Source organism: Orenia sp. (genome assembly GCF_055140805.1).
In genome coordinates this window covers 1-45,467 of the sequence record NZ_JBSQYM010000004.1, presented here as the reverse complement: position 1 = coordinate 45,467, position 45,467 = coordinate 1, and the positions used below count along the sequence as shown (strand labels likewise).

The 45,467-nt window shown below is 32.4% G+C and carries 50 protein-coding genes and 1 pseudogene; 49 read left to right on the top strand and 2 right to left on the bottom strand.

From position 1 onward, the window contains the following. Positions 1–184 precede the first annotated feature (184 nt). From ACTCDL_RS00975 to ACTCDL_RS00735, 49 genes are all read left to right on the top strand, one after another. The gene (locus tag ACTCDL_RS00975; protein WP_463173348.1) at positions 185–658 is read left to right on the top strand and encodes a GAF domain-containing protein; all 474 of its coding nucleotides are present in this window, start codon (positions 185–187) and stop codon (positions 656–658) included. Positions 659–913: 255 nt separating this feature from the next. Then, entirely contained in the window at positions 914–1,114 is a 201-nt protein-coding gene (locus ACTCDL_RS00970) for a cold-shock protein (protein ID WP_463173347.1), read from the top strand. 251 nt (positions 1,115–1,365) lie between these two features. After that, the gene (locus tag ACTCDL_RS00965; RefSeq protein WP_463173346.1) at positions 1,366–1,524 is read left to right on the top strand and encodes a hypothetical protein; all 159 of its coding nucleotides are present in this window, start codon (positions 1,366–1,368) and stop codon (positions 1,522–1,524) included. Positions 1,525–1,764: 240 nt separating this feature from the next. Beyond that, the gene (locus ACTCDL_RS00960) at positions 1,765–2,031 is read left to right on the top strand and encodes an HPr family phosphocarrier protein (protein ID WP_463173345.1); all 267 of its coding nucleotides are present in this window, start codon (positions 1,765–1,767) and stop codon (positions 2,029–2,031) included. 284 nt (positions 2,032–2,315) lie between these two features. Next, positions 2,316–3,380, top strand: coding sequence for an HD-GYP domain-containing protein (locus ACTCDL_RS00955; protein WP_463173344.1), 1,065 nt, complete (start codon positions 2,316–2,318; stop codon positions 3,378–3,380). Between the two features lie 12 nt (positions 3,381–3,392). Next, positions 3,393–3,965 (top strand): outer membrane beta-barrel protein, encoded by a 573-nt coding sequence (locus ACTCDL_RS00950; RefSeq protein ID WP_463173343.1) that lies wholly within the window; start codon positions 3,393–3,395, stop codon positions 3,963–3,965. Positions 3,966–3,984: 19 nt separating this feature from the next. Further along, positions 3,985–4,578, top strand: coding sequence for a D-glycero-alpha-D-manno-heptose-1,7-bisphosphate 7-phosphatase (locus ACTCDL_RS00945; protein ID WP_463173342.1), 594 nt, complete (start codon positions 3,985–3,987; stop codon positions 4,576–4,578). After that, the gene (locus ACTCDL_RS00940; protein ID WP_463173341.1) at positions 4,578–5,567 is read left to right on the top strand and encodes a bifunctional heptose 7-phosphate kinase/heptose 1-phosphate adenyltransferase; all 990 of its coding nucleotides are present in this window, start codon (positions 4,578–4,580) and stop codon (positions 5,565–5,567) included. Before ACTCDL_RS00945 ends, ACTCDL_RS00940 begins: the two co-directional genes overlap by 1 nt. Further along, positions 5,564–6,046, top strand: a complete 483-nt coding sequence (rfaE2, locus tag ACTCDL_RS00935; protein ID WP_463173340.1) for a D-glycero-beta-D-manno-heptose 1-phosphate adenylyltransferase — start codon at positions 5,564–5,566, stop codon at positions 6,044–6,046. The genes ACTCDL_RS00940 and rfaE2 overlap by 4 nt, the downstream gene beginning before the upstream one ends. A 393-nt stretch (positions 6,047–6,439) precedes the next feature. Next, on the top strand, positions 6,440–6,937 hold the full coding sequence (nuoE, locus tag ACTCDL_RS00930; protein ID WP_463173339.1) for an NADH-quinone oxidoreductase subunit NuoE: 498 nt from the start codon (positions 6,440–6,442) through the stop codon (positions 6,935–6,937). Positions 6,938–6,941: 4 nt separating this feature from the next. Then, positions 6,942–7,484 (top strand): ATP-binding protein, encoded by a 543-nt coding sequence (locus ACTCDL_RS00925; protein WP_463173338.1) that lies wholly within the window; start codon positions 6,942–6,944, stop codon positions 7,482–7,484. Between the two features lie 7 nt (positions 7,485–7,491). Then, positions 7,492–7,857 (top strand): (2Fe-2S) ferredoxin domain-containing protein, encoded by a 366-nt coding sequence (locus tag ACTCDL_RS00920; RefSeq protein ID WP_106231632.1) that lies wholly within the window; start codon positions 7,492–7,494, stop codon positions 7,855–7,857. A gap of 33 nt (positions 7,858–7,890) precedes the next feature. Further along, positions 7,891–9,693, top strand: a complete 1,803-nt coding sequence (gene nuoF / locus ACTCDL_RS00915; RefSeq protein WP_463173337.1) for an NADH-quinone oxidoreductase subunit NuoF — start codon at positions 7,891–7,893, stop codon at positions 9,691–9,693. Positions 9,694–9,734: 41 nt separating this feature from the next. Continuing rightward, the gene (locus ACTCDL_RS00910; RefSeq protein ID WP_097017065.1) at positions 9,735–11,435 is read left to right on the top strand and encodes an NADH-dependent [FeFe] hydrogenase, group A6; all 1,701 of its coding nucleotides are present in this window, start codon (positions 9,735–9,737) and stop codon (positions 11,433–11,435) included. 189 nt (positions 11,436–11,624) lie between these two features. Next, positions 11,625–11,753 (top strand): hypothetical protein, encoded by a 129-nt coding sequence (locus ACTCDL_RS00905; protein ID WP_301178924.1) that lies wholly within the window; start codon positions 11,625–11,627, stop codon positions 11,751–11,753. Between the two features lie 370 nt (positions 11,754–12,123). Then, positions 12,124–12,780, top strand: coding sequence for an RNA polymerase sporulation sigma factor SigH (gene sigH / locus ACTCDL_RS00900; protein ID WP_463173336.1), 657 nt, complete (start codon positions 12,124–12,126; stop codon positions 12,778–12,780). Between the two features lie 549 nt (positions 12,781–13,329). Continuing rightward, positions 13,330–15,189 carry a DEAD/DEAH box helicase gene (locus ACTCDL_RS00895; RefSeq protein ID WP_463173335.1) on the top strand — a complete coding sequence of 620 codons (1,860 nt, stop codon included), beginning with the start codon at positions 13,330–13,332 and terminating at the stop codon, positions 15,187–15,189. 214 nt (positions 15,190–15,403) lie between these two features. Further along, positions 15,404–16,159, top strand: coding sequence for a ComF family protein (locus tag ACTCDL_RS00890; protein ID WP_463173334.1), 756 nt, complete (start codon positions 15,404–15,406; stop codon positions 16,157–16,159). Between the two features lie 51 nt (positions 16,160–16,210). Then, positions 16,211–16,432 carry a hypothetical protein gene (locus tag ACTCDL_RS00885; protein WP_463173333.1) on the top strand — a complete coding sequence of 74 codons (222 nt, stop codon included), beginning with the start codon at positions 16,211–16,213 and terminating at the stop codon, positions 16,430–16,432. 103 nt (positions 16,433–16,535) lie between these two features. Then, a complete protein-coding gene (locus ACTCDL_RS00880) occupies positions 16,536–16,949 on the top strand; it encodes a flagellar protein (protein ID WP_463173332.1) in 414 nt (137 codons plus the stop codon). A gap of 250 nt (positions 16,950–17,199) precedes the next feature. Then, on the top strand, positions 17,200–17,484 hold the full coding sequence (flgM, locus tag ACTCDL_RS00875; RefSeq protein WP_463173331.1) for a flagellar biosynthesis anti-sigma factor FlgM: 285 nt from the start codon (positions 17,200–17,202) through the stop codon (positions 17,482–17,484). Positions 17,485–17,498: 14 nt separating this feature from the next. Next, entirely contained in the window at positions 17,499–17,966 is a 468-nt protein-coding gene (locus ACTCDL_RS00870; protein ID WP_463173330.1) for a flagellar protein FlgN, read from the top strand. Between the two features lie 84 nt (positions 17,967–18,050). After that, complete coding sequence (gene flgK, locus ACTCDL_RS00865; RefSeq protein ID WP_463173329.1) at positions 18,051–20,387, top strand: flagellar hook-associated protein FlgK; 2,337 nt, start codon at positions 18,051–18,053, stop codon at positions 20,385–20,387. Between the two features lie 135 nt (positions 20,388–20,522). Then, a complete protein-coding gene (gene flgL / locus ACTCDL_RS00860) occupies positions 20,523–21,392 on the top strand; it encodes a flagellar hook-associated protein FlgL (protein ID WP_463173328.1) in 870 nt (289 codons plus the stop codon). Positions 21,393–21,484: 92 nt separating this feature from the next. Next, positions 21,485–21,940, top strand: coding sequence for a flagellar assembly protein FliW (fliW, locus tag ACTCDL_RS00855; protein ID WP_463173327.1), 456 nt, complete (start codon positions 21,485–21,487; stop codon positions 21,938–21,940). A 162-nt stretch (positions 21,941–22,102) separates the two neighbouring features. Continuing rightward, positions 22,103–22,453, top strand: a complete 351-nt coding sequence (locus ACTCDL_RS00850) for a four helix bundle protein (RefSeq protein WP_463173326.1) — start codon at positions 22,103–22,105, stop codon at positions 22,451–22,453. Between the two features lie 199 nt (positions 22,454–22,652). Continuing rightward, the gene (csrA, locus tag ACTCDL_RS00845) at positions 22,653–22,904 is read left to right on the top strand and encodes a carbon storage regulator CsrA (protein ID WP_463173325.1); all 252 of its coding nucleotides are present in this window, start codon (positions 22,653–22,655) and stop codon (positions 22,902–22,904) included. A 627-nt stretch (positions 22,905–23,531) separates the two neighbouring features. Next, on the top strand, positions 23,532–25,184 hold the full coding sequence (locus tag ACTCDL_RS00840) for a flagellin N-terminal helical domain-containing protein (protein ID WP_463173324.1): 1,653 nt from the start codon (positions 23,532–23,534) through the stop codon (positions 25,182–25,184). A gap of 295 nt (positions 25,185–25,479) precedes the next feature. Further along, positions 25,480–25,842 (top strand): flagellar protein FlaG, encoded by a 363-nt coding sequence (locus tag ACTCDL_RS00835; RefSeq protein ID WP_463173323.1) that lies wholly within the window; start codon positions 25,480–25,482, stop codon positions 25,840–25,842. Between the two features lie 94 nt (positions 25,843–25,936). Continuing rightward, positions 25,937–27,799, top strand: a complete 1,863-nt coding sequence (gene fliD, locus ACTCDL_RS00830; RefSeq protein WP_463173322.1) for a flagellar filament capping protein FliD — start codon at positions 25,937–25,939, stop codon at positions 27,797–27,799. Between the two features lie 138 nt (positions 27,800–27,937). Next, positions 27,938–28,411: a flagellar export chaperone FlgN gene (flgN, locus tag ACTCDL_RS00825; RefSeq protein ID WP_463173321.1), complete on the top strand. Its 474-nt coding sequence runs from the start codon at positions 27,938–27,940 to the stop codon at positions 28,409–28,411. Positions 28,412–28,530: 119 nt separating this feature from the next. Continuing rightward, positions 28,531–28,713, top strand: a complete 183-nt coding sequence (locus tag ACTCDL_RS00820; RefSeq protein ID WP_463173320.1) for a putative motility protein — start codon at positions 28,531–28,533, stop codon at positions 28,711–28,713. A gap of 91 nt (positions 28,714–28,804) precedes the next feature. Beyond that, positions 28,805–29,221, top strand: coding sequence for a flagellar export chaperone FliS (gene fliS / locus ACTCDL_RS00815; protein WP_463173319.1), 417 nt, complete (start codon positions 28,805–28,807; stop codon positions 29,219–29,221). 96 nt (positions 29,222–29,317) lie between these two features. After that, positions 29,318–29,884, top strand: coding sequence for a DUF6470 family protein (locus ACTCDL_RS00810; RefSeq protein WP_463173318.1), 567 nt, complete (start codon positions 29,318–29,320; stop codon positions 29,882–29,884). A gap of 45 nt (positions 29,885–29,929) precedes the next feature. Beyond that, positions 29,930–30,511: a hypothetical protein gene (locus ACTCDL_RS00805; RefSeq protein ID WP_463173317.1), complete on the top strand. Its 582-nt coding sequence runs from the start codon at positions 29,930–29,932 to the stop codon at positions 30,509–30,511. 1,008 nt (positions 30,512–31,519) lie between these two features. After that, complete coding sequence (locus ACTCDL_RS00800; RefSeq protein ID WP_463173316.1) at positions 31,520–32,107, top strand: hypothetical protein; 588 nt, start codon at positions 31,520–31,522, stop codon at positions 32,105–32,107. Positions 32,108–32,585: 478 nt separating this feature from the next. After that, complete coding sequence (gene cysC / locus ACTCDL_RS00795; protein ID WP_463173315.1) at positions 32,586–33,176, top strand: adenylyl-sulfate kinase; 591 nt, start codon at positions 32,586–32,588, stop codon at positions 33,174–33,176. Next, positions 33,169–33,381 (top strand): DUF2061 domain-containing protein, encoded by a 213-nt coding sequence (locus ACTCDL_RS00790; protein WP_463173314.1) that lies wholly within the window; start codon positions 33,169–33,171, stop codon positions 33,379–33,381. Before cysC ends, ACTCDL_RS00790 begins: the two co-directional genes overlap by 8 nt. Before the next feature lie 3 nt (positions 33,382–33,384). After that, entirely contained in the window at positions 33,385–34,197 is an 813-nt protein-coding gene (locus tag ACTCDL_RS00785) for a PHP domain-containing protein (RefSeq protein ID WP_463173313.1), read from the top strand. Between the two features lie 104 nt (positions 34,198–34,301). After that, positions 34,302–35,459, top strand: coding sequence for a sulfate adenylyltransferase (gene sat, locus ACTCDL_RS00780; protein ID WP_463173312.1), 1,158 nt, complete (start codon positions 34,302–34,304; stop codon positions 35,457–35,459). Positions 35,460–35,799: 340 nt separating this feature from the next. Further along, positions 35,800–36,195, top strand: a complete 396-nt coding sequence (locus tag ACTCDL_RS00775; protein WP_463173311.1) for a secondary thiamine-phosphate synthase enzyme YjbQ — start codon at positions 35,800–35,802, stop codon at positions 36,193–36,195. A gap of 93 nt (positions 36,196–36,288) precedes the next feature. After that, positions 36,289–37,050 carry a histidinol-phosphatase HisJ family protein gene (locus ACTCDL_RS00770; RefSeq protein ID WP_463173310.1) on the top strand — a complete coding sequence of 254 codons (762 nt, stop codon included), beginning with the start codon at positions 36,289–36,291 and terminating at the stop codon, positions 37,048–37,050. 165 nt (positions 37,051–37,215) lie between these two features. Next, on the top strand, positions 37,216–38,220 hold the full coding sequence (locus tag ACTCDL_RS00765; protein ID WP_463173309.1) for a LacI family DNA-binding transcriptional regulator: 1,005 nt from the start codon (positions 37,216–37,218) through the stop codon (positions 38,218–38,220). Between the two features lie 212 nt (positions 38,221–38,432). After that, positions 38,433–40,172, top strand: a complete 1,740-nt coding sequence (locus ACTCDL_RS00760) for a glycoside hydrolase family 13 protein (RefSeq protein ID WP_463173308.1) — start codon at positions 38,433–38,435, stop codon at positions 40,170–40,172. 24 nt (positions 40,173–40,196) lie between these two features. After that, positions 40,197–40,976, top strand: a complete 780-nt coding sequence (locus ACTCDL_RS00755) for a hypothetical protein (protein ID WP_463173307.1) — start codon at positions 40,197–40,199, stop codon at positions 40,974–40,976. A gap of 242 nt (positions 40,977–41,218) precedes the next feature. After that, on the top strand, positions 41,219–42,106 hold the full coding sequence (locus ACTCDL_RS00750; protein WP_463173306.1) for a carbohydrate kinase family protein: 888 nt from the start codon (positions 41,219–41,221) through the stop codon (positions 42,104–42,106). Positions 42,107–42,135: 29 nt separating this feature from the next. Continuing rightward, complete coding sequence (locus ACTCDL_RS00745) at positions 42,136–42,768, top strand: BUD32 family EKC/KEOPS complex subunit (protein ID WP_463173305.1); 633 nt, start codon at positions 42,136–42,138, stop codon at positions 42,766–42,768. 94 nt (positions 42,769–42,862) lie between these two features. Next, positions 42,863–44,104 carry an alpha-amylase family glycosyl hydrolase gene (locus ACTCDL_RS00740; RefSeq protein ID WP_463173304.1) on the top strand — a complete coding sequence of 414 codons (1,242 nt, stop codon included), beginning with the start codon at positions 42,863–42,865 and terminating at the stop codon, positions 44,102–44,104. Beyond that, positions 44,104–44,688: a hypothetical protein gene (locus ACTCDL_RS00735; RefSeq protein WP_463173303.1), complete on the top strand. Its 585-nt coding sequence runs from the start codon at positions 44,104–44,106 to the stop codon at positions 44,686–44,688. The genes ACTCDL_RS00740 and ACTCDL_RS00735 overlap by 1 nt, the downstream gene beginning before the upstream one ends. Positions 44,689–44,820: 132 nt before the next feature. Here ACTCDL_RS00735 and tnpA read toward each other — a convergent pair. Next, positions 44,821–45,268 (bottom strand): annotated as a pseudogene (gene tnpA / locus ACTCDL_RS00730) (IS200/IS605 family transposase). Continuing rightward, a complete protein-coding gene (locus tag ACTCDL_RS00725; protein ID WP_463173302.1) occupies positions 45,246–45,389 on the bottom strand; it encodes a hypothetical protein in 144 nt (47 codons plus the stop codon). The pseudogene tnpA and the gene ACTCDL_RS00725 overlap by 23 nt, the downstream one beginning before the upstream one ends. Between the last annotated feature and the right edge of the window lie 78 nt (positions 45,390–45,467).

Sequence of the window (45,467 nt, the reverse complement as noted above, 5' to 3'; positions counted from 1 at the left end):
GTAGTGGATAGTTAAAAGACTAAAAACCTATGTTTAAATGATTTTGAACTTAACTGTCAACTATCAATTATCAACTATACACTGAAGTAAAAAGTGTCGCAATCTATTCATTAATCATCACTAACTAGATAAAAACCCCATTATTATAAAGAATGAATAATTATAAGCAAAAGGAGCAATAAATATGAATAAAGAAGAAATTTATAAAAATATAATCTTACAAGTAAGAGGTTTGACTTCAGCTGAAAAGGATTTAATTGCTAATTTAGCTAATATATCAGCAGTGTTATATAATAATTTGGAAGAAGTTAATTGGGCAGGGTTTTATTTATGGCAAGAAGATCAATTAGTATTAGGACCCTTTCAGGGAAAATCAGCTTGTGTTAGAATAGCTAAAGGTAAAGGGGTATGTGGTAGTGCTGTTGAAAAAAAGGAAACTTTAGTAGTCAAAGATGTTCATGATTTTCCTGGACATATTGCCTGTGATGCAGCTTCTCGTTCGGAGATTGTAGTGCCAATTATTATTGATAATCAGATCAAAGGTGTATTAGATATAGATAGTCCAATTACAGAACGCTTTGATGAAGTAGATCAGGGTTATTTAGAAGAAGTGGTTGATATCTTAATCAGAGAAACTGAGTGGAATTATAAAATTTAATTCAATAAAATAATTAGAAAAAATTTTTATTTTGGAATTAAATCTTTATAATTTGATATACTATAACTGGGAATACGGTTAGCTTCACAATCAACATCATAATACGCGTATTATACAAAATTAGTTAAATTACTTAGTAAAATTAGAACATATGAAGCTGACAGGTAATAATATCCAAAAGTTTTTTGATAAAATTTTACTACTATGTTATAATGAAGTTAACTAATAGTTAAGAAATAGGAGGAATTAAGTTTTATGGAAAGAGGAACAGTTAAGTGGTTTGATGGAGCAAAAGGTTATGGATTTATCGAAAGAGAAGATGGAGATGATGTATTTGTACATTTTTCATCTATCCAAGATGAAGGATTTAAGACTTTAGAAGAAGGACAAGAAGTAGAGTTTGAAATTACTGAGGGAGATAGAGGGCCTCAAGCTGCTAATGTAGTTAAATTATAATTGGATATAATGGCATCTAGACTTTTGCCTAAAAAGCACCTCTGCTCAATTTTGAGCAGAGGTGCTTTTTAATTAATAAAATTAAAAATAATGATTAATAGTTTCTTAGTTTTTCACTCATTCCCCATCACTGTTTATTATATTCCTTATATTGAAATAAAAGGTTTTAACATTTTAATATTTCTTGAATATAATATAACAGGTCATATAACCTTATAAGTTTATAAGTTATATACAAGGAGGGGATTAGTATGAAGGTGAAATGCAGGTATTGTGGAGAAGTAAATATTTCTTCACAAGAATACTGTCATAAGTGTAGTGGAAAATTATTTGAAAGCTATAAAGATAGAGATATTATTGAACTTAATCCTATATATTCACAAATTATCAGCTTATTACCATGGGTATAAAGTTCAAAGATAGAAGGGTTGTTTTAACACCCCTTCTATCTTTATGTTAAATAACAATGTCGAAGTAAAGGTTATAAATTCTATTTCAAATTTTGAAGTTTATATAGTTGATAAATTCTAAAAAAGCAGAGTATCTATTAAGTAGGATAATCGGTTACTACAGTGGAAAATTAAAATTTAAAAGGAATTTACTTGTTGAATATAGAAGTAATAAAAAAATTATAGTTAAGAGGTGATAGAATGTTAACTCAAAAAGTTACTATTCAAAATAAGACTGGATTACATGCAAGACCTGCTTCATTATTAATAGATGCAGCTAATAAATTTAATTGTGATCTTCAAATTATTCATGAAAATCGAGAAGCAAATCTAAAGAGTATAATAAGTGTTATGTCTTTGGCTGTTGGTTATGGGGAAGATATTATTATTAAAGCTGATGGCAAGGATGAGAAGGTGGCTTTAGATAAAATTCTTGAAGTTATTAATGATAAATTTGGTGAAGAATAAGTATACTAAAGTGAATGATAATATGGATAATTTAGTTGTTTTTTATTAATATTAATTTTGATATATTAGCTTATAACAATAAAATTATAATAAATTTAAAGTTGAAAATGAATTGTTCATTTAAATATGTTATAATAAATAGAAGTTCTTGAGGCAGTATTTTGAGATTGTGTTTTATAATGTTGTAGTTGGTATATCTTATTAACTAGTTATTACATGGATAGCATCAACGTATAGAGGTGTTAACTATAAAACTAGAATAATTGAGGAAATGGTGGGATAATATGAAGCCGATTCCAATTGATAAATTAGAAGAAGGAATGAAACTAGCAAAGACAATTTATAATGAATCAGGACAATTATTACTTGGTGCAGGTATGGCTTTAAAGGATAATTATATTGAACGATTAAAAAAGATGAATATACCTGAGATTTATATCATGGATGATAATTTTTCAGATATAAAGGCTCCAGAACCTATCTCTGATAAAACAAGATTAGAAGCAATTAAAGTTGTAAAAAATACTATGGAGTCTATTAAATCGGGCTCAGAAATTGATCTTGCTAAAGTTAATCAAGCAGTAGATAGTATTTTAGATGAGATTCTTCTACAAAACCATGTGGTTATACACTTAAATGATATTAGAACTTATGATAGTTATACTTTTCAACACTCTGTAGGTGTAACAATCTTATCAATTTTGATGTCATTACACTTTAACTATACTAGAGAAGAGGTTAAGAAGATAGCAATAGGAGCCTTTTTACATGATGTAGGTAAAACTAAAGTAGATAAAGATATAATTATGAAACCAGGTAAACTAACAGAAGAAGAATATGAAGAGGTTAAGCAACATTCAACCTATGGCTATCATATTATTAGAGAAGTTGCAGGGATAAGTATTTTATCTGCCCATATTGCTTATCAACATCATGAATATGTTGATGGTTCTGGTTATCCAAGAGGACTTAAAGGTGAAGAAATCAGCAAATGGGCTCAGATAGTTACAGTAGCTGATATTTATGATGCTTTAACTAGTGATAGAGTTTATAAGCGAAAATTGATGCCCCATGAGGCTTTAAAGATTATTAATGAATTAAAAGGAGTTAAATTAAACCCTGAATGTGTAGATGCTTTACTTAAGCATGTGGCTGTTTTTCCAGTAGGAGCAATGGTAGAATTAAATAATAAGCAAGTTGGCATAGTAGTAGATGTCAATAAAGAAGACTTAGGGCGACCTATTGTCAGGATTATTGAAGATGAGCATGGTAATAAGATAGAAGATATTAAAGAGGTTGATCTGATACATAATGATAACTTTAAGATAAATAGGGTAATCTATAATTAAGGAGGACTAATAGTGAAAATAAAAACTATAATAATTATACCATTGTTAGTATTCTGTTTTATATCTGCTTTTAATAGTACTATTGTTAATGCTATGTCACAAGCTGAGGTAGATAAAGGTGACTCTTCTTTAGCCTATGGAGTTCAAGTTTTAGATGGAGAGGTTAGAGCTTTAAATTTAGAGACAGAATTTGGAATTTCATCAAACTTAGGAATTGAGGGAATATACACATATATTGGTGATGAAGATGATAATGATAATGAAAATGATATATTAGATATTAATACTAAATTTAATCTTGTAGATAAATTAGATTATGATATAACTGCTGTTTTGGGTTATCATACTGATTTTGAAGATGGTTATCCTAGAATTGGGATCTTATATTCTAAAAGTGAGAATAAACTCTTGGACTTAAATTTAGGAATAGATGTCTTATTAAAGAAAGACAAGAACTATTTGGGCTATATGTTAGGCTTTGATTATAGAATAACTGAGAATATTTACTTAGAGGTTGGACATAGGAAGTTTTCAGGACAAGAGGACACTGAAGGTTTAAATATTGGAACTAGATATTATTTTTAAGAAAAGGGGTTTATATTAGATGGACTTAAGTAATGTAGCAGTATTTATGGATAGAGATGGAACAGTAAGTAAAGAGATTGGTTATGTAAATCATCCTCATAGATATGAATTACTTCCCAGAAGTGGATTAGCAATTAAGAAATTAAATCAATCTGGAATTAAAGCAATTTTAGCAACTAATCAAGCAGGTGTTGCTAGAGGTTATTTTAAAGAAGAGATGATTGGACAAGTTCATAATAAGTTAGAAGATTTATTAGAAGCAGAAGATGCTTATTTAGATGCAATCTATTATTGCCATCATCATCCACGGGTAGGAGAAGGAAAGTTTAAGAAAGAATGTAACTGTCGCAAACCAGAACCTGGAATGTTATTGCAGGGAAAAGAAGAGTTTGGTGTTGATTTAGAGAAGTCTTATATGATTGGTGATAAGATCAGTGATGTTGAAGTAGCTCATCGAGTAGGCGCTAAAGGAATTTTAGTGTTGACTGGCTATGGAATGGGTGATTATCAAAATGCACAAGATGATTGGAAGGTAGAGCCTGATTATATAGCTGAAGACTTATTTGATGCCGTTGAATGGATACTAATGGATCTTGAAGTGAGGGAAGATTAATGGCTAAATTGCTTGATTATTTAACTTTCTTTGAAGAACAGAAGATTTTGGTGTTAGGAGATATGATTGCCGATGAATTTATTATTGGACAACCAGAACGCTTATCTCGTGAAGCTCCAGTTTTAATATTAAGACACACTGGTCATAAAATATTACCTGGTGGAGGAACCAATGCTGCTAATAATGTGGCTGCTTTAGGTGGTCAAGTCTATTTAGCAGGAGTAATTGGTGATGATATAGTTGGAGAGAAACTGGTAAATCATCTAAAAGCAGATGGAATGATAACTGATGGTTTAATTATAGATAATTCCCGACCAACTTCAGTTAAGACCAGAATCCTAGCTGGTGGTGGTCAGACTGTCAAGCAACAGATGGTAAGAGTAGATAAGCTGGAGACTCATGATATCTCTAAAGAGATTGAAGAGAAATTGATTAGTTATGTAGAAGAAATCATCTCTAAAATTGATGCTCTAATCTTATCAGATTATGGTAATGGTGTCTTTACTGATAGGGTTAAAGCAGAGATAATTGCTATGGCTAATCAACATAATAAGATTATAGCTGTTGATTCTAGATATGAATTGATGAGTTTTAAGGGGATTACTATTGCTACGCCAAATAAAGAAGAGACAGAAAAAGCAGTAGGATTTAAATTGACTTCAGCCAATGCTGTTGAAAGGGCTGGGTGGAAGTTAAAAGAAAGTTTAGAGTCTAAAGCAATGCTAGTAACCTTAGGCGGGGAAGGAATGCAAGTCTTTACTGATGAGGGAACAACCCACATTCCAGCTTCAAATTATACCGAAGTTTTTGATGTTACAGGTGCTGGTGATACAGTAATAGCCACATTGGCTTTAGCTTTAGCAAGTGGTGCAGGAATGGTAGAAGCGATGAAATTATCTAATTATGCTGCTGGAATTGTAGTCAAAAAATCTGGTGTTGCTACAACTAGCCGAGAAGAACTATCTGAAATTATTGGTGATGCTCAATGAAGATTACAGAGAAAATCTATTCAAGAGAAGAATTAAAGGATATCTTAGCAGAACAAAAAGCAGAGGGTAAGAATATTGTCTTTACAAATGGTTGTTTTGATATCCTCCATGTAGGGCACACTCGCTATCTAGCAGAAGCTAAAAACAGAGGAGATTTATTGGTAGTTGCTCTAAATAGTGATTCATCGGTTCGGTTATTAAAGGGGGAGAAAAGACCAATTATTCCTGAAATGGAGAGAGCAGAAATGTTAGCAAACCTTGAGGTGGTCGATTATATAACTATCTTCTCTGAAAGAACAGCCAATCAAACTATTTCTATTTTAAAGCCTGATATCTATATTAAAGGTGGCGATTATCAAATAGAGGAGTTGCCAGAAGCAGAAGTTGTAGCACGCTATGGAGGTAAAATTGAATTGGTATCAGAGATAGAAGGTGCATCTACAACCAATATCATAACAGAGATATCAAAAAGATACTAAGAGGGATTTGGTCTCTCTTTTTTTCTTTTTTGGATTAATTAAGCATATAATGGAACTATAGATCATATAATTGTTAATTAAATATCAACCACCCATCTTTATTTACAAAAAATAATGAAAATCATTATCAACTACAACATAATAACCCCCGTCAACTCCAGCTATTACTTAACTTAGCTCAGTTTGTTAAAGCAATATCAATTTTGACATTATATTGAGGGACACGGTATAATTAAATTCGTAAGTTAGAAATGTGATATAATTCACATTTCTGGTTTTGATTATTATTATCATTAAGTTTTAAAATGATTATAACTCATATGAGTTATAATTACTGTAATATATATCACATTATTAAGTTGTAAATTATACTAAAGGAGGTAGCGAAATACAATGGGTCAATGCCAATGTGGAAATTCTGCAGAAAGTAAAGAGAAGTATTTAGCTCCATTAAAAACTATCTTAGAAGGATATGAAGGAAAGCAAAAGGATTTAATTCCTGTATTACAAAAAGCTCAAGATGAGTATGGTTACTTACCAGAAGAGGTTATTAAGGAGATTTCTAATGCATTAAATCTTTCCTTAAGTCAAGTTTATGGTGTAGTAACTTTCTATTCGCAATTCCATCTAGAGCCACGCGGAGAGAATATTATCCGTGTATGTCTGGGAACTGCTTGCCATGTACGTGGTGGTGGTCAAGTATTAAACAAGATAAAAGAGGAATTGGGTGTAGATGATGGAGAGACTACTGAAGATCTTAAATTCACTTTAGAATCAGTAGCTTGTATTGGTGCTTGTGGTTTAGCTCCAGTTATTATGATTAATGATGATACTCATGGTCGTTTAACACCTGATAAAATTCCAGCTATTTTAGATAAATATAAAGCTTAAGACTATGAGAGAGTTGTCTTTGCATATTTTGGATATCATCCAAAATTCTATTAGAGCAGAAGCAAAGTTGGTTCAGCTATTAATCAATGAAGATGTCAAAAATGATAGATTATTAATTGAGATTACTGATGATGGCTGTGGGATGAGTCAAGAGTTACAAAAGATAGTCTTAAATCCCTTTGTAACTTCTCGGACCACAAGAAAGGTTGGATTGGGTTTATCCTTATTCCAACAAGCTGCTAGGCAGTGTGAAGGTGATTTGAAGCTTGAGTCAACCTTAAAAGAAGGGACGGTAATTACTGTTGATTTTAAATATAGTCATATTGATAGAGCTCCTTTGGGTGATATCGTAGGTACTATAATTACTATTTTATCGGTGAATCCAGACCTTGATCTACTGTATAGGCATCTAATTAATGATAATGAGTTTATTTTTGATACAAGGATAATTAAAGATGAACTTGAAGATGTTCAGATTAATCTTCCTGAAATATTGTCTTGGCTAGAAGGTTACCTAACTGAAGGTTTAGAAGACTTGCGGAGGTGAATAATTGATGAAATCATTAGAAGAATTAAGAAAGTTAAGAGAGAAGGCTCAAAAAGATATACAGGCTAGAAAGACTAGTAATAAGCCAAAAGTAATTATAGGTATGGGTACTTGTGGAATTGCTGCAGGTGCAAGAGAGATTTTAAAGGCTGTTATGGCAGAGATAAACAAGCGTAATTTAGATGTAATTGTAACACAAACTGGCTGTATTGGAATGTGTGAAAAGGAACCATTATTAGATGTTCAAATGCCAGGTAAAGATAGAATAACTTATGGCAATTTAACTACAGATGATGTAAGTAAAATTGTTGTTGAGCATATAGTTAACGGTAAGGTTGTAGAGGATTTAGCTGTTGCTAAATTAGAAGACTAATCAATTCCAAGTTATCAAGGAGGTAAAAGGATAATGGAACAATCAATTTATAGATCGCATATTCTGGTCTGTGGAGGAACAGGTTGTGTTTCTTCTGGTTGTAAACAGGCTCAAGATGCTTTAAAAGATGAGTTAGCTAAACATGATTTGACTAGTGAAATTAAAATAGTAGAGACTGGTTGTCATGGTTTCTGTGAAAAGGGACCTATTATGATTATGTATCCTGAAGGAGTATTCTATTGTGAACTGACTCCAGAGGATATGCCTGAATTGGTAGAGGAGCATATCTTAAAGGGAAGAACTGTAGAGCGATTATTATATACTGAACCAAATAGTAAAAAGAGTATTCCTTCTTATGAGGAAATTGATTTCTATAAAAAACAACAGAGATTAGTTTTAGGAAATTGTGGTCATATGGATCCAGAAAGTATCGAAGAATATATTGCTACTGGTGGATATGAAGCTATCGGTAAAGCTTTAACTGAAATGACTCCTCAAGAGGTTATCGAAGAAGTAAAAGAAGCAGGATTAAGAGGTCGTGGTGGTGGAGGATTCCCAACAGGACTAAAATGGCAATTTGCTGCTGGAGCTAAAAGTGATAAGAAATATGTTATCTGTAATGCTGATGAAGGTGACCCAGGTGCATTTATGGATAGAAGTTTATTAGAGGGAGATCCTCATAGAATTATCGAAGGTATGATGATTGGTGCTTATGCTACTGGTGCCGACGAAGGATATGTTTATGTGCGTGCAGAGTATCCATTGGCTATTGAACGTTTACAAAAAGCTCTTGATGATGCTAGAGAGTACGGATTATTAGGAGAAAATATCTTCGGTACAGACTTTAACTTTGATCTACACATTAAAGCAGGTGCAGGAGCTTTCGTATGTGGTGAAGAGACTGCATTAATGAATTCAATTGAAGGTAAGCGTGGTATGCCTCGTCCAAGACCACCATTCCCAGCGGAAAAAGGTTTATGGGGTAAACCATCTAATATCAATAACGTAGAGAGTTATGCTAATGTGCCAAACATTATTAGAGATGGTGCAGAGGCTTATAAAGCAATTGGTACTGAAGGAAGTAAAGGTACTAAAGTATTTGCCTTAACTGGTAAGATTAATAACACTGGTCTTGCTGAAGTACCAATGGGTATTACTATGAAAGAGATTATCTATGATATTGGTGGAGGAATCTCTGATGGTAACAAATTCAAGGCTGTTCAAATCGGTGGACCTTCTGGTGGATGTTTACCAGAGGAATTATTAGATTTACCAGTTGATTATGACTCATTAATTGAAGTTGGAGCAATGATGGGATCTGGTGGACTAGTAGTAATGGATGATAGTACTTGTATGGTTGATGTGGCTAGATTCTTCCTAAACTTTACTCAAAGTGAGTCTTGTGGTAAATGTACTCCATGTCGTGAAGGTACAAAACGTATGTTAGAAATTCTTAATAGAATTACTTCTGGTGAAGGTAAAGATGGAGATATTGAGATGTTAGAAAGATTAGCAGAGAATATCAAATCTACTTCTTTATGTGGACTAGGTCAAACTGCTCCTAATCCAGTATTAAGTACGTTAAAGTATTTCCGTCATGAGTATGAAGCTCATATTTATGATGAAACATGTCCAGCTGGAGCTTGTGAAGATATGTTAAAGGGCTATGTAATAGATGAAGATGCGTGTATTGGGTGTACAGCTTGTGCTAGAGTCTGTCCAGTTGATGCAATTGAAGGTTCTGTAAAAGAGCCACATACAATCGATTTAGATAAATGTATCTCTTGTGGAGCTTGTGTAAGTAAGTGTAAGTTTGATGCAATTTCTCAAGCATAATTGAATAAGAAATTAAGAAATTAAGAAGGAGTGACTAAAGAATGGATACCATTACTTTGACAATAGATGGTCAGCAAGTCGAAGTTCAACAAGGAGCTACTTTATTAGAAGCTGCTCGTGAGTTAGGAATCGAGATTCCAACTCTTTGTTACCATCCTGATTTATCTTTACATGGTTCTTGTAGAGTTTGTGTTGTAGAAGATGTAAAGAGTGGAAGACTATTAGCATCTTGTGTATCTCCAGTTAATGACGGAATGGAGATCAGTACTAATAGTTCTAAAGCAAGAGTTGCTAGAAAGACAAATGTAGAGTTATTGTTGGCTAATCACCCTAATGACTGTTTAGGCTGTGACAGAAACGGAAGCTGTGAATTACAAGATATTACTCATGATTTAGGGATTACTAGAGTTGACTTTGAAGGTGAGAAGAGAAATCTACCAGTAGATGCTACTGGACCATCTTTAAAGCGTGAACCAAATAAATGTATTCTTTGTGGACGTTGTGTAAGAGTTTGTGAAGAGGTGCAAGGAGTATCTGCTTTAGAATTTACAGAGCGTGGCTTTAATTCTATTGTAAGTACAGGATTTGATTTACCACAAAGTGAAGTTAACTGTGCTAACTGTGGACAATGTGCTACTGTTTGTCCTACTGCTGCACTTACTGAAATCAGTGAAGTTGATAAGGTATGGGCTGCTTTAGAAGATGACACTAAGCATGTTGTAGTACAAACTGCTCCATCTATCCAATCTAGTCTTGGTGAAGAATTTGGAATGGAAGCTGGTACAGTAGTAACTGGTAAGATGGCTGCTGCTTTGAGAAGATTAGGTTTTGATAGAATATTTACTACAGATTTTGCAGCTGATTTAACAATTATGGAAGAAGGAAATGAGTTTATTAAGAGGTTTAAAGGAGAGAAGAATTTACCTCATATCACTTCTTGTTGTCCTGGTTGGGTTAAGTTCTGTGAGCATAACTACCCAGATTTAATCAGTCATTTATCAAGTGCTAAGTCTCCAATGTCTATGTTCTCTGCTATCTCTAAAAGTTATTATGCAGAAGAATCTGATATTGATGCTAAAGAGATCTATACTGTTGCAATCATGCCTTGTACAGCTAAGAAGTTTGAAAAAGAGCGTGAGGAGTTAGCTGGAGATACAGATGCTGTATTGACTACTCGTGAATTGGCTCGTATGATTAAAGAGGTTGGTATTAACTTTACTACTTTAGCAGATGAACAATATGATGAGATGCTAGGTGCTCATACTGGTGCAGGTACTATCTTTGGAACTACTGGTGGAGTAACTGAAGCAGCATTAAGAACTGTTAAAGAAGAGTTAGATGGAGAGCCTTTAGGAAGACTTGGTTTAGGATTTGAAGGAATTCAAGAAGCTTCTTTAGAGGTTGCTGGTCAAACAGTTAATGTAGCTATCGCTAATGGTTTAGCTAATGCCTCTAAATTATTAGATGAAGTACGTGCAGGAAATAGTAAATATCACTTTATTGAAGTTATGGCTTGTCCTAATGGATGTGTTGGAGGTGGAGGTCAACCTCTTCCAACAAGTAAAGAGATTAAGCAAAAGCGTGCTTTAGGATTAAGAAGCATTGATGAATCTGATAGTATTAGAAAATCTCATGAAAATCCAATGATTAAAAAATTATATGATGATTATTTAGGTGAACCTTTAGGTGGACACTCACATCATCTACTTCATACAAAATATCAGAAGAGAGATAAAAACTAATTTAGTGGCAGTGTGAGTGATTAGTGTGAGCAAGTTCAAGAATATTTTAAATATTTGATAGTACTAATGTAGTCAGTGTTTTAGGCAGATGGATTTATCTATCTGCCTTTTTTTAGTATTAATGAGAGTTCTTTAGTATTGTGGTTCTACTTACACTGACACTCACACTATTTACGGAGGAAGATAATTATGGAAAATAATAATTTCAATTTAATGGAGTATGGGATACTTGTACTTATGGTGGTAATTTTGGTCTTTGTTATTTACCTTGCTAGTGGTGGTAAATTAGATATCTTATTATCAAAATTAGTGAGATAATCTTGATTATTATAGATATTCAATTTTAGAATGGGACTTAATGGGTGTATTGTGACACTTTAATAATTTACAATGTATAATTGATAATTTATAATTAAGAGCATTTAAATCCAAAATATTAGATAATAATTTATGAATATTGTATCAATTTTTTAATTAATTGAATAACTTAAGGTTTTAATCTTTTAATTATACATTGTACATTATCAATTCTAAATTGATATGAAAGTGTCGCACTATCTCTATATAGTCTCATATCAATAATGAACCTAATAGTTAACTACACTTTGACTAGCTAACTATAATATGGTATAATTATTTGTGTTTATTATGGACCAACGTTAAAACATCCAAATAAGGTGGGGATAGGATGAGTAAAGCCTGTAATAAATATAATAAGATGTCTGAGCATGAACTAATTATGTTAGCACAGAATGGGGACAAGCTGGCTGAAAAGTATTTAATTAACAATAATATTGATATTGTTTATGCTAAGTCAAAATTATTTTATATTAAAGGGCTAGATAATGATGATGTTATTCAAGAAGGATTGGTAGGATTATATAAAGCAATCAGAGATTATAAGGTAAAAAGAGAAGCATCTTTTCGTGGTTTTGCTCACTTATGTGTTAATCGACAGCTTATTTCAGCGATTAAAACAGCTAATCGTCAAAAGCATATGCCGCTTAATAATTCCACCTCTATTGATAAGAAAATAAGTTATTCTAAGGATGATGGAGGAAGAGGACGTACGCTATTGGATATCTTACCAGACCATCACAATGATCCAGAGAAGAATTATGTCAATCGGGAATTAGTCAAAGAGGTAAGTTATCAATTAAGACAGATGTTGACTCAATTAGAATGGGATGTATTTAATAAATACATAGAAGGTAAATCCTATAAGGAGATATCTGATGAGATTGATGGTAGTGTCAAGACTGTAGATAATGCCTTACAACGTGCCCGGCGTAAGATTGATGAATTAAAAGAAAAATTGAAGAGCGAGCTATATGATACGTACTAATTCTAACTGATAAAAGTTACCTAATAGGTAGCTTTTATTTTTTTTTTACATATATAAATATATAATTGTTGTATTTATCCGTATTTTTAGATTTATTTGACTCCAGAATGAGATTTAAAGATGATGCTATAGAGAGATAATGCGACACTAATTAATTTACAATGTACAGTGTACAATTTAAAATTAAGACCATTAACACATAAATTTATAGTAGAAATTTTATAAAATTTGAGATAATTCATTATTGGATTAATTGTTTTTAAGAACTTAATCTTTTAATTGTGCATTGTAAATTGCCAATTGTCAATTGTCAATTGAAACAAAGTGTCGCGATATCCCCATTAAACCTCATTTCAAAGTCATACCTCTCAAACTTTAGTTACCTCATAGCCTGAAATTATTAAATCCTGTATTCATTAGATTGAAATTAATAGTATATAAAATGAATATTAGGATATCATAATAAATTAGCATATAACCATAATTTGACACAAATCAAAAGTGAAGATATAATGATCTATATGTAAATATGTGGAAAAGAGGTGGGGTATGGCTGATAAAGGAGCGATAATTTATTTATTGACTGATAATAGAAAGTATATAATAGGTCTCTCTCAATATCCAGAAGTAGATATTAACTTCTATTTAGATAGAGGTGTTATATCTACAGATAATAGTAGAGCCTTTTATCTAAATAAGTCTTTAAATTTAGGATTAGCAGATTATATCTTTGGCGAGATTAGTAATCCTAATGAACGGAAGGGAGAACCTCTAGATAATGACTTTATTATAACAAAATTTTTATCATTTTTTTGGGAATTTGATACTTTAGGAAAGATTATTGAAGAGAAATTATTTAAATTAAAAAAAATATTAAATAACTTTGATATGAAGAATAAATTAGATGGAAAGGAGATTGCAATCAGTCAAATTCAGAAAATATCCCTTCCTAAAGAATCAGAATGGAAGCAAGTATATCAATTGATTCAAGGAAGAAAAATCTATTATAGTGAGATTAGACAGTTATTACGTGAAAATAGGGTAACTATTAAGGAATTAGATAAAATATTAGTTTATTTGAGGTTATTAGGTAAATTAGAAGTGATACCGTCACTTAGGTATATTGATGATAAGTTAATTTGTCAACGTTGTGATAATCAGGAAGATTTAGTAGAAATAGATTGTAATTATTGTCAAGGCAAAGATTATTATTGCCAAGAGTGTATCTTAATGGGTGAATCCCGTTTATGTAGGGCGCTGTATTTCATTCCTGTAGCTAATTCTTTTCAACCCTTTGATATAATTGAGCCTAAATATCGATTTAATTTAACTAAGTTACAACAAAAAGTATCTAATCAATTGATAGATTTCTTATATGAGGATTGTCAACAAGCACTGGTTTGGGCAGTCTGTGGAGCAGGAAAGACTGAGGTTAGCTTTGAGGTTATCGCTGATATCCTTAGTCGAGGTGGGAAGGTCCTCTTTGCTATTCCTAGAAAGGATGTTGTGATAGAGTTAGCTGAACGTTTAAGAGAAGCTTTTCCTAAGGTTGAAGTAAAAGCCATCTATGGTGGTAGTGAGATGAAATATCAAACTGCTAGCTTGGTAATAGCTACGACTCATCAGGTGTTGAGATATTATCAGGCCTTTGATTTGATCATCTTAGATGAGATGGATGCTTTCCCTTATAAAGGTAGTAACACACTTAAAAGCTCCTTACATAAAGCTAAAAAGCCAAGGGGGAAGCTGATTTATATGACAGCGACTCCTAGTGAAGAAGAATTAGTAAATTTAGAAGATAGCAACAGTAAGTTGATTAAACTATCCGCTAGATACCATGGTTATCCACTTCCAGAACCAGAGTTTATTCAATCTGAAATAAAATATAATCAGGAATCAAAGGAGCTAACTTTACCTGGGGTAGTGATTGATAAACTCAAAATATCGGTAGAGCAAGAATTATATCAGGTTTTTATTTTTCTTCCTAGTAGGGAATTGGTAGAGATAGTTACTCAACAGATATCAGAATATTTTCCTGATATTAATGGTCAAAGTTGGGTGCAGGGAAGCCATTCTCAAGATAGACAACGAGAAGAAAAAAGAGAAGCCTTTCTAGCCGGGGATTACCCAATTTTGGTCTCAACTACTATTATGGAGAGAGGGGTAACAGTTGAGAAGGCAAATGTAATGGTACTTTTTGCTGACTGGGAATATGTCTTCAGTGAAGAGACCTTAATTCAGATGTCTGGTCGTTCTGGGAGATCATTAAAGTATCCCCAAGGTAAAGTCTGGTTTGTGGGAGAGAGTATTAGTAATGAGATGGAAAAAGCTAAAGAGAAGATACAGCTATTAAATGAAGAGTCAGCAGAGAAAGGATATCTTAAGAGCAGTGAACAGTTGATATTTTAATGTTGTAATATAGAGGTAGTGCGACGCTTTGTGTCGAGTGTGAGTGTGGGTAAATCACCCTCTCCTAAATTCTCTCCCTGATAAGGAGAGGACTTTAACTTCTTTTTATTCCTCCCCTTTTAAGGGGGAGGTTAGGTGGGGGATATTACTAAAGTACCCCAATACCCCCATAAACCATCACTTGAAAAATCAATCAATATATTTGTAAAAAGGAGTGAAAGCTATCTTTGCTAAATTATATCAAGGATTAATAGATTTAATCTTTCCTGAACTACCACACTGCCCTGTCTGTGGCAGAGAGTTTAGTCATGGTGAAATTAATCTTTGCGAAAAGTGTATTACTAAGATAGAATTTATTAAAGAGGATTATTGTTTAAAGTGTGGAAAGTTGATCTTGTCAAGTCAAGATTTATGCTATGATTGTCAGCATGCTAATCATTATTTTGATCAGTCTAGGTCAGTAGGACTTTATGATAGTGGTTTAAAAGAGTATATTAAACTATTTAAATATAGTAAGTATAGAACTTTAGCAGGACCTCTAGGGGATTTAATGAGTAACTATACCAATAGGTTCTATAATATAAAAGATTTTGATATTATAACCTATGTACCAGTTCATCCAAACCGCTTAGCTGAAAGAGGGTTTAATCAAGCTTTTCTATTAGCCAAAAGAATAGGTGAGAATCTAAAGATTGGTGTAGAGTGTTTATTTATAAGAGGTGAAGATACTGTTAAGCAGAGTAAGTTATCAAGAAAGGAAAGATTAAAGAACTTAAAGAATAAGTTTATGATTAAAGAGGGTGTAAATATTGGTGGCAAAAGGATATTGTTAGTTGATGATATCTACACAACTGGAGCAACAGTTGATGAGTTAGCTCGTATTTTGTTAGATAATGGAGCTGATTCTATCAAGATAATTACTTTAGTTTCAGGCAGAGATTTGAGTTTAAAAAGGGATTTTAACTCCTAAGGCGAAATTTAATAACTAGGTTGCCTTAGATTGGTTTAAGGGAGTGGGAGTATGGAATTAAAAAATTGTAAAAAATGTGCTAAGGTCTTCATTAGAAAAAACAGAGAATTATGTGATAAATGTTATCGCGAAGAAGAAAAGAAGTATATTAAGGTTAAGGATTATCTTTGGGATAATTCTAAAGCAACAATAGATGAGATACATCAAGCAACTGGAATCTCTAAAAATATAATCAGAAAGTTTGTTAGGGAAGGTCGCTTTAGAAGGTTGTGATTATTATGAATTCACTATGAAAACAAATCTCATAAGAGGATTTTGACGAAATTTAAAGAAGTTATAGATATATATAAAGAATTTCGTTCAAGGAGGTCAGATTATGGGAATAAAAAAGTGTAAACGGTGTAAAAAGATCTTTGCTCCCGTGGCTGGTGCAAAGGTATGTCCTAAATGTCTACAAGAAGAAGAAGATCAATTTGTAATTGTAAAAGATTATTTATGGGATTATCCAGGCTCTACTATCGTACAACTCCATGAGGCAACAGGAGTAGACGAAAAAATAATCAGGAAATTTGCAAAAGAGGGAAGATTTTTACAAATAAATGGTGTTGAAATAACTATAGATTGTGAACGTTGTGGAGCACCTATCAAGAGTGGGCGTTTTTGCCAATCATGTAGTGATAAATTGAGATCTGGAATAGAGAAGGTTAAAAATGCTGATAAGGCTCAAGCTTTAAGAGATAGGGATAATGATAAAATGTTCTTAGGAGATAGAATCAAAAAAAGAAGATAGGCTGAATTTAGAGGGTTAAGGTAGAAAAACTGACCTATAGTCGGTTAATTTGCCTTAACCCTTTTTTATTATGTAAGAGGAGAATTAAACTGACAGCATAATTTATCGATAATTTAAAGTAAATAAGTACTAATTGTGTAAAGTTTAAGTTTAAGTCTAAATTTAATCTTAATATTGCAGTAGTTTTAAGTTTAGGGTTAAGTTTAAAATTCTGATTGGTATCTCAGCTTATAGGAAAGTAGGTGATTGAATGAAGATTAATCAAAATAGAATATCTCAAATCATGAAAAATTACAATAATAATCAAGTTAAAAATGAAAAGAAAACAGACAAGACCCGTAAAAGAGATCAAATTTCTTTATCAAAAGAGGCTTTAGAATTACAGAATTTTAAAGGCAAATTACAAGCTACCTCTAAGGAGAGAGAGGAAAGAATTACTAGGCTAAAAAGGGATATTAAACAAGGAGATTATAATGTCTCTGGCGAAGATATAGCTAAGAAGATGTTGGACCAAGTTATCAATAAGTTTGTTTAGAAAGGGTGTTCTTTATGAAGGATATCAATGTTGAAAAACTAATAGACATTTTAGATAAAGAGTATCAGCTATATCAGAAGATGTATGAATTGAGTGAAAAAAAACAAAAGGTTATTATAAATGAAGAGATAGAAACTTTAGAAAAGATTGTCGACCATGAAGATAAGATTTTAGAAGGGATTATTAAATTAGAGAAAGTTCGTCAAAATTTGGTTGGAGATAGAAAGATTTCTGATTTAATTGAACCTATAAATGGAAATTATAATCATAAATTAAAAGAATTACAAAGTAAGATTAGTGACTTGGTTGAAGAACTAAAAATTATCAATCAGCTTAATGGGAGTTTAATTAATAATTCATTACAACTGACCAATATGACTCTTAATCTTTTAACTAATAATACTCGTCAAGGTAATTATGGTAAAAAAGGCAATTCTTATGATCGACAAAAACAACGATCTTTTATCAATCATAAAGCGTAGGAAGGTAATTTAGTGTTAAGTGCGAGTGTAGGTGGGACTCGCTTCCACACATAACACACACTCACACACAAGGGAGGTATAAAAATGGGTTCAACCTTTAGTGGAATAGAGATAGGAAAACGAGCGGTCCAAGTACAGAAAAAGTCTTTAGAAGTAGTTGGTCATAATATTGCTAACGCTAATACTGAGGGGTATAGTCGCCAAGAGGTCATACTTTCTGCGACTTCCCCTCTTAATGTTGATGGGGTTGGTGCTGGACAAGTTGGTACTGGAGTTAAAATTTCTAAGATTCAAAGAATGAGAGATGACTTTACTGATATGAGATTGAGAGAAGAGTCAACTACTCAAGGGATGTGGGAGGTGACTAGGGATTCATTAAGTGAGTTAGAGTTAATCTTTAATGAACCTTCTGAAGATGGGCTTCGTAATATGTTAGATGATTATTGGAATTCATTACAGGATTTGAATAATAATCCTGAAAGTGAGGCTGTTAGAGCAACAGTTAGAGAAAGAGCCTTAGCGGTAACTGATACCTTTAATCACCTTCATAGTCAGCTAAGTGAATATCAAAACTCTCTTAATAGTAGAGTAGAGATTAAAGTTAATGATATTAATTCTTATGCTAATCAAATTGCTGATTTAAATACACAGATAGTCGAAGCTAGAGCTGTTGGACAAGAAGCTAATGATCTAGAGGATAAAAGGAATCTATTATTACAGAAATTATCTAAAATTACCAATATTAAAGTAAAAGAAGATGAAATCGGAGCTGTTAGAGTTAGTATTAGTGGTCAACAATTAGTTGGAGGTAGCCGGGTTACTGAATTAGAGACTATAGAAGATAATAATAATGATAACTTCTTAAAGGTACAATGGAAGAATGGAAATGATGCCGTATTTACTGGAGGAGAGATGAAGGGGTTATTAGATGCTCGTGATAATTCAGATTCAGGTATTCCCTATTACATTAATGAATTAGATAAAGTGGCTGTTAATTTTATCGAAGAATTTAACAAACAGCACCGTGAAGGTTATGGGTTAGGGGATACTATTATGAGTAATATGATATCAGATCCTCAAAGTAGTCCTGATAATCCTCTAAATAATCAATCTGGTTCTTTTAAGATGATTTTAAATGGAAGTGAAATTGGTCCTATTGTTGTCAATAGTGGTGATAGTCTTAATGACATCGCTTCTAGCATAAATACTCAATCTGGCTTAGCTACAAAAGTAGTATCCAAATCCAATTCTATTGATGATAAAGATGTAGAATTAGGATATGAAGGTAATTTTGATATTACTATTAATGGGACTACATCTACTATTAGTGTTGTAAATACTGATACCCTTGAGGATATTAGAGCTAAGATAAATGATGCTGGTGATTTCGATATAGATGGTGATGGGGCTAATGATTTATTAATAGCTAGTATAAATGATAATAATATGCTAGTTATAACTCCTAAGGATGCTCAACATAGAGTAGAAGTATCTTCTGGAGATAATAATATTGGTGATAATATCATACAAGGATTAGGTATAAAAAATAATCTCTTAGAAATAAGTAGAAAATCTACTGTATCTAAACCTGTAGAGGATAAAAGTAAAGAGTTAGAATACGAAGGTGATTTTAATATTACAATCGATGGTACTACAACTACTATTAGTGTTTTGAAGACTGATACCCTTGAAGATGTTAGAGATAAGATAAATAATGTTACGGATTTCGATATAAACTTTGATGGAGATAATGATTTATTAATAGCTAGTATAAATGATAATAATATGCTAGTTATAACTCCTAATGATGTTAGACATACAGTAGAGGTAGCTTATAATAGTGGTGATAACCTTTTACAAAAATTGGGTATAAAAGAAAGTGCTAATATAGACTTAGCTAATACCAGTGAAGATGGAGAAGCAGATGTGATTGACTTGTTAGGAATGAAAGGAATAGGGGCTGGAAGAGATTTCTTTACAGGTACTGGTGCTAAAGATATTACAATTACTGATGCTATTAAGAATGATCTTAGAAATATAGCTGCTGCATCTAAGACCTATGATAGTGATGGTGATAGTTTAAATGATTATGCTGGAGATGGTAACAGTGCTTTAGAATTAGCTCAGATAGGTTCTACTGATTTATTGCCTGAAAAAGATGAAACTGCTACATTCTCTGAATATTATAGCTCTGTTATCGCGGGCTTAGGGGTAGAAAGTCAGAGAGCAGAGAGAATGGTTAAGAATCAGGAGACTTTAACTAATCAGTTAAGTGAAGATCAAGCTTCATACTCAGGTGTTTCCTTAGATGAAGAGATGGGTAAAATGATACAATATCAACATGCTTATGGTGCAGCTGCTAAGATTGTATCTACTATGGATGAAATTTTAGAGACTTTGGTTAATGGGTTGAAGAGGTAATTAGTGGGAGTGGTAAGTGTGGGTGTGAGGAAGAGTGAAGAAATAAATAGTATGAGTCATGAGTGTGAGTAAGGTCTTGATTTTACTCATACACACTACACACACTCACTCACACTTAAAAAGAGGAGGTTTAAAATGAGAATAACCAATGGAATGATGGTTAGTGGTTTAATGACTAACTTACAGAATAATATGGAACGCTTAAATGAATATAATCGCCAATTATCAACTGGGAAGAAGTTTGATGTTCCCTCTGATGATCCTACTGGAGCAATTAGGAGTATGGGGTTAAATACTACTCTTTCTAATCAGGAACAATATATTAAGAATGTAGATGAGGGAATCACTTGGCTAGGGGTTACTGAGGAGGCATTAAGTCAGGTTACTGATGTGGTACAGAGAACTAGAGAATTGGCTGTTTATGGAGCTAGTGGTTCCTTGAGTGATACTGATCGCCAGGCTATTGCTGATGAAGTGAAGGAACTAAGAGAGAATATCACTGAATTAGCTAATACTAAATATGGAGGTCGTTTTGTCTTTTCAGGAAATAAAACCTTACAAGCACCTTATCCAACTTCTGATTCTGAGTACAAAGGTGATAGTGGTAAGATAAAACGAGAGATTAGTATGGGAACTGAGGTAACAATCAATATGGATGGTTCTTATTTTGAAGGCTTATTAGCAGAAATGGGAGAGTTAGCTGATAACTTAACTACTGGAGATACTGAGGCGATTTCTAATACAGATATAGGAGAATTAGATCAAGAAATAGATACTCTATTGAGGTTGAGGTCAGAGACTGGAGCTAAGCAGAAACGTTTTGAAATGACTAAAAAACGTCTAGATAGTGATAAAATTAAATTTACTAAGCTATTATCCCAAAATGAAGATGTAGATATAGCTGAAACTATTATGAATCTACAGATGAGTGAGAATGTCTATCGTGCTGCTTTATCTTCAGGTGGTAGAATTATTCAGCCGAGTTTGGTGGATTTTGTTAAGTAGAGATTAGGAGTCAGGAATCTGTAATTAGGAATCAGAAAAACAGGTTCGAGATGACAGATTCCAGATTTCTAAAAATGAAAGGAGTTGATAATGTGAAACTAGAAACAACTCGTTTTGGTGAGATAGAAGTAGCTGAAAATGAAATAATAACTTTTAAACAAGGTTTGTATGGCTTTAGAGATGAACATCAATTTGTGTTATTATCTGATGAAGAGACGGATTTTTGTTGGTTACAATCTATCACCAATCCTGATTTAGCTTTTATAGTGATAGAACCATGGGCTTTCTGCAAAGATTATGAATTTGATTTAAGTGAAGAAGTAAAGTCAGAATTAGAGGTTGAATCAGAAAAAGATATATTAGTACTCAACATTGTAGTAGTGCCAGAAAATCCTCGTGAGATGACTATGAACTTAAAAGCTCCTGTTATTGTTAATAAGGGGACATATTTGGCTAAGCAGATCATTCTTGATAGTGAAGAATATCCGATTAAGTATAGACTGTTTGGAGAGAAGGAATCTGGAGTCAGGAATCGGGAATCGGTATAGAAAAGAATTAGGAACAAAGGAATCAGGAATCAGGAAAACACAGATTCCAGACAACAGGTTCCATATAGCTATATCCAGATAGCAGCATTTTTTAAGTATATATTTAATCACTTAATGGTATAATAACCCAATAATATAATTTATTAAGGGGTTAAACATATTATGAAGTGTGTTGAAGATTTAAATGTATTTAAAAAATCTCATAATTTAACAATTGATTTATACAGAGCAACTTCCACTTTTCCTAAAGATGAAAAATTTTGTCTCGTTTCACAGATTAGAAGAGCTAGTTCTTCTATTAATGCTAATTTAATGGAAGGAAGCCACAGGAGAACTAATCCAGATTATAAACGTTTTATTGGAATAGCTAGAGGTTCAGTTGGTGAATTAAAATATCATCTCTTATTATCAAAAGATTTGGGATACATAGCCAAAGATGAATACTTGAATTTCAAATTTAGAATAGAAACAATAAGCAAAATGTTAACTGGACTGTTAAAGGCGATTGGGTGATAGGAATCAGGAGTCGGGAATTAGTAATCAGGAATCAGGAATCAGGAATCAGGAATCGGAAGTCAGGGATCAATAAACACAGATTCCAGACAACAGGTTCCAGATAACTGTGTATACTATACAGATTCCAGATAACTGTGTGTACTATACAGCTTCCAGATAACAGCATTACAAATTCCAGAATAGGAGGTTTTGCACTATGCTCGTATTAACTCGTAAAAAAGATGAAAGCATCATAATCAACGATAATATCGAAATTACAATAGTAGAGTCATCAGGAGGACAGGTGCGGATTGGAATTGATGCTCCTAAAGAGATAGAGATTCATCGTAAAGAAGTCTATCAAGAAATAGAAAATTCTAATAAGGAAGCAGCTAAGCAGAAAATTGGAAGTTTAGGGGAACTGTTGAAGGCTGTAAGGAATCAAGATACAGGAGTCGGGAATCGGTAAAATAGGTATCGGGAATCAGGAATCAGGAAAAACAGATTCCAGACAACAGATACCAGACAACAGATTCCAGAAAACTGAAAAACAGATTCTAAATAATAGAAAAAAGGATTAATTGAAGGATTAACTAAAGAAAAAGCTAGATAAATCAATTTAATCGATATAAATCAGCTAATAATGAGATAAATCATAGTTAAGATATTTAATGCTGTGACGATAATAGTATTAAGTAATCAGGAATAAGTAAAATAGGAATCGGGAACAAGGGGTCGGTAATCAGTAAAAACAGATTCCAGACAACAGATTCCAGATAACAGACTTTAGAAAACAGATTCCATATTCCAGTTAGAGCTAGTATCTTTCAATATTTTAGAGTTTATCTAAGCTATTGATGGTTACTAACTTAAATTAGTAATCGGGAATCGGGATACAGGAGTCGGGAATCGGTAAAATAGGAATCGGGAACAAGGAATCAGGAATCAGTAAAAACAGATTCCAGACAACATATTCCTGATAACAGCACTACAGATTCCAGATAACTGAAAAACACAGATTCCAGAATCCAGATTCCAGACAACAGTTTTCAACACGGATGTTGAAAATCACAAAAACTCAAGGAGGATGATAAATATGAGAATTAATCACAATCTTATGGCATTAAATACTTACAATCAATTAAGTGCCAACAAAGCAAATACAAGTAATTCATTAGAGAAGTTAAGCTCAGGACTTAGAATCAACAAAGCTGGAGATGATGCAGCTGGTCTTGCTATCTCTGAAAAGATGAGAGGGCAAATCAGAGGTTTAGACCAAGCACAAAGAAATGCTCAAGATGGTATCTCTCTAATCCAAACTGCTGAAGGTGCTTTAAATGAAACTCAAAGTATTCTTCAAAGAATGAGAGAACTTTCAGTTCAAGCCTCAAATGATACTAATGTTGACGTCGATAGAGAAGCTATCCAGAATGAGATAGACCAGTTATCTTCAGAGATTGATAGAATTGCTGATACTACTGAATTCAATACTAAGAATTTATTAAATGGAGATATGGCTAAAGTTGAAAGTGGAACTGAGGTAACAAAAACTACTGCAAAAAGCGATGATTATGTACCAAACTTTGCTGTAGGAACAACATGGACCAACCAAGATGGCGAAAAACCTGTTATCAGCGATGGTTCTGGAAATGATAATCAAATTGCATTTGCTGCTAGTACTGTAGATGCCTCAAATCCTTTTTCATGGAATATAGATAGTACTAAAACTAATACTTTAAGTATTGAGCGTTCAGGTAATGATATTTTAGTTGATATAACTGCGACTGATACTGATGGAGATGTATTAAGTATTAATAATGATAAAATGGCATATGATGAAACAAATGGTAAATATGTTTATGATGCAAATGGTGTTACATTTGAAATATCACAAGATGAATTTGACAAAATGAATGATGGAGCAAAATTAGATATAGATTTAACTGAGTATGATGTTGATGGTGGTGGTGATGAAGATCTAACAGCAGCAACTGTAGGTACTGTATCAGATTATTCACAAACTCTAGCTGGAGGAACTAACCTGGGAGAATTCAGTGGAACAGGTATTACTGTTGACTCGACAGATGCTAATTTTATCGATGGTGTTGAGGGAATTAAGATTACAGGAACAACATTAGAACAAGCAGGTGCGGGTAGTCTTAAAGTAGAACTTTTAGATAGTGATGGAAATGCACTTGCAACAGAAGAACTTACGGGAAAAGCAGCATCAGGTGATATTTCTTATGATGCTCATGGTATTAGCTTTGATTATACAGTTAATAATACATCTAATCTAGATCTTGAGATGAATTTTGATACACAAACAACAACAACAACAACAACTACTACTATTGATAATTCAGCAAGCTTCCAAATCGGAGCTAATGAAGGTCAAACTATGGAGGTTAGTATTGATGATATGGGTGCAGAAGCTTTAGGAATTAAAGGAATTGATGTAACTACAAGTGATAATGCACAAAATGCAATTACAACAATTAATAAAGCTGTAGAAAAAGTATCAGCACAAAGGGCTGACTTGGGTGCATTCCAAAACAGATTAGAACACACAATCAATAACTTAAGTACATCTAGTGAAAACTTAACAGCTGCTGAAAGTCGAATCAGAGACGTTGATATGGCGAAAGAAATGATGGAATTCACTAAGAATAATATTCTTTCTCAAGCAGCTCAAAGTATGTTAGCTCAAGCTAACCAACAACCACAAGGAGTACTTCAATTATTAAGATAGTAATTTAGTGATTAGGAGTCAGGGTACAGGAATCAGGAAACTGGAATCTGTATTATTAATTTGATAGAGTGACTTTACAGGGAGTCAGGGAGGGTATCTCTCTGGCTTTCTTTTTATTTTGAGTAGGGGGTTAGGAATCAGGAACAAGGAATCAGGAACAAGGAATCAGGAACAAGGAATCAGGAACAAGGAATTAGGAATCAGGAATCGGTAAAAACAGATTGCTGACAACAGGTCCCAGATTACAGACTCCAGGTAACATATTCCTGATTCCAGAAAAACGGAGGTGAACCAAATGGAGATAAACGGAGTATCCAATACACCAGTTATGAAAAGTCAAGCAAATACGGAAAACACAGCTGCCGTTTCTGAAAAAGCAGTAGAAACTTCCCAAAAGCAAGAAAGCACTCCTGATGAAACAAAAAATAAACTAAATGAAGATGAGTTAATCAAAATGGTAGAGGATGCTAATGAGAAGGTTCAATTTCATAATACTGAGTTGCAGTTCTCTATTCATGAAAAGACTAAAGATGTAGTAGTCAAGGTAATAGATAGTAAGACTGATGAAGTCATCAAAGAGATTCCATCGGAGAAAATGTTGGATATGGTAGCTAATATGTTGGAGATGGCAGGGATTTTGGTGGATGAGAAAGCCTAGTTAGGAATAAGGAGTCGGGAATCAGGAACCAGTAATATAAATTTCTGATTCCAGAAAATAGTATACAGATTCCAGAAAACGGAGGTGGATACAGATGTCAGATATGACAAGAATCACAGGTATGGTCTCAGGTATGGATACCGATGCTTTAGTGGAGAAGTTAGTTAATTTAGAGCAGACCAAGGTCGACAAGGTGGAACAGGAAAGAACCTATACTGAATGGCAGCAGGAAGCTTATCGGGATATGAGTAATACCATTAGAGCTTTTAAGGATGAGTATTTTGATTTTTTAAACTCTGATACTAATATGAGGTCAGCTTCTACTTTTAATAGTAGTAAGGTTAGTTATGGTAGTACTATAGACTCTAACTATGTTGAGATAAGTTCTAATGTAGACACAGTACAGACTAATTACACTATTAGTAATATTACTACAGCTAAAGCAGCTAAGGTTACTAGTGCTAGTAGTATTACTGATGTTATAGGTGATGCCTTGACCACTCCAGTTGATATTACTGCGAGTAATAATAAATTTGCTCTTACGTTGAATGGTATAACTAAAGAGATAACCTTAGATTCTAAGAACTATGATGGTACAACAGATAATACATTATCAGATTTGGCAACAGACATTCAAACTAAAATAGCAGAAGTCTTTGGAGCAGGTAAGGTAACTGTTACAGAAAATTCTGGTCAGATTAAATTTGATGCCTCAACTAATGATTTATCCCTTAGTGAGCCGATAGCTGATAGTGCATTAGCAACTCTAGGTTTTGCTGATGGTGTTAATAAATCTAACAAGATAGATTTAGAAGCTAATCTATCAGATATTGAATCTAACTTTACTATTGATTCTAACCTTGGTGGAACTACTAATGATATTGACTTTGATATCAATGGTCAAAATTTCAAATTTAGTTCTACAGAAACTAGTCTAAATGATATCATCAAAGAGGTTAATGCTTCTGATGCTGGGGTTAAGATGCGATATGATGAGTTAAGTGATCAGATGATAGTAGAGACTGAGGCTACTGGAGCAACTACTAATCTAGAAATTACTGATAATACAGGCAATTTAATGGCGGCATTAGGAATCGATCAGACAGCAACAGGAGAAGACGCTACTTTAACCTATAATGATGGTAGCGGTGACAAAACTGTAACACGACCTAGCAATAATTTTGAAGTAAATGGAGTTAATATTAAGCTCAAAAATGATTATGGTGGAACTATAGATTTTACTGTAGAATCCGATACTGAAGGGTTAGTTGAAGATATTAAAGGGTTTGTAGATAAATACAATGAGATGATCGGTAAGATTAATGATGAGCTAGGAGAGAAGAGATATAGAGATTATCAACCACTAAGTGATGATGAAAAGGAAGCAATGTCCGATAAAGAGGTTGAGATGTGGGAAGAGCGTGCCAAAAGTGGTATTCTAAGAAATGATGATATCTTAGAAAGAATGGTTACTAATATGAGAAGCTCTCTTTATGAGCAAGTAGAAGGAGCAGGACTTCACTTATCAGATTTAGGTATTACTACCAGTACTAACTATCGTGATGGTGGAAAGCTAGTAGTTGATGAAGATAAGCTCACAACAGCTATTGAAGATGATCCTCAAAAAGTAGCTGATCTCTTTACTCAAGATGGAGATACTTATGAGACTAAGGGGTTATCCCATAGACTTTATGATATCATCCAGGATAATATTAGAGTTACTAGAGATAGTAATGGTAGAAAAGGTGCCTTAATAGAGAAAGCAGGAATTGAAGGCGATATTACAGAATTTAGAAATAGCCTAACTGAGAAGATGAACGACTATGATGATAGAATAGATGATTTATTAGATGATATTTCAAGGAAAGAAGATAATTATTATAATATGTTTGCTCAAATGGAAAGCGCTCTACAACGGATGAATGATGAATTCATGCAATTTCAATCACAACTATAGTGCAGTGACGAGTGATCAGTAACGAGTGATAATTTACAAGTATTTATGGACTTGAACTTACAGACACAGACACAGACACTCACACTGACACTCACACTGACACTCACACTGTCACCACTTATCAAAGGAGAATTACAAATGATTGAAAATAAAGTTAACATTTTAATAAATTTGCTGAAAGATAAGCTGCAATTGATTGATCAATATTTCGAATTAACTCAGCAACAGACAAAGATGATCAACAAAGAGAAGGTTGATAAGTTAAATAAATTAATGGATAAAAAATCTCTCATCTTTCAAAAGATAGAAGAATTGGATGAAAAGATAGATAATAATCTAAACTTCATTAAAAATATAAGTTCAGTTAATCAAATTGGGGAACTAAATATACCTAAGAATTTATTTCTAGAATATCAAAATCTAAAAGAAGAACTTGAGAATAAGATAATAAAGACCCATCAGCTAGAAAGAGATAATAAGAGCTTAATGGAGAATAAATTTGCAGAGGTTAAAGCAGAACTAAGACGGGTCAGAACAGGTAAGAAGACAAGGGCAAAATATTATCAAGGAGCAACTCAGACCAGTGGATATTTTGTAGATAAGAAGAATTAGATTACAGGAATCAGGAACCAGTTTTCTGTAATCAGCGATTTAATATAGTATAGATTTATTTTGGCTGATTCCCGATTCCATATTCCTGATAACTACAAACTGAAAGGAAGTGATTATCAATGAATATTAGTGCAGGAATTCAACAGAATTTAGCTAGCTTAAAGCAGGCTATTAACATTTCTAATATGCAAAAAGCAATGAATCAAGATGCACAGAGTGTAGATAATCTAATGAAAAGTATGAAAGATGCTAATAAAGTTTCTCATCCTTACAAAGGAAATAATTTAGATATTAAAGGATAAAAAGGTTTCCTTGGGGTCATAATTGGTTATTTAACTACTGGTTACTGACTCCAGATTCCTGATTCCTAATAACTAAAAGGGGGCATTTAAAATGGCTGCACAAAATCCATATCAAAAGTATCAAAATGTTCAAGTTCAAACTGCTGATCAAGGGAAGCTAATTATTATGCTTTATCAAGGTTGTATTAAATTCTTGAAATTAGCCAAAAAGAGTATTGAAGAAAAAGATATTGAAGGAGCCAATAATAATTTAACTCGTGCACAGGCTATTGTTAATGAATTGAAAGTTACTTTAGATAAAGAGAAAGGTGGACAGATAGCTGAAAATCTTGATAATCTATATGAGTTTATGAGCTATCAACTAATACAAGCAAATATTAAAAAAGATACTACTCAAATTGAAGTGGTTGAAGAATTAATGATTGAATTATTAGATGCTTGGAAACAGATTATAAATAAGCAAAGTAAAAAGAATAATCAGAAAGAAGCAGTTAGTATTCAAGGATAGTGATCAGTAATTAGTGATGAGCGACGGGTGACAAGCAAAGAATGCTCACTGACATAGACACTGACACTGACACATAAAAAAGGCAGGTGAGGAAAAATGAGAATTCCTCAAATTCAAATCAGACAGCAGTATGCTAAGATTAAAATGGATATTAAAGATGCTTCTGTGGAAATTGAACAGTCACAAGCTGATTTAGAAATAAAACAGCCTAGAGGTAAGTTAGAGATTAAGCAAGAGAATGTCAAAGTAGAGATTGATAATTATCCCTTATGGCATGATTTGGGTTTTAAAAATATAGCTGATTTTGCTGCTGATAATGCTAAACGTGGCAAAGAAGAAGTTATGAAAGCAATAGGTAGGTATGTTAGTCAAGGTAATCGTTTTATGAGAATTGAAGATAAAGGAGACCCTATTATAGATACATCAGTAGAGAATGCTACTCCCAAAGAAGGAGAGTTAACTATAAAATATATTAGAGGGCCCAAATTTAATGTTATACCACCTAAATTAGATATTAAATATACACCTCAGAAGCCTATTATTAATTCTAAAATAAATCCACCTCAGTATAAATTTAATCGAGGCGAAGTCAAGGTAAGTATGGCTCAATATAATAACATCGAAATATCTTTAAAAGGTGATCAAGTAGATATTTCAGGATAGAAAGCAATTTCATAATTATAATAATTTAATAAATGGAGGATTTATATGCAAATTTATATTAATGGAGAATTATCTAATAGAGACTATAAAGAATTAGAGAAAGAAGAAATATTAAATGTTATTATAAAAGATTTAGATAATCAGTTTATTGAGACCATACATCTAGATAATGTAGAAGTTAATATAAACTATTTTCAAAATAATAAAATTGATTTAGCTAAGGTTGAAAAGATAGAAATTATTACCAAAAACATTGATGAATTGATTGATGAAACTTTATTAGAAGCGAAAGAATATTTACCTAAGCTTAAGCAGGGGCTTATTGATGTAGCTAACTTGTTCTGTCAAGAAAAGATAGAAGAAGGAAATTATAAATATCAACTCTGCTTGGAAGGGATAGAATGGTATACTTTAGCATTAGATAAAATACTAATTTTAATTGATTATGAGAATTTAAGAAAGCAGGTAGAAGAAAAATTAAGGAATTTAAATAATATAATTAGCAAGTTAATGATTAGCTATCAAAAAAATGATATAGAATCTTTTACTAATATTATTGAGCATAAAGTTATAAATTATATAGACGATTTTATAGATATTAATAATAAGCTGTTAGATATAAAGTAATAATAATTTTCTTTTATACAGGAATATATTAATCAAATTTGAAAATTAGAAGCCGTTAATTTTATATAGATTAGAAATTCTATAAATATATATGATATTGTTATTATACAAAGATTATTAAATTTTCTTGTATTTTAACCTAAAACAATATATAATTAATTCTGTATTTACTTAGGTCTGTGGTTGAAAATCGATGCCAGTCGCAGGCAAAACGATCCACGTAAGGTAGCACAAAACTAATAGCTACTGATCATGGTGCGGCTTAGAGGTAACTAAACCTCCTATGTTCCTAAAGAGTATAGAGAGATAAGTATTCAATTTATCCAAAATCCTTTGAATTGCTGGAAACTCTTAAAGCTAGTTAAACCACAACATAACCATGAAATAAGGGTAAGTGTGATGGTCACGAAAGTAGAAAAAATTAACTAGATGGCATAAGGTTAAATCCTAAGTGCTGTAATAATAGACAATCAGCAGGTAAGCTCCGAAGAGGAGAAACTTCAACGACTATCCCAAAAGGGAGTACACTACAAGCGATTGGTAGTGGAAGTGGAGGACACCTATTAAGAGGTGATGATATAGTCTACGCTTATGTGAAAGCATAAGAAGTTTCTTAGAAAACTGCATATATCTAGCGAATATATGTGAATAAGCATAGAATCTATAATTGAACCTTGAAAACTTAATAGAATCTATAAATAAAATTAGTCTTTTTATCAATAAAAATTACCTCAAAGTGACATGATAAATGCAAAAAGTAAGGTGATAAGAATGATAAAATCGATTAAAATAGTCATTATTAAATTAGTAGTGCTTCTATTATCTTCTTTTGCTAAAATTTCTAACTTAGTTTTCAAACCTTTAGGAATAGTAAGATTAAATATAGTATTCACGTCTGTATTGATAGGCATTAGTATCACGTCCTAGACTTATTATACACATTCAAATAAGTGAAGTGCTGTAAGAGTGGTGCAACTGTGTTATAATGGTTTTGTAAGGAGTGATTTTATGAATGATATAAATGATAATGGAGTATTGTATAGGGTTTGTAATAAATGCAGAAAGAAATATAAATTATCATCAGATAACTTTCATAGAAATAAAACTAAAAGAAATGGGTATGCATTAGAGTGTAAAAAATGTGTTTCTTATAGAAATAAAAAAAGATATTCAAATTTGACAGCAGAAGAAAAAGCAGTAAAAAATCAATACATTAAAGAATTTAGAAAATTGCAAAATGAAAAGGGACTGTGTCAGCATTGCAAAGAACCAAAACTATCTAATTCAGTATACTGTGAAAAACATTATTTAAAATATATTTCAAAAAGATTGTTTGGCACAGTTAGTAAATATAAATTGCTGAAGAATAAGTTAGAAAAGCAAGATTACAAATGTGCTTATACTGGAGATAAGTTAATACTTGGTTTGAATGCAAGTGCAGACCATATCAAACCCTTATCAACACACACTCATTTATATGATGATGTTAATAATATTCAATGGACTACGATTGATGTAAATATTATGAAATTGAATCATTCAGAAGAAGATTTTTTCCAACTTGTAAAAAAGATTTATGAATTTAATGACTTATAAGTTGTATCCGAATGGATTCATCACGAAGAGTTTTTAATAAAACTCGTAGGTAAGCCCTTGGAGAGTTATATCAAACTAGATTAGCTTTATAGCGAAATAGGACTCGTTGAACAGGGAATTAAAATGAAGTTTATGGATTCTATTAAGTTTTTAGTAGGTTTTTATAGATTTTATGCAACGGTGAGTCCTACCTAGATTATTACATAAGGTAATTCTACTAGAGAGAAGGGGTAGTGAATTTGATCTTAATTTGCGAGACTTCCAGTGGGCGAGTGTGGGGTCAAAAACCAGGTCAGCTAAGCAAATACCTATGATAGAGTACTCACAGGAGTGCTCTTTTTTTATATATGACGATATAATTATATTGAAACGTATTCATCAATAAAGGAATTTTAGAGTTGGATTTAGAAATTATAATAGAGAGTTTATACTGTGATTAAAATATTATAGAATATAAAGTAGGAAGGAAGATTAATAAGTGGATGATAATAAGAACATTACATGGCATTCAGGAAAAGTAAGTTATGATGACAGATGTAATAAGCTTGGACAAAATGGTGTAGTAGTTTGGTTTACTGGTCTGTCTGGTGCTGGGAAATCTACAATTGCTGTAGAATTAGAGAAAAAATTAATCAAAAAGGGAAAAATAGTTTACCGTTTAGATGGTGATAATATGAGACATGGCTTAAATTCTGATTTAGGGTTTACAGCTGAAGATAGAGATGAGAATATAAGAAGAATAGCAGAAGTAGCAGCATTATTCAAAGATGCAGGGTTAATTGTATTAGCAGCGTTTATTTCACCTTATGAGAAGATGAGAGAGTTTGCTAAAGAAAAGACAGGAGATAATAGCTTTATCGAAGTATATGTAAAAGCAGATGTTCAAACTTGTGCCAAAAGAGATCCTAAAGGCTTATATGAGAAGGCTATTAAAGGGGAGATAGATAACTTTACAGGGATTTCTGCTCCTTACGAAGCTCCTAAGAATCCAGATTTAGTAGTGGATACTACTAAATTATCAGTTGAAGAAGCTGTAAATAAGGTTATGGAGAAAATATTAAATGACTAGAAAGAAGAAATTATTAAAGACTATTACATGGAGAATAACTGCTACTACTACAACTTTAATAATTGTATATTTATTGAGTGGTGAATTTAAGGTGGCTACTTCTGTAGCTTTATTTGAAGTTATCACTAAAATGGTTATCTATTATCTTCATGAGACAATATGGGATAGATTGAATGTTGATGAAAATAGAGAAGAAGGGAGTTAGATTATGAAAAAGATAGATTTACATATACATACAACAGCCTCCGATGGTTCTTTTACTCCTAGTGAAGTGGTAGAAGAAGCTAAGAAAAGGGGTTTATCAGTAATAGCAATTACTGATCATGATACAGTATCTGGACTAGATGAAGCTATAATAAAAGGGGAAGAGTTGGAAATAGAAGTAATTGCCGGAATTGAATTAACTACTTATTATAGAGAGTATAGAATTGATATTTTGGGTTATAATATTGATTTTAAAAATAGAGAGTTACTAAAAATTATAAATAATCTACAAAATTCACGAGAAGTAAGAGCTAAACAGATTTTAGATAAGTTATCTGATTTGGATATAGAGCTAGATTTTAATAGGTTAAAAGAGATTGCTGGTGATACCGGAGTAGGAAGGCCTCATATAGCTAGGCTGATGTTACAGGAAGGGCATATTGATAGTATACAAGAAGCTTTTGATAAATATCTAGAAGATGGTGGGGTTGCTTATGTACCTAAGTATCAGTTAAAACCAGCAGATGCTATTGAATTGATTAAAGGTGCAGGCGGAATTCCTATATTAGCTCACCCAGGTATGATCAATAATGACGAGATTGTTAGAGAATTAATCGAGAATGAGAAGTTAGAGGGTTTAGAAGCTTATTACTCTAAACACAGCCAGAAAGAAACAGAATATTATTTAAAACTAGCTAAAGATAATGATTTAATTATTACAGGTGGTTCTGACTGTCATGGTCCAGCAATTGCTGACAAATTCTTATTAGGCACTGTTGATGTCCCATATGAACTATTAGAAGAATTACAGAAATGATAATTTAAAGTTAATTTATCAAAAATTTAAAATGGATTTTAGTGTGTTTGAGTCTGTGTCTAAAATCTTCTATTGTTATTAATTGAAACTAGGGAGGAATTATAATGTTAATTGAGGCTCATGGGGGTAAGTTGGTTAATAGGATAGTAGAAGGGGTAAAAAAAGAAGAGCTTTTAAAAAAGGCTGAAACTATGCCTAAGATTAAATTAAGCATACGTGATTTAACAGAAATTGAAAATATAGCGAGTGGACTTTATAGTCCTTTAGAAGGATTTATGGTTGAAGCTGATTATAATAGTGTTATAGAAAAGATGTATTTAACTAATGGATTACCATGGACGATACCAGTTGTTCTTGGAGTAAGTAGAGAGAAAGCTGATGAGTTAGAAGTTGGTACAGATGTGGCCTTAGCAGATAATAAGGGAACTATATATGCTGTGCTACATTTAGAAGATAAATATACATATAACAAAGAGCGGGAAGCAGAATTGGTATATAAAACAGTAGAGGATAAGCATCCAGGTGTAGTGAAAGTTTATGAACGTGGTGAGGTCTTATTAGGTGGTAAAATTTCATTATTAAGAAGAATTGAGCATAAGCTATTTAATGAGTATAGGTTGGATCCAAAGGATGTTAGAGAGCTAATTAAAGAGAAGGGGTGGAATCGGGTAGTAGGATTTCAAACTAGAAACCCAATACACAGAGCCCATGAATATATTCAAAAGTGTGCTTTAGAAATTTGTGATGGATTACTATTAACTCCTTTAGTCGGGAAAACTAAAAGTAGTGATATTCCAGTAGAATATAGAATAAAAAGCTATGAAGTAGTGATGGATAAGATTTATCCAAATGATAGAACTGCTTTAGCAGTTTTTCCAGCAGCAATGAGATATGCTGGACCAAAAGAGGCAGTATTTCACGCATTATGTCGTAAGAATTATGGTTGTACACACTTTATTGTTGGTCGTGATCATGCAGGTGTTGGAGATTATTATGGAACTTATGAAGCTCAAGAAATGTTTGATAACTTTAAGACCGAAGAGATAGGTATAGAGCCTTTAAGATTCGAACATTCTTTTTATTGTAAAGAGTGTGAATCCATGGCTACAGCAAAGACCTGTCCTCATGATAAAGACGAACATATATTCTTAAGTGGTACTAAGGTAAGAAAATTATTAAGAGAAGGAAAGAGACCACCCAAAGAGATGACTAGACCCGAAGTAGCTAATGTATTAATTAAAGGAATAGCAGATAGTAAATAAGAATATTTAAGCAGAAAAGAGAATTAGTAGATTCTTGAGCTAATTCTTTTTTTATTCTTTTAACAAAAATATCATTGAGTTACTGCTGAATAAAAGCTATTTTTCAATTCAAGTATAAAATAATAATTCTAAACAAATAATAATCGAAGTAAGAGAGTAAATTTCAAATAATAAGCTATTGTAATAATTGTAACAGGAGGTCTACACTATGATGTATCTAGCAGTCATATTAGGTGTTTCTTTAATAGCAGTTTTATTTATAATTTTTAAAAGTTAAATTTTCAAACTATAAAGGAGATTACTTATTAAAGTTAGAATTAATATAAAAAAGGGTGGTACTATGTTTACAGAATTTGATTTGAAGACCGATAATCATTCAGAATTAATTGATATGACTGATAAGATTCAAGAGATTGTCACAGGATCTAAAGTTGAAAATGGAATATGTTTAATCTTTATTCCCCACACTACAGCAGGGGTTACTATTAATGAGAATGCTGACCCAACAGTTAAAGATGATATCTTATACAAACTAAAGGATTTAATTCCATGGGAAGATAATTATCAGCATTTAGAAGGAAATTCAGCAGCCCACCTTAAAGCTAGTCTCTTTGGTAATTCAGAACAGATAATTATTAATGATGGCAGACTATTGTTAGGTACTTGGCAGGGGATTTATTTTGCTGAGTTTGATGGACCAAGACAAAGAAGAGTACAGGTTAAAATAATAAATTGACAATGTACAATTGACAATTTAGAATTAAAGGTAACCATTATACATTGTACATTTTAAATTGTAAATTAATCTTTTATTGAGGAGGAGAGAAGAATGTTAGTAGATTACCATACTCATTTATTAGGTCATGAGGATAGAGAAGGAACTGTGGAGGATATTAGAGAGTTTTTAGAAGCAGCAGTTTCTAAGGATGTCAAAGAGATTGGTTTTACAGACCATAACCGCTATTATGAGCAGTTTGATTTTGATTTAATTGAAGAGGTAGCTCAAGAGTTTCCTAAATTAAAGGTTAGAAAAGGGATTGAGATGGATTACACTCCTGGTAAAGAGAAGGAGATCAAAGAATTTTTAGAGCAATTTGATCTAGATTATGCAATAGGCTCAATTCATTTTTTGGGTAATTGGATGTTTGACCATCCCGATTATACCGATGAATATGATAATTGGGATATAGATGAGTTATATAAGAGATACTTTGAAAGGGTAGCAGGTGCTGCTAAATCTGGCTTATTCCAGCTGTTAGGTCATTTAGATTTAATCAAGGTCTTTAATTTTAGACCTAAAACTGATGTAGTAGAATTAGTTACCCCTACTTTAGAAGTAATAGCCCAAGAGGATATTACAATTGAGATAAATACCAATGGGATGAATAAGCCTGCTAAGGAGTTTTATCCAAGTAGAGAGATATTAGAGAAGGCTTATGAATTGGGAATTAAGGTAACTATGAGTTCTGATGCTCATAGAGCTGATAGAGTGGGAGAGAATTTAGCTGAGGTCAGAGAGATCTTATTAGATATTGGTTATACTGAGATTGCTACCTTTGAAGATAAGAAGAGAATAATGGTTGAACTATAGAGACTTTGAGAGGCACTCTAATTTAAGGGTGTCTTTTCGATTCTATACTAAAAACTTTATAACCATTTCTGAAAACGTTTACAAAAAATCTTGACATAATGGTAGAACAGGGATATTATTATAATATAAGATTATAATATAGGACTATGGGGAAGTGGAATTTTAATGAAGATTAAAGATATAGCTAAGTTAGCTGGAGTTTCTATAGCTACAGTGTCTAGAGTAGTAAATGATAAACCGGGAGTAAGGGATGAAGTTAGAGAGAAGGTTAAAGAGGTTATTAAAGAACATGAATATAAACCTAACTTAATTGCCCGAGGATTATCAAGCAAGAAATCTAATATTATAGGTTTATTACTTCCTAAATTTACTGCATATTATACAGAACAAGTAGACGCTATTATTAATTATTGTAACCAAAAGGGATATAGAGTCATGATTACAAGCTCTGTAGGCAGATTTGAAGGAGAGCTAGAGAATCTAAATATGCTCTATAAGAGTCAAGTAGAAGGTATACTTTACTTTGTAGGAAAGATGACAGAAGAGAAGAAAGAGAATATTGAGAAGATAAATAAAGAGATTCCTATAGTATTATTAGACCAAGCTATTGAAGAGTTGAGTATTCCTGCTGTGTTGCCTGATAACTATGGTGGTGCAGTAAAAGCAATGAACTATCTTGTGAATTTGGGACATGAGAAGATAGCTTTTATAAAAGCTCCTTATTATGATTTAGAAGGTGAGAAGAGATATCGGGCTTATCAGGATATAATGAAAAGAAATGACTTTGAGATAAAAGAGTGTTATATACAAGGAAGTGATTATTCAATTGAATCAGGGTATAAGGCTATGGAGAATATTTTAAGCAAATCTGATCAGCTTCCAACTGCTGTGTTAGCCTCTAATGATGGAACTGCTATTGGGGCGATAAATTACTTGAAAGAAAAGGGGATAGAAGTACCTGAAGATATTTCTGTAATGGGGATTGATGATATAGAGATAGCAAAGCATTTTATACCTAAGCTGACTACAGTAAAACAGGACTTATACTATGTAGGTGATGAAGCCATTAAGTTATTATTTGAATATATTGATAATAAAGATTTAAAGGCTAAGAAGCTCATAGTTGAGCAGGAGTTAGTAATTAGAGATAGTGTAAAGGAGATTAGGTAATTATGTTTTAGAATAATAGAAGATAGGGGTTAAACGTTTGCTTTAAATTGCTTATTAATTAAAAGAGAGGAGGGATTAGATATAGAGTTTTTTTAGTTTTGGTTGTAAACGTTTACAGGGTTGCTTTAAGATGAAATGTTAATAAATTTATAGGAAATAGATGTAGAATGTTATCGATTAATTAATATCAAATTAGAATTTGAGGTGAAATTATGAATTTAGAAGGGATTTATCATAGAGTAAACTCCAATTATGCTTATCTTGTAGAAGAAGATAGGGTTTTGCTCAAATTAAGAACTAAAAGGGATGATTTAAATAGTGTAAAAGTCTTTCATTGTGATAAGTATAGAAAGATAAATAGTTGTGAGGATTTAAAAATTGTAGAGATGACCAAGAAATATAGTGATCAGTTATTTGATTATTATGAAGTCATTATAGAGTTTAGAGGAATAAGTTTAGCCTATTATTTTGAACTAGTGGGTAAAGAAGATAGTTTATTCTATGGAAGAAATGGCTTTTATGGAGAGCTGATAGAAGAGGAAGCAGATATGTTTATTATGGCTAACTTCTCTAAGGATAATCTCTTTACAATTCCAGCTTGGCACAAAAAAGCAATTGTCTATCAAATTTTTCCCGATAGGTTCAATAGAGGTAGCAATTTTGTGTTAGAAGATAAATATACAGAAGACTGGAATGGAGAGGTGAATTATAGAACATTTTTAGGAGGAAACCTCAAGGGAATAACTGAAAAGCTGGATTACTTAGAAGATCTAGGTATAAATACAATCTATTTAACTCCTATATTTAAATCCGATAGTACTCATAGATATGATACCGATGATTATTATCAGATAGATCCTGGCTTAGGAACAAAGCAAGAGTTTAAAGAGCTGGTAGATAAGGCTCATCAAAGGAAGATTAAGATTATCTTAGATGCAGTATTTAACCACTGTGGATTAAACTTTTTTGCCTTTGATGATCTGGTGAAGAAGGGTGAAGAATCAAAATATAAGGATTGGTTTGAGGTAGACTCCTATCCAGTTACTAAAGAAAGAAAAAGAAAGCCTAATTATAAGACCTTTGGCTATTACTATCACATGCCTAAATTAATCTTATCAAATCAAGAAACGGCTGAATATTTTCTAGAGGTAGCTCGATATTGGACTAAAGAGTTTAACATAGATGGCTGGCGCTTAGATGTTGCCGATGAAATTTCTCCTGAATTTTGGAGAGAGTTTAGAAGAACTTTAAAGAGGATCAATCCTGATATATTGATTTCAGGAGAGGTTTGGTATGACTCTGATTTTTGGCTAAAGGGAGATCAGTTTGATACTGTAATGAACTATCCTTTCTTAGAGGTTGTTGAAGATTTCTTTGCTAAAGAAGTTATAAATGTTGATAAATTTAGTAATAGGTTAGCAAAGGTTAGAAGTTTATATAAGAAGCAGGCTCATGAAAACCTGTGGAATTTAATAGATAGTCATGATGTCTCGAGGTTTTTATATAAATGTGAAAATAACCTAGCAAGCTTTAAATTAGCTGTTTTATTTCAGTTAACCTATGTAGGTGTTCCAGTTATTTACTATGGTGATGAATATGGAATGGCTGGTGGAGTTGATGGCTTAGAGAAGAGAGAGGCAATGAGTTGGGAGGAAGGTAAGCAGAACCAAGAGCTGTTCCAATATTACAAAAGATTAATAAGAATAAGAAGAGAGAATCAAGAGCTTATAGCTGGAGAGTATAGTGAAGTATTAAAGGATAGAGAGACTAATCTATATGGATATAAGAGAAGTTATTATGGTCAAGAGATGCTTATCTATCTAAATAATTCTAATCAAAATACTATCTTAGAGCTAGCAGGTAGCTATAGAGAGTTATTAACAGACCGAATTTTAGAAGGTAAAATTACAATAGAAGCTAAAGAAGGAGTTGTTTTAAAGCCACTCTTTTAAATAAACATTAAGGAGATGATAGTGATGAGCAAGAAAGATTTATTACTTCAAAGGTTAGATCAGATTGGAGAATCCCTTAAAAATACAGGTGAAGCCTTAGCGTTATTAGGTCTTGGTTCTGTAGGAAAAGAGTTAGGTAGGTTAGATGAGTATTCAGATTTAGATTTTTTTGTGATAGCTAAAGAGGGGTTTAAGACGAGATTTATTGAGAAGCTAGATTGGCTTACTTCTATCTCACCAGTAATATATTATTTTCAGAATACTGATGACGGTTATAAGTTATTATATGAAGATGGAGTTTATTGTGAGTTTGCCATATTTGAAGAGAAAGAATTATTAGAGGTTGATTTTGCTGAAGGGAGAATTGTCTGGAAAGAGGATGGATTTGATGAAAGTATCTGCTCTCCTAAGGATAAATCTATAAGATGGAAGCCAAAATCTAAGCAATGGGCTATTGGGGAGGCTTTGACCTGCCTTTATGTAGGATTAACTAGATTTGCTAGAGGAGAAAAATTATCAGGAACTAGATTTATACAGAATTATGCATTAGATAATCTTTTGTCCCTTTCTAATCTGATTGAAGATGAAGTAGATTACTACAAGGACAAATATCAGAATGAACGTAGATATGAAAAGCGTTATCCTAAGACTGCTAGGCAATTGTCTGAGATGATACAAGGCTATGACAAATCTCCTCAGTCAGCTATAAAGATTGTTGAGTTTATAGATCAGAACTTTGAAATCAATCAAGCTATGAAGAAAGTGATTATTGATTTAGCAAATGAATTGAAAGATGGAGAGTAGTTATAGATTTATTAAACTGTAAGCTGTATGTTTAAGCTTAGGTTGAAATATGGATATGAGGTTATAGAAGGAGATTGGGACGTTTTAGGAATATGGAATATGTTATCAGGAATCTGTAAAACATACTGATTCCAGGTTCTTGATTCCTGACACGAAAGTATCGCTTTATCCCCATTAATCTCCATTTCCGATTCAGGATCTATATTAAGATTAGAATATTTATAGATAAGGAGATGAGATTTATGAAAAAGTTACTAGTAGTTGGAGGAGCATCTTATGATTGGGTTATCTATATGGGGGAATTTCCTAAAGTAGGGACTCATTATAGTAAAGGTTTTCATGAAACTGCTGGGTCTACGGGTGTCGGTAAGGCTATGAATTTTGGAAAGCTAGGCTTTGATACAACTTTCCATGCCATGATAGGTGATGACCTTTATGGTGAGAAGATAAAGGAATGTTTTAAAGGTGAGAATATAGACTTTATCTATGATATAGACCCTAAAGGTACTGAACGGCATACGAATATTATAGATGATAATGGCAACAGAATCAGTATCTATGTGGCCTATGCAACCTTTGAACCAGAGGTAGATTATACACGATTAGAAGAGAAGGTAAAAGCTAGTGATTATCTTGTCTTAAATATTATCAATTATACTAGAGAGTTAATAGCTGTAGCTAACAAATACAATAAAGCTATCTGGTGTGATATCCATGATTATGATGGGGAGAATGAATATCATCAAGGTTTTATTGAAGCTGCTAATTACTTATTTATGAGTTCTGAAAGCTTGCCAAATTATAAAGAGTTTATGGAAAGGATGATAGGTGAAGGTAAGAAGTTAGTAATCTGTACCCATGGTAAAGATGGAGCAACTGCATTGACTGAAGATGGTGAATGGATAGAGGTTCCAATCATTGATGACTACGAGATGGTTGATAGTAATGGAGCAGGAGATAGTTTCTTTGCTGGATTTTTATATGGATTTTCAAAGGGATATTCTATAGAAAAATCTCTAAGAATAGGAACGATTGTAGCTGGCTTATGTATCACCTCTTATGAATTGGCTTATGAACAATTAAATGAAGTATTAATAGAAGAGGAGTATAGCAAGTATTATAGGGGATAAAATATATTACTATTTTATGGAGGGATAAAATGATAGGGGAACAAATCAAAATAGAAGGTCAAGAATTTATGATTGATAAGCTATTAGGAAAGGGGAAATCAGGATATTCATATTTAATTACAAATGGGCAAAAGAATTTAGTATTAAAAAAGATACATCATGAGCCTTGTTCTTACTATAATTTTGAAGGAAGCAAACTTAAATGCGAATTAAATGCTTATCATGTGTTAAAAGAGTTTATTAGAGTTCCAAGATTGATAGATTATAATCATGAAGAAGAATACTTAATTAAGGAGTATATTGATGGACCAACAGCTGCAGAGCTAATTGCTAATAGTTCATTAGAGGAATACAATGTTATGGAGATTTTTAATATCTCTAAACTACTAAAGGAAGAAGGAATTAATATAGATTATTTTCCTACTAATTTTGTGATTAAAGATGATAAGTTGATTTATGTTGATTATGAATTTAATGATTATATGGAAGAATGGGATCTTATTAATTGGGGAGCTTATTATTGGGCTAATTCAGAAGGTATGAAAGAATATTTAGATACTGGAAACATAGCTAAATTAAATCAAGATGTTAATTTAGGAATTCCAAAGAAAAAAGAGTTTGAAGAACAAGTAGCTAAATGGATAAAAAGGTATAATATATAATTTATACAATTTGGTTTTCACCAAACCCATAAAAGCCCTAATGTTTTATTAGAACAGTAGATTAACTTAAATTAATTAATGGAGGTAGATACCTATGATTAAGATGATAAATAATAAAAAAATTATTTTATTATCTATACTTATATTAAGCTTAGGTTTATTTGTAGGATGTAATGGTAAAGATGATAGCAAGGATATGGTAGCAGAGGTAATAGAGAATGTGATGGTAAATGTTAAAGTTCCCAACGATAATTCTATAGAAAAGATTACGGTATCTCTTAAAAATATAAATATAGACGAATATATACCTTCCAAAACTGAAACAGTGGCTGATATTGATGAGAATGGAGTTCTATCCTTTCCATTTTCAGATTTAAATGGAACTGAGTATAATGTAATTGCTAAGGCAGAAGACTTAAATGGAAAAGATCTTTATATTGCCTCAGCTACTATTACCGATGCAGAAGTAAATAATGTAGAAATAAATGCAGATAAGTTTTCGAAGATAGAGAAGAGAACTGATATAAATAATCTAAGGATTTATGAAATAATGGTAGAAGCCTTTCAAGATGGAGAGCCAGAGGGTTATGGGACTGGCTATGGACCAAGCCATCATAATGGTGATTTGAGAGGTATAATCAATTCTTTAGAGTATATCAAAGGACTTGGCGTTAATGCTATTTGGATGACTCCAATATTTGAGTCAAAGACTGGACTAGTTAAAGGACAAGCAACAGGTTATTTTCCTGATGATTATTATAATGTAGACCCTAAATTTGGTACAAATGAGGACTTAAGAGAGCTAGTAGAGAAAGCTCATAAGTTAGGCTTATATGTATTCTTAGATGGAGTATTTGGACATCATGGAGCAGACCCTATAGATGGTGTAGTTGATTATGATACACAATGGTATGGAAATAAGGTCAAATATCCAGATAGTTTAGAATACTTTAAAGATGTAGCTACTTATTGGATTGAGGAGTATGAAATTGATGGTTGGAGGTTAGATCAAGCCTTCCAAATGAACCAAGATGGAACTAATTACTTATATGATATCAGAAAAGCAGTAGAAAAAGTTTGTGCAGAAAGAAAAGACCGTGGAGAAGAATGGGGAACACTAGGTTATTTAGTAGGTGAGATATGGGATGGATCTGGAAGAGAGATAAATAGTATCGGTTATAGTCAAAATGGATTAAAATCACTCTTTGATTTCCCACTAAGATATGCTTTAGTACAAGTATTAGCTTCACAAGAGCATACAGAACAGGGTGGTGCTTATAGTCAGCCAACTTCAGTATTTAATAGGGGTATCCTTATGATGCCCAACCAAATCTGATGTTAACTACCCATGACGTAGTTCGTTTTGGTGATTTGATTCAAAGAGCACCTCATTTAGGTTATGGTAAGGAGCATCCTGATTATTGGAAACGTCATAAAGCAGCTTTCAGTTTTATGGCATCATATACAGGACCAATCACTATTTACTATGGTGATGAGATTGGTAGAGAGGTAGAAGGGTTTATCAATGAACAGGATATGGTTGATGGAGTAAAAATTTATGATGACCATGCTGCTAGAGATGCAGGTAAGGTCTCTGGTTTCACTGATCAAGAAGAGGATTTAAAAGATTATGTAAGTAGTCTGATGAAGATTAGAAATGATAATCCAGCATTATGGAATGGAGAGAGAAGAAATTTGGTAGCATCTGGGACTAAATATGCTGATCTTAAAATTGATCCAGATACAGGTGATAAGATACTCTATGTATTAAATACTGGAACAGATGCAACTACAATCTCAATATCTAATGTTGGTGGAACTAAGCTAATAGATTTATTTACAGGTGAAGAGGTAGCTGGTTTAGCTAGCTATGATATCTCTGTAGATGGACTAACAGGACGTTTTTTTAGTATTAGATAATTAATTTTTTTAAGCATAACAGTTAGATTAATCTAACTGTTATGCTTTTTTATAGGAAAGGCTCAGAAACCCCCTTATGCTTGTCTTAGGGGATGAATGAGCCTTTTAATTTTAAGGTTCGATACCTTGAAATTAAATGTTCTTTTGATTTTGGATATACTTTTGGATAGTTTCAGAAGATACACTTCCAGCTGTCCCGACATAATATCCTCTACTCCACAAACCCTACGAGTTTTTAAGTATAAAAACTCTTCGTACAAATTCAGTCACTACCCAAAAACTTAGCTTTCTTCAAATTAGGGAAAGTTTTAAATATATGATTAGCAGATATACTTTTTAATTTTCTAACTATATCTACTGGTGCAACAGTTGGTGGAGCAGAAATAAATAGATGTGCGTGGTCTGTCATTATTTCTTGTTCAATAAGTTCATATCCATAATTGCTACAAACCTTTTTAAAGCAACTTAACAATTCGGATTCTAGCTTATCTTTAAAGATAGTGTGTCTATACTTAGGACAAAAGATAATGTGATAATTAATATTGTATTTGCTATGCTTAGTTGTCTTTGTATTTGTCAAGGATATATTCCATACCTTCCTCTAGTAAGTCATTAGCATTTTTGTCTAATTTAATAGCTAATACCTTAATCTTTTTGTATAGTTTTTCTTCTAATGTAGTATTAATATTTTTTCTAGCCATATTAAGCACCTCCTAAAATAATTATATCACATAGTTGACTATGTGTCAATGTTATGTTATAATAAACACATAGATAAC

What these genes read in the sequence shown, in the direction of transcription:
- flgM (WP_463173331.1), top strand. Translation starts at nt 17,200, where the DNA reads ATGAAGATTAATCAAAATAGAATATCTCAAATCATGAAAAATTACAAT.
- ACTCDL_RS00785 (WP_463173313.1), top strand. Translation starts at nt 33,385, where the DNA reads ATGAAAAAGATAGATTTACATATACATACAACAGCCTCCGATGGTTCT.
- ACTCDL_RS00770 (WP_463173310.1), top strand. Translation starts at nt 36,289, where the DNA reads ATGTTAGTAGATTACCATACTCATTTATTAGGTCATGAGGATAGAGAA.
- ACTCDL_RS00895 (WP_463173335.1), top strand. Translation starts at nt 13,330, where the DNA reads ATGGCTGATAAAGGAGCGATAATTTATTTATTGACTGATAATAGAAAG.
- ACTCDL_RS00760 (WP_463173308.1), top strand. Translation starts at nt 38,433, where the DNA reads ATGAATTTAGAAGGGATTTATCATAGAGTAAACTCCAATTATGCTTAT.
- ACTCDL_RS00740 (WP_463173304.1), top strand. Translation starts at nt 42,863, where the DNA reads ATGATTAAGATGATAAATAATAAAAAAATTATTTTATTATCTATACTT.
- ACTCDL_RS00905 (WP_301178924.1), top strand. Translation starts at nt 11,625, where the DNA reads ATGGAAAATAATAATTTCAATTTAATGGAGTATGGGATACTTGTACTT.
- ACTCDL_RS00820 (WP_463173320.1), top strand. Translation starts at nt 28,531, where the DNA reads ATGAATATTAGTGCAGGAATTCAACAGAATTTAGCTAGCTTAAAGCAG.
- csrA (WP_463173325.1), top strand. Translation starts at nt 22,653, where the DNA reads ATGCTCGTATTAACTCGTAAAAAAGATGAAAGCATCATAATCAACGAT.
- ACTCDL_RS00960 (WP_463173345.1), top strand. Translation starts at nt 1,765, where the DNA reads ATGTTAACTCAAAAAGTTACTATTCAAAATAAGACTGGATTACATGCA.
- ACTCDL_RS00970 (WP_463173347.1), top strand. Translation starts at nt 914, where the DNA reads ATGGAAAGAGGAACAGTTAAGTGGTTTGATGGAGCAAAAGGTTATGGA.
- nuoE (WP_463173339.1), top strand. Translation starts at nt 6,440, where the DNA reads ATGGGTCAATGCCAATGTGGAAATTCTGCAGAAAGTAAAGAGAAGTAT.
- ACTCDL_RS00955 (WP_463173344.1), top strand. Translation starts at nt 2,316, where the DNA reads ATGAAGCCGATTCCAATTGATAAATTAGAAGAAGGAATGAAACTAGCA.
- ACTCDL_RS00805 (WP_463173317.1), top strand. Translation starts at nt 29,930, where the DNA reads ATGCAAATTTATATTAATGGAGAATTATCTAATAGAGACTATAAAGAA.
- ACTCDL_RS00925 (WP_463173338.1), top strand. Translation starts at nt 6,942, where the DNA reads ATGAGAGAGTTGTCTTTGCATATTTTGGATATCATCCAAAATTCTATT.
- ACTCDL_RS00775 (WP_463173311.1), top strand. Translation starts at nt 35,800, where the DNA reads ATGTTTACAGAATTTGATTTGAAGACCGATAATCATTCAGAATTAATT.
- ACTCDL_RS00835 (WP_463173323.1), top strand. Translation starts at nt 25,480, where the DNA reads ATGGAGATAAACGGAGTATCCAATACACCAGTTATGAAAAGTCAAGCA.
- ACTCDL_RS00920 (WP_106231632.1), top strand. Translation starts at nt 7,492, where the DNA reads ATGAAATCATTAGAAGAATTAAGAAAGTTAAGAGAGAAGGCTCAAAAA.
- sat (WP_463173312.1), top strand. Translation starts at nt 34,302, where the DNA reads ATGTTAATTGAGGCTCATGGGGGTAAGTTGGTTAATAGGATAGTAGAA.
- sigH (WP_463173336.1), top strand. Translation starts at nt 12,124, where the DNA reads ATGAGTAAAGCCTGTAATAAATATAATAAGATGTCTGAGCATGAACTA.
- ACTCDL_RS00880 (WP_463173332.1), top strand. Translation starts at nt 16,536, where the DNA reads ATGGGAATAAAAAAGTGTAAACGGTGTAAAAAGATCTTTGCTCCCGTG.
- flgL (WP_463173328.1), top strand. Translation starts at nt 20,523, where the DNA reads ATGAGAATAACCAATGGAATGATGGTTAGTGGTTTAATGACTAACTTA.
- ACTCDL_RS00840 (WP_463173324.1), top strand. Translation starts at nt 23,532, where the DNA reads ATGAGAATTAATCACAATCTTATGGCATTAAATACTTACAATCAATTA.
- ACTCDL_RS00975 (WP_463173348.1), top strand. Translation starts at nt 185, where the DNA reads ATGAATAAAGAAGAAATTTATAAAAATATAATCTTACAAGTAAGAGGT.
- nuoF (WP_463173337.1), top strand. Translation starts at nt 7,891, where the DNA reads ATGGAACAATCAATTTATAGATCGCATATTCTGGTCTGTGGAGGAACA.
- ACTCDL_RS00790 (WP_463173314.1), top strand. Translation starts at nt 33,169, where the DNA reads ATGACTAGAAAGAAGAAATTATTAAAGACTATTACATGGAGAATAACT.
- ACTCDL_RS00885 (WP_463173333.1), top strand. Translation starts at nt 16,211, where the DNA reads ATGGAATTAAAAAATTGTAAAAAATGTGCTAAGGTCTTCATTAGAAAA.
- ACTCDL_RS00945 (WP_463173342.1), top strand. Translation starts at nt 3,985, where the DNA reads ATGGACTTAAGTAATGTAGCAGTATTTATGGATAGAGATGGAACAGTA.
- ACTCDL_RS00750 (WP_463173306.1), top strand. Translation starts at nt 41,219, where the DNA reads ATGAAAAAGTTACTAGTAGTTGGAGGAGCATCTTATGATTGGGTTATC.
- ACTCDL_RS00735 (WP_463173303.1), top strand. Translation starts at nt 44,104, where the DNA reads ATGTTAACTACCCATGACGTAGTTCGTTTTGGTGATTTGATTCAAAGA.
- fliS (WP_463173319.1), top strand. Translation starts at nt 28,805, where the DNA reads ATGGCTGCACAAAATCCATATCAAAAGTATCAAAATGTTCAAGTTCAA.
- ACTCDL_RS00755 (WP_463173307.1), top strand. Translation starts at nt 40,197, where the DNA reads ATGAGCAAGAAAGATTTATTACTTCAAAGGTTAGATCAGATTGGAGAA.
- flgN (WP_463173321.1), top strand. Translation starts at nt 27,938, where the DNA reads ATGATTGAAAATAAAGTTAACATTTTAATAAATTTGCTGAAAGATAAG.
- ACTCDL_RS00765 (WP_463173309.1), top strand. Translation starts at nt 37,216, where the DNA reads ATGAAGATTAAAGATATAGCTAAGTTAGCTGGAGTTTCTATAGCTACA.
- ACTCDL_RS00870 (WP_463173330.1), top strand. Translation starts at nt 17,499, where the DNA reads ATGAAGGATATCAATGTTGAAAAACTAATAGACATTTTAGATAAAGAG.
- ACTCDL_RS00850 (WP_463173326.1), top strand. Translation starts at nt 22,103, where the DNA reads ATGAAGTGTGTTGAAGATTTAAATGTATTTAAAAAATCTCATAATTTA.
- ACTCDL_RS00940 (WP_463173341.1), top strand. Translation starts at nt 4,578, where the DNA reads ATGGCTAAATTGCTTGATTATTTAACTTTCTTTGAAGAACAGAAGATT.
- ACTCDL_RS00910 (WP_097017065.1), top strand. Translation starts at nt 9,735, where the DNA reads ATGGATACCATTACTTTGACAATAGATGGTCAGCAAGTCGAAGTTCAA.
- ACTCDL_RS00725 (WP_463173302.1), bottom strand. Translation starts at nt 45,389, where the DNA reads ATGGCTAGAAAAAATATTAATACTACATTAGAAGAAAAACTATACAAA.
- fliD (WP_463173322.1), top strand. Translation starts at nt 25,937, where the DNA reads ATGTCAGATATGACAAGAATCACAGGTATGGTCTCAGGTATGGATACC.
- ACTCDL_RS00810 (WP_463173318.1), top strand. Translation starts at nt 29,318, where the DNA reads ATGAGAATTCCTCAAATTCAAATCAGACAGCAGTATGCTAAGATTAAA.
- flgK (WP_463173329.1), top strand. Translation starts at nt 18,051, where the DNA reads ATGGGTTCAACCTTTAGTGGAATAGAGATAGGAAAACGAGCGGTCCAA.
- rfaE2 (WP_463173340.1), top strand. Translation starts at nt 5,564, where the DNA reads ATGAAGATTACAGAGAAAATCTATTCAAGAGAAGAATTAAAGGATATC.
- ACTCDL_RS00800 (WP_463173316.1), top strand. Translation starts at nt 31,520, where the DNA reads ATGAATGATATAAATGATAATGGAGTATTGTATAGGGTTTGTAATAAA.
- ACTCDL_RS00965 (WP_463173346.1), top strand. Translation starts at nt 1,366, where the DNA reads ATGAAGGTGAAATGCAGGTATTGTGGAGAAGTAAATATTTCTTCACAA.
- ACTCDL_RS00745 (WP_463173305.1), top strand. Translation starts at nt 42,136, where the DNA reads ATGATAGGGGAACAAATCAAAATAGAAGGTCAAGAATTTATGATTGAT.